This is a genomic window from Streptomyces capparidis, from assembly GCF_054782095.1.
Genome location: NZ_BAAGTD010000003.1, coordinates 1 through 56,479 on the forward strand (window position 1 = coordinate 1; position 56,479 = coordinate 56,479).

The following is a 56,479-nucleotide window of genomic DNA, read 5'->3' on the forward strand; positions in this document are numbered from 1 at the left end:
GCCGCCGTGCTGGCGGCGCCGGGGCCGCCGGGGCCGGGCGGGCCGCCGGGCGGCACGGCCGCGGTGCTGGTCGCGGCGCGGGACCTGCCCGCCGGGGAGAAGCTGGACGGCGACGAGGTGTCCGTGGCCGAGCTGCCCGCCGACCGGGTGCCCGCGGGCGCGGTGCGGGCACCGGGCGGGGCGCGGGGGCGGGTCCTGGCCGCGCCGGTGCGGCACGGCGAACCCCTGACCGACCGCAGGCTGCTGGGCCCCGCGCTGCTCGCCGGCTACGGGGAGCCCGGCGGGGAGCGGCACGTCGCGGCGCCGGTGCGGGTGGCGGACGCGGGCTCCGCCGCGCTGCTGCGGCCCGGCGACCGGATCGACGTGCTGGCCGGGCCGCCCGGCGGGGAGGGCGGTGCGGCGCGGGTGGTGGCCGCGGGGGTGCGGGTGATCGCCGTTCCGCCCGTGCGGGGGCGCGGGGCGGGGGAGGGCGCGCTGGTGGTGCTCGCCGTGCCCCGGTCGGTGGCCGTGGAACTGGCGGGGGCGGCCGCGGCATCGCCGCTGGCTGTCACCCTGTCCTAGACGCCCGGACCGCGGGCGCGGCTCAAGGAAAGGGTGCGCAGTGGCAGGCACGAACGGAACCGAGCGGTGGGTGAAGCCGCTCAGGACCCCGCTCGGCGGGTTCAGGGAATTCCTGATGCGCGGCAACGTGGTGGAACTCGCCGTCGCCGTCGTCATCGGGGCGGCGTTCACCAAGATCGTGGACGCTGTCGTCAAGGGCGTGATCAACCCGGTGATCGGCGCCCTGGGCAGCAAGGAACTCGAAGGCTACCGCTCGTGCTTCCAGGGCCCGTGCCACGTGAACGCCAAGGGCGAGGTGGACCAGGGCATCTACATCCTGTGGGGCCAGGTCATCAGCGCCACGGTGACGTTCCTGCTCACGGCGGCCGTCGTGTACTTCCTGATGATCCTGCCGATGAACCACCTCAACGAGATGCGCAGGCGCAGGCAGGGCGAGGCGGAGCCGACCCCGGCCGAGGTGACGGAGCTGGAGCTGCTCACGGAGATACGCGATCTGCTGGCCGCCCAGGGCCGCACGGCGGGCGCGCTGGCGGGGGAAGGAGGGGAAGGGGGCGGGCGGTCCGCCTCGCGCTGAGGGCGGCGGGGGGCCGACCGGGTCAGAAGTGGTGCGGCGGCTTCTCGGCGAGGAACCGGTCGAGGTCCTCGTCCCCGGAGGGCCTGCCGTCACCCCAGGCCGCGTCGGTGTCCTCGGGGCTCTGCCGGGCCAGGGGGTCGTCGAAGACGAAGGGGTCGGTACCGCTCATGGGTCCAGGGTACGGGTCGGCGGGCGGGCGTCCGGGGCGGGCGGGCCGGTGGGCGGGGCAGACCGGCGGCGGTGGGGGCGGCGGGGTCTGCGGGGGTGGGCGGCGGGTGCGGTGCGGTCGCGGAACCGGGGGCCGTCACACCGTCCCGGTCATCCTCGCGAACACCACCACGTTGCCGAGGTAGCCGGACGCCTTGGAGTAGCCGCCGCCGCAGGTGATGACGCGGACCTCGGGGTGGCCGGTGTCGCTGTAGACGCGCTCGCCGGGAAAGTCGTTCTTGTCGAAGACCTCGATGCCGTAGACGACGAACTCCGCCACCCGCCCGTCCCGCCTGACGATCTGGACGGTGTGCCCCTTCTTCAGCGCGCCGAGGTTGTAGAAGACGACCGGGCCCGCCTGGTTGTCCACGTGGCCGACGATCACTGAGGTGCCCCTGGTGCCGGGAGCGACCGAGTCGCGGAACCAGCCCGCGAGGTTGGTCTGCTCGGGCGGGGGCGGCGCTATCCACCCCTCGGCGTCGAGGCCGACGTCCACCAGCGGGGCGTCCACCCGGATCGCCGGGATCCTGATCCGGACGGGCGCGGACGCGGGCAGGGGGGCCGTGGCCGGTGGCAGTTGCCGCGACTCGTGCCGGGGCGCGCCGGTGGGGAGGCGGTCGGCGGCGGCCGCGGCGGGCGGCTGGGGAGGGCCGTCCGCGGCGTCGATGCCGTCGTGGAGCATGCAGACCCCGAGGACCATGGCGAACGCGGTGACGCCGACGACGAACAGGCCGCCCCGCTCGGGCGGGCGCGCCCGTTGCCTGGCGCGGCGGTCCTGGCGGTGCGGTGGCGCCATCGTCGTCCTCCCGGTGACTGGGCCTTATTGGGACGCTATGGCGGGGAATTGGGGGACGCGATTCGAAGCGGGCAAACGGGTGCGGCGGGGTCGGCCCCGGGCTTTCGTTACTCTTTGGCGCCGCCCCCGACAGGGTTAATCATATTTTTCTGTTTACGCTTGCTGACCTGCGGTGACGGCCGCCCACCGGCCTCCTCCTCAGCCATTCAGCGTCCGCCGCCGGGTCTTTCCGGCATGCGGTCCCGAGCCCGGCAGGTGAGGTTTTTCCTGGACGCGGACAAGTCGATCTGCCGCGGAAAACCTTCCGCAGCCGCGTCCTTGGAGGTTCACCATGCGTGGTTCACGCATTCTGGCGGCGGTGGTGCTGACGGGCGCGGCCCTGGGCACCGCGGCCCCCGCGCTCGCCGACGGCACCGCCACCGGCGGCGACTACGCCCCCAACAATCTCCAGGTCTTCCCCAAGACCGTGAAGCAGGGCGGCAAGCTCACCGTGACCGTCGACGGCGGAAGCTGCCGCCAGGGCAACGCGTACGTGGAGTCGAAGGCGTTTCCGCGCGTCATCCTGGTGCCGCTGCGCACCGAGGGCGCCGCCTACGCCACCCCTTACGTGTTCCGGCACGCGCACCCCGGCGCCTACACGATCACCGCCGTGTGCAAGGGCAAGTCCGTCAGCGGTGCGCGGTTCACCGTCGTCCACGGCCACGGGCCGCAGGGCGGCGAGGGCGGCAGCGTCCGCAGCATGAGCACCACCGAGGCCGCGCTCGGCGCCGGGCTGGTGGCCGCCGCCGTGGCGGGCGGGGTCTGCATGATGCGCCGCCGCATGGGCAGCGGGGGCATGTGACCGGCTGAACCTCCCCGGTCCCAGCCACCCGCTCCCCGTCCCGGGCCCCGCGCGGAGCCCGGGACAGGGGCGTGCGCGAGGCCGTCGGCGGAGGCGGGACAACGCCCGCGCCCCCGCCCGGCGCGGAGCCGGGCGGGGGCGCGGAGGGGACGCGTCAGGTCGTCAGGAGGCCACGAGGCCGACCTTGCCGGGCTGCTGCTCCGGCTCCCCGGCGGCGGGGGCCGTCTCCTCCTTGCGCATGCTCTTGAGGACGATGACCAGCACGGCGGAGACCGCGGTGCCCGCCGCGATCGCCAGCAGGTACAGGAACGGGCGGCCGATCAGCGGCACCACGAACACACCGCCGTGCGGGGCGCGCAGCGTGGAGCCCACCGCCATGGACAGCGCGCCGGTGACCGCGCCGCCCGCCATCGACGCCGGGATGACCCGCAGCGGGTCGGCCGCGGCGAACGGGATGGCGCCCTCGGAGATGAACGACGCCCCGAGCACCCAGGCGGCCTTGCCGTTCTCCTGCTCGGCCGTGGTGAACAGGTTGCGCCGCACCGTCGTGGCCAGCGCCAGGGCCAGCGGCGGCACCATGCCCGCCGCCATCACCGCGGCCATCACCTTCAGCCCGCCCTCGGTCGGGTCGGCGACCGAGATGCCGGAGACCGCGAAGGTGTAGGCCACCTTGTTGATCGGGCCGCCCAGGTCGAAGCACATCATCAGGCCGAGGAGGATGCCGAGCAGCACCGCGTTGGAGCCCGAAAGGCCGTTGAGCCAGTCCGTGAGCTGCTCCATCACCCAGGCGATCGGCTTGCCGACGACCAGGAACATCAACGCCCCGACGACCATCGCGGACAGCAGGGGTATGACGACCACGGGCATGATGCCCTGGAGGCTCTTGGGCACCTTCAGCCGCCGGATCCCCATCACCACGGCGCCCGCCAGCAGACCCGCGGCCAGGCCGCCGAGGAAGCCCGCGCCGATCTGGGAGGCGATGTAGCCGCCGACGATGCCCGGCACGAGACCCGGCCGGTCGGCGATGGCGAAGGCGATGTACCCGGCGAGCACCGGCACCAGGAAGGTGAAGGTGGCCCCGCCGGTCTGGAACAGCAGCGCCGCCCAACTGTCCTTCTCGGTCCAGACGAAGTGGTCCATCACCGACGGCGCCTTGTTGATCTCGTAGCCGCCGATGAGGAAGCCGAGCGCGATGAGCAGGCCGCCCGCCGCGACGAACGGGATCATGTAGCTGACGCCGGTCATCAGCCACTGCTTGAGCCTGCTGCCCCAGTGCTCGCCGGAGCCGTCAGCGCCGTCCGCCGTGCCGGAAGGGCCGGACGGGTCGTCGGCGACGACCGGTGTGCTGCCGCCCGCCCGCGCCGTCTCCGCGTACCGGGCAGCGCGCGCCACCAGGTCGTCCGCGCTGTTCACGCCCTGCTTGACGGTGGCCTGGACCAGCGGCTTGCCGCGGAACCTGGCGCGGTCGCGCACCTCCAGGTCGGCGGCGAAGATCACCGCGTCGGCGGCCTTGATCACCTTCGGGTCCAGCGGGTCGGCGCCCGCCGAGCCCTGGGTCTCCACGGCGATCTCGTACCCGGCGGCCCGCGCGGCCTGGGTGATCGCCTCGGCCGCCATGTAGGTGTGGGCGATGCCGGTGGGGCAGGAGGTGACGGCGACGAGCCGCAGCGGGGCGGCGGCGGCGGGGGCGGGCGCCGCCCCGGCGGTCTCCGCCTCCCCGGCGGTCCCGGTCTCCCCTGCCCCGGTCTCCCCGGGTTCGACGTCCCCGCGGATCAGCGCCGCCGCCCGCTCCGCGTCCCCCGCCTCGCGCAGCGCGGTGGTGAACGAGCTGTCCATCAGCTTCCTGGCCAGCGTGGACAGGATCTGGAGGTGGTCGGCGTCGCCGCCCTCGGGCGCGGCGATGAGGAAGACCAGGTCGGCGGGGCCGTCCGGCGCGCCGAAGTCGACACCGCCGGGCACCCGCCCGAAGGCGAGGCTGGGCGCGGTGACATGGGCGGAGCGGCAGTGCGGGATGCCGATGCCGCCCTCCAGGCCGGTCGGCATCTGGGCCTCACGCGCGGCCACGTCGGCGAGGAAGCCGTCGAGGTCGGTGATCCGGCCCTCCGCGACGAGCCGTTCGGCGAGGGAGCGGGTGGCCGCCTCCTTGTCCGGGGCGGACAGGTCGAGGTCGACCGCCCGGGCGGTGATCAGAGTGCTGAGGGTGGGGGACATGGGTGGTGCTCCTTCAGCCGAAGGGGTCAGTCAGAGACCGGTCGAAGGGGACGTCCGCGGTGGTGCGGACGGCGGCCGGGCGGAGGTCGGCCGGGGTCGGCATGACGCTTCCGGGCAATTGGACGGCGGCGGCGCCGTGCGCCAGTGCGGAGGCGAGGGCCCGCTCCCCGCAGCCGCCGGCGAGCAGGAACCCAGCGAGGGAGGCGTCGCCCGCGCCCACGTCGCTGCGCACGGTGTCGACGGGGGCGGTGCCGTACCAGGCGCCGTCCTCCTCCACGAGGATCATCCCGTCGCCGCCGAGGCTGGCCAGCACGGCGCGGGCGCCGAGGTCGCGCAGCTCCCGCGCCGCCTTGACCACGTCGCCGACGGTGCCGAGCGGGCGGCCGACGGCCTCGGACAGCTCCTCGCGGTTGGGCTTGACCACGTCGGGGCGGGCGGGCAGCGCGGCGAGCAGGGCGGGGCCCGCGGTGTCCAGGGCGATCCGGGTGCCCGCGGCGTGCGCCCTGGCCACCAGGTCGGCGTACCACCGGGGGGCGAGGCCGCGCGGGAGGCTGCCGCAGCAGGCGGTCCAGGACGCGCCCGCGCCGCTCGCGTCCACGGCGCCCCGGGCCCGCTCGCCGACCCGGCGCACCGCGTCGAGCAGGGCCTCGGACTCGGCGGCGGTCAGCTCGGGTCCCGCGGCGTTCAGCTTGGTGAGGGTGCCGTCGGGCTCGGCCACGGAGACGTTGACCCGGGTGGGGCCCGCGACGCGGATGGCGGCGACCTCGATGCGCCGGTCCGCGAGCAGCTCGGCGAGGAAGTCGCCCTCGGCGCCGCCGAGCGGGAGGACGGCGACGGTGGGCCGGCCCGCGGCGGCGACCGCGCGGGAGACGTTGACGCCCTTGCCGCCCGGGTCCACCCGGTCGGCGGTGGCGCGCAGCACCTCGCCGCGCTCCAGCGCCGGCACCTCGAAGGTGCGGTCGAGGCTGGGATTGGGGGTGACGGTGACGATCATGCGCGGACGACCTCCGGGCCGGTCTTCTCGATGGCGCGGGCCTGCCGCTCGCTCAGCCCGCTGTCGGTGATCAGCACGTCCACGTCGGACAGCGCGCCGAAGCGGGCGAAGTGCCGCTCGCCGAACTTGGCGGAGTCGGCCAGCAGCACCACCCGGCGGGCGGCGGCGACCATGGCCCGCTTCACCGCGGCCTCGGCCAGGTCCGGGGTGGTGAGCCCGCCGTCGGGCGAGAAGCCGTTGGCGGCGAGGAACACCACGTCGGCGTGGATCTCGCCGATGGCGCGCAGCGCCCACGCGTCCACCGCGGCCTGGGTGCGGTGGCGCAGCCGCCCGCCGACGAGGTGGATGGTCAGCTCGGGGTAGTCGGCCAGGCGGGCGGCGATCGGCAGGGCGTGGGTGACGACGGTGAGCGCGCTGTCCAGGGGGATCGCGGCGGCGAGGCGGGAGGTGGTGGTGCCCGCGTCGAGGATGATGCTGCCCTCGGCGGGCAGCTCGGCGAGGGCGGCGCGGGCGATCCGGTCCTTCTCGGCGGCGGCGACGGTGTCGCGCTCGGCGAGGCCGGGCTCGAAGTCGAGGCGGCCCGCGGGGATGGCGCCGCCGTGGACGCGGTGCAGCAGGCCGGCGCGGTCCAGGGCCTTCAGGTCCCTGCGGACGGTCTCCTGGGTGACGTCGAACTCCTCGGCCAGACCGGGCACGTCCACTCTCCCGCGTTCACGGGCGAGCTTCAGGATCTGCTGCTGGCGCTCCGGTGCGTACATGTGGTTTCAGGTCCGTTTCATGCCCGAGTGGGTCTGGTTAACCGGCACGATACCTCTGCTTCCCGGAAAAGCAAGAGGTTCGGACATGAACGGAAACAACCGGGCTTGGCTCCCACACGGCTCCACGGGGTGGTGACCGGACGCGGTCGCGGTGGCACGGTGGCAGGGCGGGGTGCGGTGATCGGGCGCGGCACGGCGTCCCGTCGCTCTCCGGCGGCCGGACGCGGCACGCCGTCCACCCGCGGCCCGGCGCCCGCTCACACCGGGCACCGCCTCCCCACGGGCCCCTCCGGTCACGCCGTGGGCAAGCGAAACCCCGGTGCTCCTCCCTGGGGGCGGCGCACCGGGGCCGGTGGACGGGTCGGTCCTGGGGACCGGATGGACTTGTGCTGGTGGTGGGCCGTTCTCCCGCACGGGATCAGGCGGCCTCGAAGCCCGAGGCGCGGGCCATGCGCTTGAGCTCGACCAGCGCGTGCTTCTCGATCTGCCGGATCCGCTCCCGGGTCAGGCCGTGCTGCTTGCCGACCTCGGTCAGCGTCCGCTCCCGCCCGTCCTCGATGCCGTACCGGGCGCGGATGATGGACGCCGTGCGGTCGTCGAGCCGCCCGATCAGCCCGTCCAGCTCCTCGCGGCGCAGCATGACCAGCACCGACTCCTCGGGCGAGGCCGCGCCCGCGTCCTCCACCAGGTCGCCGAACTGGGTCTCGCCGTCGTCGTCCACGGTCATGTTGAGGCTGACCGGATCGCGCGCCCAGTCCAGCACGTCCACGACGCGCTCCGCGGTGGTGTCCAGCTCGGCGGCTATCTCGCGGGGCTCCGGGTCGCGTCCGTGCTCGCGGTTGAACTCACGCTGCACTCGGCGGATGCGGCCCAGCTCCTCCACCAGGTGGACGGGCAGCCGGATGGTGCGGGACTGGTCGGCGATGGACCGGGTGATCGCCTGGCGGATCCACCAGGTGGCGTACGTGGAGAACTTGAAGCCCTTGGTGTAGTCGAACTTCTCCACGGCGCGCACCAGGCCGGCGTTGCCCTCCTGGATCAGGTCGAGCAGCGGCAGGCCGCTGCGCGGGTACCGGCGGGCCACGGCGACGACGAGGCGCAGGTTGGACCGTATGAAGACGTCCTTCGCCCGGCGCCCGGCCTCGGCCACGGCCTCCAGTTCCTTGTCGTCGGCGCCGGCCGCGGTGCCGCCGGAGTCCAGCAGCTCCTGGGCGTACACGCCCGCCTCGATGGCCTTGGACAGCTCGACCTCGGTCTCCGCGTCGAGCAGCGGGGTCCGTGCGATCTCGTCCAGGTACATGCCGACCAGGTCGCGATCGGTGGCCTCCCCGCCCACTGCGCGAACACTGCCCATCTCGTCGGCGCTGTCACGGGCGACGGCACGGGTTGCCATGCGTGCTCCCTTGCGGTTGGTCTCGGTCGGTCTGGGACTGAGGGTGACCCTGTGCCCTTCGGGGCGGGTACCCGCATCCGTGGATGACAACGAGTGGAATCCGGACAGAATTCCCATGTCGATCTCTGATTTCCGGAAGGTGCAGTATCCTGCGACGCCGCAACCGGTCGGCTCACCCGCCTCCACCCACCCGGCCACTCACCGTGACCAGCCGGCGGGTTCGCGGGAGCGCCGCGCCGGGCCGCCGCGCCCACACCTCTCGCCTTCCCCGTTCGGGGGAGTTTGTGCGGTTCGTTCTTCAACGTCCGGGACAGCCGATTCCATCCCCGGATCGGCCGCGACCTCCCGGCGGGGGCGCCGGGCCGGCTCGCGCCGGTCCGGTCACGTCGGTCGGGCGGTGGCGCCGCCCGCGCCGCCCCGCCCGCCGGGCGCTTCGTCGACTCGGCGACGCGGCGGCGTTCGCGGCTCGCCGTGGAGTACGCAGCCGCGCCCGGAAATCATCAAGATGTGACCCAGGTCACTCGTTCCCGGGTCAGACCCGTTCGGCGAGCGCCAGGAAGTGGCTGTCCGGGTCCTCGTAGCGGTGCAGCCGCCAACCCGACTCCGCGAGCAGCGGCGCCAGGTTCGCCTCGGCGAGAGGGTCGTCGGGGCCGCCGAGCACCCGGCCGTGCCGGGCGGCGAGCACCGCCCTGCCCACCGCGTGGAACACCGCGAGCCGCGCCCCCGGCGCCGCCACCCGGGCCAGCTCCCGCAGCGCCACCAGCGGGTCGGGCACGTGCGGCAGCAGCCCCGCGGCGAACACGCCGTGCACCGCGCCGCCGGGCAGCGGCAGCCGCAGGCAGTCCGCGAGCGCCAGCGCGGCGACGTCCCCGCGGCCCATCCGCACCGCCTCGCGCAGCATCGCCGGGGTCACGTCCGTGCCCAGCACCGCGCCGCCGGGCCCCACCGCCTCCCGCAGCAGCGGCAGCGCCCGCCCCGTGCCGCACCCCGCGTCCAGCGCCACCTGCCCCGGGCGCAGGCCGAGCGCGGCGACGCCCGCCCGGTACCGCGGCAGGTCGTCGGGGAACTTCTTCTCCCAGGCGGCGGCGCGCGGAGTGAAGAAGGCGCGGTTCTCGGCGGTGTGCGCCTCGGCGGCCACGACGGCGGCGAACCCGGCGTGCGCCGCGCGCCGCTCCTGCCGCGCGCCCGGCCCCGCCCCGGCGTCCGTGCCCGGCAGCGCCCAGGCCGTGCGGGCCCAGCGCTCCGCCCCGTCCACCGGCTCCCGCCGCCCGACCAGCCCCGCGGCCGCGCCCACCACGAGCAGCGGCAGCTCGGCGGCGACGGCCGCCTCCACCAGCGCCGCCACCCCGGGATCCGCCGCCCCGCCGCCGCTCAGCACCACGCCCGCCACGCCGCGCAGCTCCTCGGGCAGCGGCTGCCCCGCGCGCCACCGCCGCACCTCGACCCCGCTCCCGGCGAGCGCCTCGGCGAGCCCCGGCTCGTCCGTCCTCCCCAGCTCCAACCACAGCACCGCCACCGCCGCGCTCTCCCCTCTCGTCCCCGACCGGCCGCCCCGGTGATCCCGCCCGGCGCGCATGGTCCGCGGGGCCCGGGGTACCCCGGGAGCACCGTGGCCGCCCGGCCGAGCGGCCGACGCAACCCCGACTCTTTCACCCCGGAGGTCGTCATGGCCGAAGAGAAGGGCATCAGCCCGATCGACGTGCAGAAGGCCCTGCACGGCGCCTCGTATCCCGCGAAGAAGAAGGACCTGGCCGAGCTGGCCCGCAACAATGGCGCCGGCGACGTGGCATCGTCCATCGAAAAGTCGGGCACGGACCGCTTCGACGGGCCCAACGACGTCCAGAAGGCCGTCTTCCGCGGCAAGTGACCGGGCCCGGGTGACCGCGCCCACCGGGGGCGGACGCGCCCGGGGCGGCCTCGCGCCGCCGCGGCCGGGCCGTCCGTCCCCGCGGGCTCACTCGGATCCGCACGCTGACCGGATCCGCCGCTGACCGGATCCGCCCGCTGACCCAGGGAGACGAGACCGGACCAGGGAGATCCAGGGAAACGGGACGACCCCGGCCGAACCGCTCCGCGCGGCCGGTCGGGGTCGTCCCACCCGGTTCTGCTCGAACCGGTTCTGCTCGAACGGCTCAGGTCCGGGGCTGGGCCGGGTTCTCGGGCGTCCCGTGGGACGGCGGGTTCATCGGCGGGCCGCTCGTCTCGGGGCTGACCTTGCCGCCACCGCTCGGCGCGGCGGGCCGCTCGGGCGCCGGGGCGTCGGGGGCGCCGGACGAGGGCCGCGCACCGGACTCCAGCTCCTGCATCCTCGTCCGCATCGCCTGCACCACCGGCACCCGGTCCGCGTGGGCCCGCTCGTAGTCGAGCACCCGCTTCAGGTCCTGCTGGTCCAGGGAGCGGATGCGGTGTTGCAGGCTCCCCAGCGGCAGATGGTCGTAGTCGGGGATCGGCAACTGCTCACGCGTGCTCATACAGGACACCTCTCCTGCCGTCGTCCGCCGGAGTGTTCGTCGGACGGTGCGGGTACCCAGGCGGCGCCGTTTGATTCTCCCGCCGCCGGTTTCGGCACGCCCGGCGCGGACCCCGGCGCGGACCCCGATGCGGACGCGGCGCCGGGAGCGGAGAAGTGTGGTCTCCCGCGGGAACGACGACCGCGGGAGACCACGGCCTGCGAGGGGGACGCCTCGCGAGACGAAACGGAGCACGCCCCGGTCCGCGACTTCTCGGTCCCACCGCCACCCTCAACGGCCGGGCACACCGCACGGTCACGGCGATTGCGCCGGACCGGTGACCCCTCCCCCGCCTTCCGGAAATGCGATCGGCACCCGCCGCGCCGCTTTTCCGTTTTTCCGCCCGCCGGACGCGTCTTCCGCGCCGCCCCGCCCCGCGCACGGTCAAATGAGCCGCCGCCGCGCCACCCGATAGATGACGACACGCCCCGTTCGGAGCAACGTGTGCTGCGACTCTCGGCATTTTCTGTTAACTGTGTATCGCTCATCCCCCCCGCTTTGAACGGAGAAACGCAATGCGAATTCCCACGCTGGTCGGCGCCGTCGGCGCCGCGGCTCTGCTCAGCCTCGGCATGGCGGGAACTGCCATGGCCGACACGGACGACCTGATCAAGATCCGCCTCCAGGACCTGGACCGGGAGGACCAGTACGTGAACGCCCCCAAGGGCGGAAAGAGCAGCGGCCCCGTCGCCGTCAAGGAGGACGGCGGCGCTCTGCTGGCCCTCGACCTCCAGAGCCAGGAGGACGAGAAGACCGTGGTGAACGCCCACAAGATCGCTTCGCAGTGGCTGGGCAACCAGAAGTACGAATAGACCGCACGTACAACGGGAACTCCGCGCATTCACCGGGGCTGGACGCCGCTTGTCCCGTGAGCGTATGTGTTGCCCCCCGCAGCCGCGGGGGGCAACACCGGGCGTCGCGCACGCCAACGGATGCCTACCACCGGGGCTCACGCCCCAAACCGCGCGAGCATGTCCGGGGCGTCCCCCGCCGGCACCCCGTTGACATCTCCCGTGGAAACCGCCACAGAACTCCCGAAGCCGAACATCATATTAGCGCGACGTCTCGGCACTTTCTCTCACCGGCCTCGGCGCGCGTTTCTTCACACCGGCCGCCATTCACACCACGGCCGCAATCGCGAAAGCGGCTCATTTCCGGGGACGGGAAACGACCGCGCCGCCCGCCGCAACGGCCGTCCCCCGTCGCCGGACCCCGCCGCCATCACCCGCCGCCCCCGCCGAAGCCCTCCGGCGGCTCCCCCGGCCCCGCGGCGACCACGTCCTCGTTGTCGGGACCGCGGTCCTCCAGCAGCGTGATCCGCGCGAACTCGGGCACGACGCGCACCGGATACGTGGGCCCCTGGTCGCGGTAGCGGCGCATCTCCGCCAGGTGGTCGTTCTGGTGGACGACCGTCCGCTCGGGGTGTTCCTCCACCCACCGGGGGAAGAAGATCACACCGTGCACCAGACCCCTGCCGGGCAGGACGTTCACGCTCACCGAGGTGCCCGTGGGCTCGTGCCAGGAGACCTTGTAGGTGTCCTCGTCCAGCTTCACCAGGTCGACGGGCTGGTCCTTCACCCACCGCCCGCCGACCATGCCGCTGTGCACCCGGTAGTCGATGGTGGTGGCGTTCTTGACGTACATCTCGTAGCGCCAGCCGTTGGCGTAGTCGTACACGACTCGCCTGCCCACGATTCCGGACAGGTCCTGGGCCGGAACGACGTCGCCCAACGGCGGGGTGGCGGCACCCATCCGCTCTCCTCCTCGCTCGTCCACCCCCCTCCGCGCGCCGCCTACCCGACCGCACAGGCAGCCCATACGTCCCATTCTGGGTGAATCCGACAGTCAACCGGCGGAGCCCGCCACCCAACCCACCCCTGGACGCGCACCCTCCCCGCCCCTGACGTGTTCCTCCGAGGGCTTCCGGCCCTCCCCCGCGGCGACCAGAGTGGATCGCGCGCCCCGTCCTGGCTCCCGTCCACGCGACCGCACCACCCCCCACGCGCGGACTGATCCGCCCACCGCAGGACAGGAACCCCTCGCTCCGCCCACCCCCGACCGGAGGAGACCACCGCGATGCCCGTCCCCCCCGACCCCTCCTCCGTCCCCGGCCCCACCGACAACGAGGTCCCCTACCCTCCCCCGCCCTGGACCCTGCGCGGTGAGATGTGGATGGGCATGGTCAGGACCGAGGAGCCCCTGCCCGTCCCCCGCGACCTGCGCCCCCTCGTGGACCCGCGCCGGCTGTGCGTGGGCGTCGTCCGGTACCGCGAGGGCACCCTGCGCTACGACGAGCTGGCCCTCGGCCCCCTGGTCCGCCGCGGGCCGCGCGCCGGCATCCTCATCCAGCACATCTGGGTGAACGACACCGCGTCGCTGTGGGGCGGGCGCGGGATCTGGGGGCTGGGGAAGGAGGCGGCCGAGTTCGAGTGGAGCCGCGAGGCGGTCAGCGTCGGCGACGCGGAGGGGCATCTGGTCGCCGTCACCCTGCGACCCGGGCGACCGCGCCTGCCGCTGCCGTTGCCGATGCCCGCCCCGGGCTTCGGCGGCACCCCGGACAACCGCCTGTACATCCCCGGCCGCCTGCGCGGCACACCCCAGCGGGCGACGATGGAGATCACCTCCTGGTCCGGCCGGCTCCCCGCGCTGCGGACCGCCGGCGCCCGCCCCTGCCTGGCCCTGCGCCCGTTCACCCTGAGAATCCCGGACGCGGTGCGCTGCTGAGACCCGCGCCGTCCGCGGCGCCCCGTCCGCGGCGCACCGCCCCGGGGCGGCCGGGCGCGCTACGTTCGGCGGATGCAGCAGCCACCGGAACAGGCCCCCGCGCTCCTCGACGGGCCGGGCACCGACGTCACCGACGCCCGTGAACTCCTCATCGGCTATCTGGACTGGTACCGCGAGGCGCTGACGCGCAAGCTCGCCGGGCTCTCCGACGACCGGCTCCGCGCACCCGTCGAGCCGCTGGGCTGGTCGCCGCTCGGCCTGGTCCAGCACCTCGGGTGGGTCGAACGCCGGTGGATGCGCTGGGGGTTCGCCGCCGAGGACGTCCCGGCCCACCCGCCCGGCGGCGAGGAGGCCGAGTGGACGGTCCCCGCCGGGACGCCCGCCGCGGAGGTCATGGCCGCCTACCGCGCGGAAGTGGCCGCGACGACGTCCCTGGTCGCGGCGGCCGGCCTGGCCGACCAAGCCCGCCTCGGCGGCCGGTTCCGGACCGCCGACCAGGCCCCTTCCCTCGGACGGATCCTGTTCCACCTGCTCCAGGAGTACGCCCGCCACGTCGGCCACCTGGACATCGCCCGAGAGCTGATCGACGGGGCGACCGGCGAGTAGCGCGCCGACCGGGCACCGCCGGCCCCTCCCTGGGACGGCGTCCAGGCGGTGTCCGGCCGCCCGCCGAACCGGCCGTGCGCCGAACGGGTCCCGCCCGGCTCAGCGGCGCGGCCGGTGCAGGCCCTGCCGGTAGATGTCGCGGGCGTGCCTCAGGGCGAGCACGGACGAGGCGAGCAGCGCGTGGGCGGCGTGGGAGCGCGGCACGGGTTCCAGGTCGGAGGCGTCCACCTCCCTGGCCTGGAGGGCCAGCTCCGAGGACTCCCCGAAGTAGCCGGCGATCTCCCCGTCGAGCCCGGTCGCGTACTCGTACGCCTGGCACAGCGCCGTCGCCGCCTCCTCGACCGTCAGCTCCTCCATCACCGGCTCGGTCTCGACCGGGCAGTCCTGGTCGGCCAGACAGGGCCGCACCCAGCCGCGCAGCGACCGGTCGATCTCGCGCAGCAGGTCGGGCCAGGGCACCCGCAGCAGCGCGACGACCTTCACGGGATCCAGCTCGTCGTCACTCCCGTACACCCGCGCCTCCCACCCGCACCCGACGGCCACCGCCGCCGCATCGTCACCCGCTGCCCGCCCCCGGCACCGGAGAACGCTCCCGCATCACCCGTCCGAGTGGTCGCGTCGGAGCCCCCGCCCGGGATCCCGGAACCCGGCGCGCACCGGACGGCAGCACCCGACCTCCCCCGCTCCGCACCCCGGCCCCTCCCATCCCATGGCCGAAGACCGACGCATCCCACCGCTCCCCGCCACCCGCCCCTCCCAAAGCATTGACTGAACCGTTTGAGTGACGTTTCCTGCTGACCGACCGTCGAGCCCCGACGCGAGGCGACACCTCGCCGCACCACCCCGCCACACCACCGCAAGGGAGTGCACCGTGCCGTCTCGACCCGCGCGCCGCCTCACCGCCACCCTGGCCGCACTCGCCCTCGCCGTCACCGGCCTGAGCGTCGCCACCCCGGCCCCACCGGCCTCCGCCCTGGACAACGGCCTCGCCCGCACCCCGCCGATGGGCTTCAACAACTGGAACCCCTTCGGCTGCGACGTCAACGAGCGGCTGATCAAGGAGACCGCCGACATCTTCGTCGAGAAGGGCTTCAAGGCCGCCGGCTACACCTACGTCAACATCGACGACTGCTGGATGGCCCGCGAACGCGACGCCCAGGGCCGCCTGGTTCCTGATCCGGTCAAGTTCCCCAACGGCATCAAGGCCGTCGCCGACCACGTTCACGCCAAAGGACTGAAACTCGGCATCTACGCGGACGCGGGCACCAAGACCTGCGCCGGCTACCCCGGCAGCCTCGGCCACGAGGACACCGACGCGCGGAGCTTCGCCTCCTGGGGCGTGGACTACCTCAAGTACGACAACTGCCACAACAACAGCGACGGCTCGCAGGAGGACTTCGTCCGCCGCTACACCGCCATGGGCGACGCCCTGAAGCGCACCGGACGCCCCATCGTGTACTCCATCTGCGAGTGGGGCCAGTCCCGGCCGTGGGAGTGGGCCGGCGGCGTCGGCCACCTGTGGCGCACCACCGGCGACATCCGGGACAACTGGCCCAGCGTCAAGTCCATCATCGACGCCAACATGCGCCACGCCGCGGCCGCCCGGCCCGGCGCGTGGAACGACCCGGACATGCTGGAGGTCGGCAACGGCGGCATGACGGCCGAGGAGTACCGCACCCACTTCGGCCTGTGGGCGGTCATGGCCGCGCCCCTGCTCATCGGCACCGACCTGCGCAAGGCGAGTCCCGAGACACTGGACATCCTGCTCAACCGCGACGTCATCGCCGTCGACCAGGACCCGCTGGGCATCCAGGGCCGCGTCGTCTCCGAGCGCGACGGCCTGATCGTCTTCGACAAGCCCCTGGCCGACGGCGACCACGCCATCGCCCTGTACAACTCCACCGACCGCCCCGCGACCGTCTCCACCCGGGCCACCGCGGGCGGCCTCCCGCACGCCCCCGGCTACCGCCTGCGCGACCTGTGGACGGGCCGCACCACCGAGTCCGCGGGCGTGATCGGCGCCGCTCTGCCCCCGCACGCCACGGCCCTGTACCGCGTCACCCCGCTGCGCTCCCCCGTCCCCGTCCTCCCTCCGTCAACCGCCCTGTCCGCCACCGCGGCCGACGCCGTCCCGCACGCCCCCGGCACCGCCACCACCGTCCTCGCCGACCACCCCACCCCGCTGCGCACCACCCTCACCAACCACGGCCGCACCCATCTGCGCGACGTCCGCCTCACCGCCACCGCCCCCGAAGGCTGGACCGTCACCCCCACCGGCCAGACCACGACCCGCCGCCTGCGCACCGACGCGTCCCTGACCACCCGCTGGACCGTCACCGCCCCGCCCGGCACCCCGCCCGGCCGCCATACCCTCACCGTCCGCGCCACCCACCACCCCGGCCGCACCACCACCGCCACCCTCGACCTCCTCCTCCTGGCCCCGCCCCCCGCGGGCGCCACCGACCTCAGCTCCCTGGACTGGGTCGCCGCGGAGAACGGCTGGGGCGCACCGGAGAAGGACCGCAGCAACGGCGAACTCGCCCCCGACGACGGCCGCCCCCTCACCATCGCCGGCCGCACCTACCCCAAGGGCCTGGGCGTCCACGCCACCAGCACCCTCACCTACTACCTGGGCGGCACCTGCACCCGCCTCACCACCGAGGCAGGCGTCGACGACGAGAAACCCATGCCCGAACAGTCCGCCGTCTTCCGCATCCTGACCGACGGCACCCTCCGCGCCGACAGCGGCCCGGTCGACTACGGCCAACCGGCCGTCCCCCTCACCGCCGACCTCACCAACACCACCTGGCTCACCCTCTCCGTCCTCCCCAACAGCTCAGTGGGCGACCACGCGGACTGGGTGGGGCCGGTACTGGAGTGCGGGAAAGCGGGCTGACCGCACGGGCCGAGCCGTCACCTGCCGCACGAACCACAACCCGCCGGGCAGCAGCAGCCCATACCCTGGCAGGGATGAGCTGACAGAGAGGGGCAAGGCCCATGTCGTCTCCTGATGCCACCCCCGACGCGTACGCCGATCCGCTGGTCTTCGGTCAGCGGATGGAGATCCTCCGGGTTCGCCGCGGCATGAGCCGCCCGGTCCTCGCCGGCCTGCTGGGCAAGTCCCCGAGCTGGGTGAAGCAGGTCGAGACCGGCAGGCTGAAGATGCCCTCCCTGCCCATGATCCTGCGAATCGCCGAGGCGCTGCGGGTCCGGGACCTCTGCGAGTTGACCGGCGACCAGTCCATGTCCATGGACATGTTCATCGGCCCCGGGCACAAGCGCCTGCCGCAGGTACGCGCCGCCATCAACGCCTTCCCCGTCACCGCCGGTGCCGACCGGGAGGCGCCCCCGGCCGCGCACCTGCGCGCACGCCTGGCCCGCGCCTGGTCCCAGCGTCACTCCTCCGGTCGCCACCGCGACACCATCGGTGCGCTGCTCCCGGACCTCATCCGCGACGCGCAGCTCGCCGTGCGGCAGGCCGACCGCGCGGAGGAGCGGCGGACCGCACAGGCCGCGCTCGCCGAGGTGTACGCGCTCTCCCAGTTCTTCCTGGCCTACCAGCCGGACTCGGCGCTGCTGTGGCGGGTGGCCGAGCGCTCGCTCGTCGCGGCCCAGGAGTCGGAGGACCCGCACGCCATCGGCGTGGCAGCCTGGCTGGCCGCCGAGGCCCACCGGGACTCGGCGCACTACGACGCCGCCGACGCGGTGGTCTCGGACGCCCTCCACCACCTCGAACCGCTGCTCCCCGACGCGTCGCCCGACCTCATGGCCATCACGGGAGCGCTGACGGTGGCGGGCGGGTACACGGCCGCGCGCCGCGGCGACACCGGCGCGGCCTGGCGTCACTGGGACAAGGCCGAGAAACTGTCGAAGAGACTCGCCCCCGACTACTTCCACCCCATCACCTCCTTCTCCCAGGCGATCATGGGCGCGCACGCCCTCACCGTCGCTGTCGAACTGCACGCCGGGGGCGAGTCGGTACGGCAGGCGACGAGGGCGGACACGGCCACCATCCCGTCCCGTCCCCGCCGAGCCCGCCACCGCATCGAGGAAGCCCGCGGCTACCAGCTCGCCGGGCTCCCGGACGTCGCCCTCGAAACCCTGGACAAGGCGTTCGAGGCCGCCCCCGAGACCATCCGCTACAACGGGTATGCACGCCGCATCGTGCTGGAGGAGACGGAGTCCAAGTCACCGATGCGCCGTCAGCGCGCGGCGCAGCTCGCGGTGAAGATCGGCGTCCTGGCAGCCTGATCCCCTGTTCGAAGGGCAGAATCCCTGCCCCTCCCCCGCCCCCGGCGCTCCTACGGTCAGTGAGCATCCGACCACTGACGACTCCGGGGGTTGTTGTGACAAGAAGCAACCGTGCCAAGTGGACGCCGCTCGACGGTGGCGGGGTGCTGCTCCGGTGAGCATGCCTGTGCACCCCGCCCCGCGGCAGTGGCGGCCCCCCATCGGCAACGACGTGACGCTGGTGACGGCGGGTCGGTACTGGGGCGCGGTCAAGGTCGGCCGCCCCGCGGTCGCCGATGCTGCACTCACCTGCCTGCGGGCCCGCACCGGGGCGGTGTTCGCCGACCCCTTCGGCGGGTCCACGTACTGGCTGGTGGACACCGGCTCCACCGCCCTCTGGCCCGCCGTCCCGACCGTCACCGTCCTCGGAGCCGAGCCCCACCGCACCCACTACATCGCGGTACCCCCCGTCTCCCACGACGACGGACCGCGCCCCCATTGGAAGGTCCCCCCGAACCCCACCACCCCGTGTCTGACCAACCCCAACGCCCTCCTGGCCGCCCTGCGCACCGCCACCCGCACCGTCCTGGGGCAGCCGTGACCACCCCAGCCCCCGTGGCCCTGCTCTACGACCGCCAAATCTCCGGCTCCGGCACCGTCATCGCCCGACTCACCGCCCTCGACCACCACGCCCGGGCCCAGGGCTGGGACCGCGCCGGTGCCTGGGTCGACTGCGGCACCCCCGCCCGCACCCCGCACCTGCGCCCCCGGTTGTACGACGCCCTGAAGGAAGTGCCCCGACTGCGTTGGGCCCCCGTACTCCTCCTGATCCACACAGAGGACCGCCTCTGCACCCACCCCCTGTGGGCCGCCCGGCTGGCCGACACCATCCGCTGGACGGGCGCCCACTTGCAGATCCTCATGCCGGATCGACCTCCTCCGTCCCCCAGGCCCTGATCACGAGGGAGACCGTGTCCATCACGCCCGCCCGCCTGTACGTCGGCCAAGTCCTGCGCCACTTCCGCTGCCGCGCGGGCCTAAAACAAAAGGACCTGGGAGCGGCCCTGCACGTCACCGGCGTCCTGATCCAGATGGCGGAGACCGGCCGCCGTGCCCTACCGGACCGCGAACTCGACCACGCCGACGAGATTCTCCACGCCGACGGCCTGCTGCGCGCCGCAATCCCCCTACTCGAAGCCGACCGCCAAGACCGCCGCAACCACGGCCCCGCCCTCCGCCGCGCCCGCAACTACCTGAACCCCACTAAGACGCCGTTTCTGATGGCGGGTCTATCCCGTTGTCGAGGTATGGCAGGTCTCGTAGAGCGGCTGGTGCCGGAGGAGCTGTGGCAACTGTTTCGGCGGGTCGTGCCGCCGACCGAGGTGGTCCGCCCGCAGGGCGGAGGGAAGAAGCGCGCCGACGATCGCGAGATCTTGGCCGGGATCATCTTCGTCGCTACCTCCGGCTGCACCCGTTAGGAGCGCGGGGTGAGCTGGACTGGTCCCGCTGTGCGATCGACTCCGTGAGTATTCGCGCCACAAAAGGGGGCTGCTGACGGGACCGAATCCGACCGATCGCGGCAAGAACGGATCGAAGATCCACTTGATCACAGACCGGAACGGACTTCCGCTGTCCCTGGGGATCTCGGCCGCCAACCTTCATGACAGCCAAGCTCTGAAACCACTGACCTGCGGTATTCCCCCGGTCCGCTCCCGCCGCGGCCCTCGTCGACGCAAGCCCGACAAGCTCCACGCCGACAAGGGGTATGACTACGCCCACCTGCGGCTATGGCTTCGAGAGCGGAACATCACCCCTCGCATTGCTCGCAAAGGCACCGAACCGTCGAACCGGCTCGGCCGTCACCGCTGGGTCGTAGGGAGAACAGTGTCCTGGCTGGCCGGCTGTCGGCGCCTGCACCGTCGCTGCGAGCGCAAGCCCGGGCACTTCCTCGCCTTCGTCGGCGTCGCAGCAGCCCTCATCGGACATCGCCGCCGGGCACGCTGAGGCGCGAGGTCAGTGCGATGGCTGGGTCAAAGGGTCCGGTCGGGACAATGCCTCGGACAGCGGCAGTCCGTCCCTTGCGGCAACGGTCTGACGCGCCCGCAGTTCGGCTCGGGTCCGTGGGCGGTACTTGGGCTCCTTGCCACACCCGCAGACCGATAGTCCCTCGTAGCGCAGCCCTTCACCCAACACCGCAGCCACCACGGACCAGCCGCGGACATCACGCCTGGGCGGCGGAGCGAAGTCATGACCAGCGCAAATGAGGGGCTGAGAACAGTTTGGGCACACGTGCTCGCGCTTCGGATGGGCATGCTGCTTGAAGCTGACACGGCACGAGACACACGCGTAGTGCAGCTTGTAGTAGGTCATGGCGTAGAAGCACACCGGGTCACCGTACCCAGCAGCCCTTCAAGCAGACCACCCGTTTCGAGCGGCCGACAGTCCGCCATCAGAAACGGCGTCTAACCCACCGCTCTCACCACCCCCCGACGGCATCCACCGCCACATCGCCGCCCTCGCCGTGTGGGTGTTGACCCCCCAACCCCTCCCCACAGGCAACGACACTGATGCCCCGCCGTCGCCCCGCTCCGCCGATGACCATCCGCCGCCGACGATCCGGTGATGTGCCACGCGGAGTGGGCGGACGCCCCCCAAGCCGCACGCCTTGGCGACGGGCAGGCTGGCTGCTCGGCTGACCTGCGGAGTTCGACGTCAGAGCCCTGGTCGCGCTCGTGGCCGGTACCGCTGTTCTCCGTGGTTCCCCGCACTGTCTGGCACACCAATGGCATGACCTGTTGGCTCTGCTGCACTCAAGGCTGAGCTCGGTCTAGAGGGATGAGCCTCAGCCCACGACAACCAGCCAAGGTGTTACGTACATCGACGGTCCAGGCACAGGCGTGCCTCGCTTGCACGCCCACCAGTCTCAGCTGCGCTGCCGTGCTGTCGATCAGGGGTACCAGCGTGGCGGTCGAGTAGTCGACTCGCTGCGGGTCTCATGAAGATCCCGGTTGCAATGTTCCCATCGGCAATGAGTCGCAAGTACGTTCCCATTGCGCTGCATGGGATCTAGGTGCATCCTGAAAGGCTTTGTCGTGCGTCAGGGACGCAGGCAGGGTTAGTTGCACGTGTTCGATCAACGCGCGGATCAGTAATCGCCTGGGTCCGATCGAGTGCGCGCCACTAGCATTCCGATCACCGCACAGCTTCTGCGCGGTGACGATGGGCGCACCGTAGGTGCACGTGGTGGGAGGGGAACGAATGAGCGACCCAGAGATCGGCGCAATGTCCGCGATTGCCGGCGCTCTTCACGATCTTGAAGAGGACGCCCAAGGGAGGGTGCTGCGCTGGGCTGCTGAGCGCTATGGCGTAGTGCTCGGCAGCCCAGCGGCCAGAAATGGAGTCAAGGGCTCGAGCGAGGCCGAAGAGGAGGCTGGCGAAGTTAGTGACGAGGAGATCTCTGCTGAGGCCCCAAAGTTCGAGCACTTCGCCGAACTGTTCCACGCCGCAGCTCCCAAGACCGATGTCGACAGGGCTCTCGTAGCGGGATATTGGTTTCAGGCCATTCAGGGCCACCCCTCCTTCCAGTCGGCCGTCCTGAACAAGGAATTGAAGAACCTCGGACATGCTCTAAAGAACGTCACAGACTCCCTCAAGAGCAATCAAGAGAAGAAGCCTGCGCGAGTCATTCAGCTGCGAAAGACTGGAAACTCTCGCCAGGCGCGCAAGCTGCACAAGCTGACGCATGAAGGATTGGCTTACGTCCAAGGATTGATTGCGGGCTGAACAACATGACACCCGGAGAAGCCCTTGCGGATCTACCAAACGGACTGCGCGACGACATCGTTAACGCATTCAACCGAATCGTCAGCAACTACCGAGAGCATCGGTGGGAGCCTGCGGAATTGAATGGCGGAAAGCTCTGCGAGGCCATCTATACCGCCATCACGGGATATGCTGACGGTCAATATCCGGAGCGTTCATCCGGACCTCGCAACATGGTCCGCGCCTGTCGGGAGCTTGAGCAGAGACCTTCCTCTGTACCGCGATCAATCAAGTTTCAGATTCCTCGCATGCTTCTGGCGCTCTATGAGATTCGGAACAATCGCGGCGTCGGCCACGCTGGCGGAGACATCGACCCGAATCTGATGGACGCGACAGCAGTCCTTTATATGAGTAAGTGGCTCATGGCTGAACTCGTGAGGATCTTTCACGACCTCACTGTAGAACAGGCATCCGCGCTGGTTGAGAACTTGGTAGAGCGCGAAGTACCACAAGTTTGGACCGAGGGAAGCAGGAAAAGGATCCTAAGACTTGGGCTAACCTGGAAGCAAAAAATGCTTCTTCTGCTTCTGGGCGAGAATAACCCGGTACCGGAGACCGATCTCGTTAAATGGCTAGAGCATCCCAATGCCGCACGCTTCAGGAGAGACGTTCTCCGTCCGGCCCACAAGGAATGCCTGATCGATTATGAAGAAGAGAAGTGCACAGTTCGCCTACTCCCTCCGGGCGTAGTCCAAGCTGAGATTCTAGTCAGGCCCGCATAACGGCGCAAGCGCGTATCGAACAAGGTCGGTGCAGCGGCTTTGGGCTGGAGCTGCTTTGGCGCGAGTGATCATGGCCCCGCAAGCTTCCGGCGCGTCGGACAGTCTGTGGACTCGCCCGGCAAGGCGCGACGCTGGCTCCATGGTCTTCGAGGCTCGCGCCAAAGTAGCTGCCTAGGGCCGTGGAGCCGAGCGCCTCAGCCACGACGCACCCCTTCTCTGACAGCAGGAGGCTGACTGCTATACGCGCGGCACGGACATCGGCCGGGCTGGAGCGGGACGAAGGCGATACAGAGGGCAAGATCACCAGATTTGGCACGCATCCGGCACGGCGCGTCCGGTTCATGATCGCGATCCGAAGACGATCAAGGCCCAGGCTGCCGGTTCCCACCGGTGTGACCTGGGCCTTCGTCGTCCGCCGCGCCCCGTGGGCGCCCTGTGTGCCCCAGGCAGGATTCGAACCTGCGACACCCGCTTTAGGAGAGCGGTGCTCTATCCCCTGAGCTACTGAGGCGTGCGGAGGTCAGCCTACCGGGTTTTGGCGAGGGGTGTGGGGGTCGGGGGTGAGGGTGCCGGAGAGGAGGGCGGTGTCGAGGGCGGTGGTGAGGGTGTGGAGGCGGAGTTGGAGGTCTTGGAGGTCTTCCAGGGGGATGCCTGCGGCCGTCGCGATGCGGCGGGGGATGTCGGTGGCGCGGTCGCGGAGGGCCAGGCCGGTGGGGGTGGGGCGGACGGTGACCACGCGTTCGTCGGCGCGGCTGCGTTCGCGCTGGACCAGGCCCGCGGCCTCCAGGCGCTTGAGGAGGGGGGAGAGGGTGCCGGAGTCCAGGCGGAGGTGTTCGCCTATGGCCTTCACGGGGAGTTCGCCGTGCTCCCACAGGACCAGCATGGCCAGGTACTGGGGGTAGGTCAGGCCCAGGTCCTTCAGGACGACGCGGTAGACGCTGTCGAAGGCACGGGACGCCGCGTGGAGGGAGAAGCAGATCATGCGGTCGAGGCGGAGGTGGTCCTCGGCCGGGGCGGGTGTGGGGTGCGGGTCCATGGGGTCCAGGATAGCTGGGAGGCGGTTTGATTGGGCACAGATTGGTTGCGCACAATTTAGTTGTGTGGTTTGGTTGGTGGTGTCAGGAGAGAACGGAACGAGGCAACGACCCCCGGGAGGGTTTCCGATGGACGCTCTGTACACCGCCGCCGCCACCGCCAACGGGCGCGACGGGCGCGCCGTCAGCTCGGACGGCACGCTGGACCTCCAGCTCGCCATGCCCCCGGAGCTGGGCGGCAGCGGGAAGGGGACCAACCCCGAGCAGTTGTTCGCCGCCGGGTACGCGGCGTGCTTCGCCAGCGCGCTGGGGCTGGTCGGGCGGCAGGCGAAGGTGGACACCAAGGACGCCTCGGTGACCGCGGAGGTCGGCCTCGGCAAGGACGAGCAGGGGTTCGGGCTGGCGGTGACGCTGCGGGTGGAGTTCCCCGACGAGGTGGCGAAGGAGACCGCGCAGGCGCTGGTCGAGCAGGCGCACCAGGTCTGCCCGTACTCCCGGGCCACCCGCGGGAACATCCCGGTGCAGCTCGTCGTGGAGTAGTCGCGCCCGGCTCACAGGTGGTTCACAGGCGGCGGCAAGCCTGGCCACAGGTCGGGGGCGGATCGTGGCGGCATGACAGCAATGGTCCCCGGTGCCTCCCCCGGATCCGGGCCGCGCGGCGCGGTTGGCGCGCGGGCCGACGGCTCTCCGTCGCGGGTCCTCGTCGTGGACGACGAGGCGTCGCTCGCGGACCTGCTGTCGATGGCGCTGCGGTACGAGGGGTGGGAGGTCCGCTCGGCGGGCGACGGGACGAGCGCGGTGCGGGACGCGGAACGACCGTGCCCGCCCGCCGCACCTGATCCGGTGCGGCGGGCGGGCACGAGGCTTCGCGGGGGCGGGGCTCAGGTCACGCGGAACAGCTTGTCCGTGAACGACGGCTCCGCCAGCGCGGTCTTCAGCGTCACCGGGACACTGGACCGGTCCGTGCCGTTGCCGACGGTGAGGGTGGCGATCCGCTCGCCCCGGTCGCCGGTGCCGGGCACCTCGCCGCCCACGGGCGTGAGCCTCAGCTCCACCCGCAGCCCGGACCAGCCCACGGCCACCACGTCCTTCGCGGCCACCACCGGGGTGGTGCCGCCGAGCCCGTCGTCCACATGCCCGACGACCTGCCCCTTCTTCACCACCGTGGTGGACGTCAGCGCGTCCTGCGCGGCGGCGACCAGACGGAGGCCCGCCGCGCTCGCCGCCTCGCTGGGCACCGGGCCGCGCTGCCCGATCACCGCGCCGACGACCAGCCGCTTCGCGCCGCCCACCTCCTTCTCGGCGGCGAACAGGACGCTGGCGCCACCGGCGGAGCTGTTGCCCGTCTTGATGCCGATGACGTTCTCCTTGTACAGCATCCCGTTGTGGTTGTAGACCGTGCCGCTCTGCTTGGCGGGCTGGTAGTGGCCCGTGGCGACGATCTCCCGGAACACCGGGTTGTCCATGATCACCTGACCCAGCTTCACCTGGTCCTCGGCGGTGCTGACCGTGGTGGCCTTCAGGCCGCTGGGGTCGGTGTAGGTGGTGTTCGTCATGCCCAGTTCCCTGGCGGCGTCGTTCATCTTCTTCACGAACGCCTCCTCGGAGCCGGAGTCCCAGCGGGCGAGCAGCCGGGCGACGTTGTTGGCCGAGGCGATCATCAGGTCCTGGAGCGCCTCGTACTCGGTGAGCTGCTGGCCCTCCTCGACCCTGACCACGGACTCGTTCTCAGGCAGCCCCGTCTCCCAGTCCTGCACGGCCTTGCGGTCGACGGTGATCTTCGGTCCCTGCTGGCCGGGCTTGAGCGGATGCTCCTTGAGTATCACGTAGGCGGTCATGGTCTTGGTGACGCTGGCGATGGGCGCGGGCTTGTCGCCGCCGAAGCTGCCGAAGCCGCCCACGCCCTCCACGGCGATGGCGGCCTGTCCCCTGTCCGGCCACGGCAGGTCCGGCGCGCTGCCCTCGAAGGTGTGCGCGGCGGCGGCCGTCATCCTCAGCGACGGGTCCGGGAGCGGGCGGACGGCCTGCGCGACCGTGAGGGCGATCAGCAGCAGGACGACCAGCGGCGTCCAGATCTTGATCCGCCGCACCAGCGTGCGCAGCGGGGTCTGCGGCGGGGGCGGGGTGTTGGTGAGGTCCGCCAGCAGCTTCAGCGGGTCGGCCGGCTCCGGGGGCATCGGCTGCTGCCTGGTCGTCTCCGGCGACGGTGCCGCCGGGGACGACGACCCCGTGGACGCGGCGGCGGCCCCGGGCAGCGGCGGCTTCGGCAGCGAGGACCGCGCCGGCGCCGGGACGGCCCCGGCCGGAGGCTTGGGCGGGGCCGTGGCGGGCTGGTCGGGGGCGGTCGCGGGCTTGGCGGTGGCGGGCGCCCCGGTGCGGGCGGCGGCCGGGGCGGGGGCGGACGACCCGGCGTCCCCGCCCTTCTTCTTGGCGAGGTCCACGGCGGCGGCGGCCTTGGCGGCTTTACCGGTCCCGGCGGTCCCGGCGGTCCCGCCGGTCCCGGCGGCCTTGCCGGTCTCGGTGGAGTCGGTGGTCTCGGCGGAGTCGGTGGAACCGCCGGAGCCCTCGGAGGACTTGGCCGCCCCTGCCGACTTCTCCGGCTCTTCCGACCTGCCGGACCCCTCGGACCTGCCGGACCCTTCCGACTCGGCTGCCCTGGCGGCCTCGCCGCGCTTCGTCAGCCTGTCGCCGACCGCGAGTTGCATGGTCGCCTCGGGCCGGGCGGCGGGCTCGGGCCGGCCGGAAGTACCGGAGGATTCGACGGACTCGGACGACTTGGTCGCCTCCGAAGGCTTGGCATCCTCCGAGGCCCCGGCCGACGCCCCGGCCGAACGCGGCGCGTCCGGCGACGCGGCGGCGCCCGAGGACTCCCCCTCCGACGCCTCCGACGCCCCTGACGCTCCTGATGTCTCCGCCGCCTCCGCGGGCCCCGAAGCCTGCGAGGTTCCCGACGGCCTCGAAGGCCCGGCGGACTCGGTGGGCTCGGCGGACTTCGCGGCCTTGGCCGCGCCACCGATCGCGAGCGCGATCGTCGCGTCCGGGGCCGCGCCCTCGGCACCGTCCTCCGAGGACTCGTCCTCTCCGCTCTTCCCGGGCCCGCCCTTCGCGCGCCCGCCCTTCGCGTCCCCGTCCTCCGCGTCCCCGTCCTTCGCGCCCTGCCGCCCGGCGGGCTTCCTCAGCCGGTCCCCCACCGCCAGGTGCACCGTGGCGTCCGCGCCCGCGGCGGCGGGGCCGTCCTCGGAGTCGGCCGCGGACCCCCCGTCCGCCCCGTCGCCCCGCTCGGCGTCGGTCTTCCCGGCCGGGGCCGGAGTCTTGTTCGTGCTCTTGTCGCCGGGCCCTCCGGGCTCCCCGGAGCCGCCGGACGGCTCCGAAGTGGCAGGGCGCGCGCCGGAGTTCGCGGCGCTCTTCTCCTTCTCCCGCCGCTCCCCCGCGCCCGGTTCGGGGGCGTTCCCGTCGCCGGGGCGGGGCTCGCGCCGGGCCGCCGGGACCGCGGGACGGGGCCCCGCCTCGCTCCCCGGGCCCCTCCCCGAGGGACGCTTCCGGTCCCGGGGGGTGGTCCCCCGCTCGCTCAGCGTGGCCGAGTCCCCCTGTGCACCTGCGTCTTCGATACCGGGGCCAGTGCCCTCCGCGCCCGCTTCCACACCGTCGCCGGCCGTAGTCGTCCTACGCATTTCGTCCACGTCGTCCGCGCTTCCCTGAGCATTCACGTCGGAGGCCCGCGCCGCCGCGCCCTCCCCTCGCCCGGGGGTGCCGTCGAGCGTTCCCAACCGCGCCCCGGCGGAGCCGGTCCGCGCCGTCCCCGCCGTCTCGCCGCGGAACACCGACAGGCGCGGATCCAGCGCCCTTGCTGCGGTTGTCTCCCCCGGGGACTCTCCGCGCTCAGGCCTGCCGGGGGAATCGCTCAACACCAAAACCTCCTGGAACGCAGCACTGCGGGGTGCCGTCTTCCCTGGCACCCCGCTCCGTCCGGTATCACCAAAAATCCAAATATGGCTGGCAGGTGGTCGACCACTTCGCAGACCCGCCGACACACAGCCGCCCCCTGGTAGACGACGAAGACATACCTACCGGTTCCCGCCCATCTCCCCGAGGTGCTCTCGACAGCGGAGTGTGAGAGGCGTCACCCTGTCATTCATCCACGCGGGGAGGCATGGATGGGCAGGAGCCGCAGAACACTTCCGGAAGAGCTTCTGCTGCTGGCCCTGGACCCGGCCACGGGTACCACGGCGCAGCCGCAGTCGCTCGACCTCGGCCTGGCCGGAGCACAGCTGGTGGAGCTGGCGCTGGCCGGACGGATAGCCCCTGATGGGGATCGTATCGCCGTGGTGCTGCCACGGCCGACAGGTGATCCGACTCTGGACACCGCTTTGGAACTGCTGCGCCGCCGGGGAAGCCCGGTACGCGCGGTGCACTGGATAGGCGGGCCCCGGCTGGGGCTGCGTCAGACGTACCTGGCGCATCTGGAGCGCTGCGGCATGGTGCAGGCCGTGCCGGGCCAGATGTGCGGGGTGCTGCCCACGACTCGCTACCAGGCCTGCGACGAGGTCACGAGCCGTGAGATCAGGAGCCGGGTGGACACGGCCATCCGCACCGGGGTCCCGCCGGACCCGCGGACGGCCGCGCTCGCCGCACTGGCCCACGCGGTCGGTCTCGGCAAGCACCTCTACCCGGGCAACGAAGGGCGCTCGTCGCGCTCCCGGCTGCGCGACCTGATCAGGTACGACCCCATGGGCGGTCTCGTGGCGCACGCCGTGATGGACGTGCAGAACGGGGTCGCGGCCACGCCCCGCCGCCAGCCGGCGGCCCGTGGCCCGGCGGGCAGCACCTCCGCCACCGCCCGGACGGCGGGCACGGGTGCGAGCCGTGGAATGGCGCGAGCCGGAGCCCGTTGACCCACCGGCCCGGACGTCCGGCGTCCGGGCCCGTTCCACCGACCCACATCGGGAGCCGCCGGCACGAGGGACGGTGGGCCGGAAGCACTCGCTTCCGGCCCACCGTCCCTCGTATGTCTCGGTCGTGGCTTCCCCCGCCCCCGCGAACCGGCGTCCGGCATTCCGCCCACGCCGGCCCGCCGCGGATGGCACTGTGCTGATCACAAGGCGGTACTGATGCGCCAGCCGAGAGCCCGGGGCGGACCCGTGGGCGGGGCAGGCATCGGAAAAAACCTTCCACCCGGAGGGGGGCTCCCTATGGCGACCAATGTCAATCCCACCGTGCGCCGACGGCGTCTCGGCGCCGAGCTGCGCAAGTTGCGCGAGGCGAAGGGGATGACCGCGGAGGAGGTCGCGACGCGGCTGCTGGTCTCCCAGTCCAAGATCAGCCGGCTGGAGAACGGGCGGCGCAGCATCAGCCAGCGCGATGTGCGGGACCTGTGCCAGGTGTACGGCGTGGAGGACCGGCGGATCGTCGAGTCGCTGATGACCATGGCCAAGGAGTCCCGGCAGCGCGGCTGGTGGCACGCGTTCGGGGACATCCCGTACAGCGTGTACATCGGCCTGGAGGCGGAGGCGGCCTCCATCCGCACCTACCACTCGCTGGTCGTGCCCGGCTTGTTGCAGACTCGCGCCTACGCGGAGGCGGTGGTGCGCGGCACCGGCCCGGAGAACTCCCCGGAGCAGGTGCACCGGCAGGTCGAGGTGCGGATGAAGCGGCAGGAGCGGATCCACGGGTCCGAGCAGGTGCGCTTCTGGGCGGTTCTGGACGAAGCGGCGCTGCGGCGGGCGGTGGGCGGGCCGCAGGTGATGCGTGAGCAGCTCGAGCACATCGGGGAGCTCAGCACGCTGCCGCATGTCACGGTGCAGGTGATCCCGTTCGCCGTGGGGGCTCACCCCGGAATGACGGGGGCATTCTCCCTGCTGGAGTTCCAGGAGGCCACGGATTCGGATGTGGTTTACCTCGAAGGAGTGACAAGCGATCTCTATCTTGAGCGGGAAGCGGACGTTCACCTCTATACCGTGATGTACGAGCATCTGCGCGCGGAGGCCCTGAGCCCCGAGCAGTCGCGGGTGCTGATCGCCCAAGTGGCTAAGGAGTACTCACGATGAACAACAAGGGCGTGGGCCCGCTGGAGTGGCGCAAGAGCAGCCACAGCATGAACGGAGGAGAGTGCGTCGAGTTCGCCGTGCCCGGTGCGTCCACCGTGGCCGTCCGCGACTCGAAGGACCCGCAGGGTCCGAGCCTCTCCTTCTCCAGCGACGCCTGGGCCGCGTTCGTGACCGCTGTCGGTCAGGGGAGGTTCGACCTGTCCTAGCACCGCTGTCACTTTCGCAGACGTCGCGCCCAATCGAGCCCCTTCGGCCGCCGGGTACTCCTCTCCGGTCGAGGGGGCTTCGCGCTGCCCGCCCGCCGTGCCCGCCCGCCGCCGTGCCCACTCGCCGCCGTGCCCGCCGTCAGCCGCGGAGCCGGTCGACGTGGGTGTCGGTGCCGGGCACGGTGGGGACGAACGGGGCCACGAACTCCACCCGGCCCAGGCCCGAGGCGGCCACCTCCTCGTCCAGGCCGGTGAACCGCTCCGCCCACACCTCGCGCGGGTCGCACTGGAGGAACCACAGCAGCGTCAGCCGGGTGGTCACGCCCTCCACCTGCCGGACGTAGGACATGCGGTCCACGGGCAGCGGGGTGGGGCGGAAGACAGTGACCATGGCGGCTGGCGAGTCCCGCAGGCGGCGCGGCAGGTGACGCTCGGTCAGCAGGCGGAGCAGGTCGTCCCTGTGCTCGGCGTCCCGTGCCTCGGCGACCTGGAGGACCAGGCCCTGGTACGGGTGGTCGAGGGCGTGGATGTCGCGGGGGCCCGCGGCGCCGTCGCGGTAGACGGTGGCGGCGTGGTCGTGGAAGGCCGTCAGGACGTGGGTGCGGCCGTGGTGGACCCGGGTGTCGCGGTTGAGCCGCTTGTTGATCGCCACCGTCCACTTCATGTGCTCGTCGTAGCGCCCGGCGGTGATCCAGTAGACGGTGAGGTAGCAGCCCGCGGTGACGGGCCGCGCGACGGCGGACCGCTCCGGGTAGCGCAGCTCCTGGAGGTCGCGGGTGGCGACCCAGCGGCGGCCGGCGAACATCCACGGCATGGCCATGGCGCCCGCGATGAAGTGGTCGTCCTCGTACCAGCGGTTGTAGGAGTACTCGTGGCCGGGGTGGGGCTCGACCATCGTGATCAGCGCGTGCCCCATGCCGGGGCCGTAGGGCCCGGTGGACGCCAGCTCGGCGTAGCGCTCGGCGCCGGGGGATGCCTCGGTGCGGTCCACGGTCGTCGCCCCTTCCCACTTGGTCGCCCCGCCTCTACTCTGACGCATCGTCAGGTAAATGTCAGCACGCGCGAGGGGGCCGGCCCCGGCCGCGCGCCCCGCGAGCGGACCCACGCCCCGACCCACCGGAGGCTCGCATGCTGCTCCTCGGCAGGACCGTGGTGGTGTCCGGCGTCGGCCCCGGGCTCGGGCGGCAGGTGGTGCTCGGGGCGGTGCGCGACGGGGCGAACGTGGTGCTCGGGGCTCGCACCGAGGCGCACCTGGCCGCCTGCGCGGCCGAGGCCGACCCGGACGGCGCCCGCACCGCCTGGCTGCGCACGGACATCACCGACGAGGGCCGGTGCGCGGCGCTGGCCGAACTCGCCGTGGAGCGGTTCGGCCGGATCGACGCGGTGGTGCACGTCGCCGCGATGGACCGCCAGTTCGGCGGGCTGGCGGACGCCGACTTCGGCGCCTGGCGCGAGGTCGTCGAGGTGAACCTGCTCGGCACGCTGCGCATGACGCGGGCGTGCCTGCCCGCGCTGAAGGAGCGCGGCGGCGCCGTGGTGTTCATCGGCACCCAGTCGTCGGTCGCCGCGCCCGGCGAGGTCAGGCACGCGGCGTACGCGGCGTCCAAGGGGGCGCTCACCTCCGCGATGTACTCCCTGGCCCGGGAGCTCGGGCCGTACCGGATCCGGGTGAACACCGTGGTGCCCGGCTGGATGTGGGGTCCGCCGGTGCGGGAGTTCGTCCGGCTCGCGGCCGCGCGGGACGGCGTGCCCGAGGAGCGGGTGACGGCCTCGCTCACGAAGCGGATGGCCCTCCCGGAGCTCGCCACGGACGCGGACGTGGCGGACGCTGCGCTGTTCCTGGCCTGCGACCGGGCACGCGCGATCACGGGGCAGTCCCTGCTGGTCAACGCGGGCGAGCTGATGCGCTGACGGGCGGGGCCCGGCGGGCTCGACTCGGCTCTCCCCGGCACCGCCTCCCCTTCTTCCTCGCACGTCCCTGCGAAGCGCCTCCTCATCGTGAGCGCGCCCGCGCGGGCGCGGCAATGCGCACGCGGGTCAAGTCCGAGCAAAGCTGTTCCTCTTGGTGGAGTGCGTTCATGTAGAGGAACGTCGGATGGCGGTTGATCCGGCTTTGCCCGGTTCAGGGGTGGGGTTTCCGCCGAGTCTTGTTCAGGTTCTTGACCACTGCTTTAACGCAGGGGTTCAATCCGGGCAGTCCCCGCGAAGCGCCCGCAGGAGACGACCGTGCGCTTTCAGGACCCCAGGAGGGGGCATGAACAGTCTCGACTGGATCGTGCTTGTCAGCTACTTCGGCGTCATGGTGCTCATCGGTGTCTGGTCGCACAAACGGGTGGAAACCGTCAGCGACTTCTTCACCGCGGGCGGCAGGATGCCGTGGTGGCTCTCCGGAATCTCGCACCACATGTCCGGCTACAGCGCGGTGATGTTCACCGGCTACGCCGGCATCGCCTACCAGTACGGCATCACCAGTTATGTCACCTGGTCCTTCCCCATCGCGATCGGCATCTACTTCGGGGCCAAGGTGTTCGCCCCGCGGCTGAACCGGCTGCGCTCGAGGCTGCACGTCGCCTCACCCCTGGAATACCTCAAGGCCCGTTACAACATGCCCACCCAGCAGGCGCTGGCCTGGTCCGGGGTGCTGCTGAAGGTCGTCGACGTGGGCGCCAAGTGGGCGGCGATCGCCACCCTGCTGTCGGTGTTCACCGGCGTCAGCCTGAACGAGGGCATCCTCATCACCGGCGCGGTGACCGCCGTCTACTGCACCGTCGGCGGGCTGTGGGCGGACGCCCTCACCGAGCTCGGCCAGTTCATCATCCAGTTGTTCGCGGGCGTCGCGATGTTCGTGGCCGTGCTCGCCGAGCTCGGCGGCGTCGACGCGCTGTGGACCATGTGGGACGACCTGCCGGACCACCACACCGAGCCCACCACGGGCCCGTTCACCACCACCTTCCTGCTGGCGTACCTGTTCATCAAGACGTTCGAGTACAACGGCGGCATGTGGAACCAGGCGCAGCGGTACATGGCCACCTCCTCGCCCCGCGAGGCCGCCCGCTCCGCGAGGCTGTCCGCGACGCTGTGGCTGTTCTGGCCGCTGGTGCTGTTCTTCCCCATGTGGGCGGCGCCGCTGCTGGTGGAGCCGGAGAAGGCCGACGCCTCGGACTCCTACGCGCTGCTCACCGAGCAGTTGATGCCGCACGGCCTGCTCGGCCTGATCATCGTCGGCTTCTTCTCGCACACCATGGCCATGTGCTCCTCCGATGCCAACGCGATCGCGGCGGTGTTCACCCGGGACATCCTGCCCGCGGTGTCGAAGAAGGCCCGCACCTGGTCGCAGCGGGCCGGGCTGATCGCGGCGCGGTGGACCACGCTGGGGTTCCTCGGCCTGTCGATGGCCGTGGCCACCCAGGTCAACTCGCCGACGTTCAACGACATCATCACCGTCGTGATCAAGTGGGTGGCGGGCCTGATGGGGCCGATCGCCATCCCGTTCATGCTCGGCCTGCTGCCCTGGTGGCGCCGGTCCGGGCCCACCTCGGCGCTGGTGTCCTGGGCGTGCGGCCTGTTCGCCTTCTGGCTGGTGAACTACGGCATGGACGACATGTCCACCCAGGTGGAGATCACCACGCCGCTGGCGACCTCGCTGGTGCTGTACACGCTGATCGGCTTCATCAGGAACGAGGAGACGCCCGAGCGCAACGCGCTGCTGGCCCGGGTCAACGGCGACGGCGACGACGGCGACGGCCTCGGCAGCGCGGCCGCGGCCCTGACCGAGCCGGGCGCCGAACGCCCCGCCCCGCCGGCCGCCGCCGCGGAGACGGACAAGCCGAAGGCGGGCGCGAAGGAGTGAGGACGGCGGGCGCGGGATCCGGCGGGATCCCGCGTCCGTTCCCGTCGGCGGGAGCGGGGATCAGGCCGGCGGGTAGCGGTCCAGCCACGGGGTGGGGTCGAGGCCCGCGGCGGTGACGGCGGGGCCGTGCAGCGCCGCCGTCTGCGTCATCTCCATCGCGAAGTCGTCCGCGAGCTGGAGGATCGTGCCGCGCCCCTCGACCTCGGCGACCCAGCCCGGCGGCAGCGCCGTCTCGCCGTGCAGGGCGCCGAGCAGGTTCCCGCACACCGAGCCGGTGGAGTCGCTGTCGCCGGAGTGGTTGACGGCGAGCAGCAGCCCGTGCCGGACGTCCTCGGCGACCAGCGCGCAGTACAGGCCTATGGCCAGCGCCTCCTCCGCGGTCCAGCCCGCGCCCAGCGACTCGATCCGCTCCGCCGACGGCGGCCCGAGGCGGACGGCGTTCAGCGCGGCGTTCAGCGCGTCCGTGGTCTCCTCGTGTCCCTCGCGCTCCGCGAGCAGCGCCAGCGCCCGCCGCGTCGCGTCCTCCAGCGGGACGCCCTGGGCGACGCCGTGCACGATCACCGCGAACGCGCCCGCCGCCAGGTACCCGGTGGGGTGGCCGTGGGTCTGCACCGCGCACTCCACGGCGAGCTGGAGGACCAGCTCGGCGTCCCAGCCCACCAGCAGCCCGAACGGCGCGGAGCGCATCACCGTGCCGCAGCCCTTGGACCCGGGGTTCTTCGGGTGCTCCAGGGTGCCCATCCGCTCGTCGGCGAGACCGCTCAGGCACGCGTTGCCGGGGGCGCGGCGCGCGTACAGCCACTCCTCGCGGGCCAGCCAGCCCGCGTCGGCGCGGCGCTCGTCCGGGCCCCAGTCGTGCTGGGTGGCGGCCCAGCGCAGATGGGCGCGGTGCACGTCCGTCGGCGGGTGCCAGGCGCCGGTGTCCCGGCGGACCTGGGCGCGGATGAGGCCCTCGACGGTGAACAGGGTCATCTGGGTGTCGTCGGTGACCGCGCCGCGCCGCCCGTAGGCGGGGACGAGGTCGGTGACGCCCCGCTCGCCGTGGGCGGCCCGGATCTCGGCGAGCGACTGGAACTCCACCGCGGCGCCCAGCGCGTCCCCGATCGCCCCGCCCAGCAGGCAGCCCCGCACCCGGCTGCGGAAGTCCTGCTGCTGCGCCCGTCCCCACAGTGCCGTCACCTTCACGCTCCCCCTCGTCCGCGCGTGCCCGGCCGCCCGTCGCGGCGGACCGGCAGCCGCAGACTAATCGAACGGACCGACCGCCGGGCCGGCGCGGTTCGGGACAGGTCCGCGGGGGCGCCCGCGCTCCCGGCCCGGCGGCGCTCCGCGGGCCCGGGAGCGCGGCTACCGCCTGCCGAGGAACACCGGGTTGGTCATCGCCACCATCGGCCCGGGCAGGCCCGAGGCGCCGCCGTCCGCCGGGGGGCGGCGGATCTCGGCGCGGACGTAGGAGGCGAGCGACGCCGTGGTCCGCCAGGTGACCGTGCCGGCGCCGGAGGCGGGCAGGGCCGCCGTGTGCGTCTGCCCCTGGTCGGTCAGGAACCGGACGAGGCAGCCCGGCGCGCCCGAGGCGTCCAGCCGCACGGTGACCTCCTCGTCCGGCTCCGTCGCCAGTCGCTCCCCGATCCCGGCGTGCCGCCCCCGGCCGCCCGCCGCGGAGAAGTCCAGCGCCACGTCCGCGGACTCCGCGATCCACGCCCGCCCGGCGCGGATGCCCGCGAGCAGCGCGCCGCGCTCCAGGTCGTCGGCCAGCACCACGGTCTGCGGCAGGCCGACGACCTGCGGCTCGCGGTGCGCGTCGCTGTTGCCGACGGCCGGGATCCACCCGCCGCCGTCCCGCGCCGAGCGCACCAGCATGGCGTCCCACTCGGCGACCGACACCTCGTCGTCGGGGCCCCACGGCCCGTTCCACACCTCGACGGCGTCGGCGCCCCGGTAGCCGAACTTCCACTGGCAGCCCACGAACGGGCAGTACGGGTGCGCGGGCACCACCAGCCCGCCGGCCCGGTGGATCTGCCGGGCGAACCGGTCGAACTCGCCGTCGCGCGCCCGGTACCGCCAGTCCACCCACACCCCCGGCTCGGTGCCCACGGCCAGGTAGTGGCCGTTCCTGGTGGTGATCTCCTCGCCGGCGAGGATCAGCAGGTCCGGCCCGGCGTGCTCGCCCAGGGCGGCGTGCGCGGAGTGGGTGTTGTGCTCGGTGGAGACGATGAAGTCGAGCCCGGCGGCGCGGGCGGCGGCGGCCAGCTCGGCGAGGGTGCGCCTGCCGTCGGAGTACACGGTGTGCAGGTGGCCGTCGCCCCGGTACCAGGCGCGGCCCCGGCCCCTGGCGCGCGGCGGCGGGTAGTGCGGGGTGAACGCCTTCCCGGGCGGCCCGTACCGCAGGGTGACGGTGACCCGGTAGTCCATGCCCTGCGGCGCCACCGTGTACGGGCCGAGGACGACGTGCCAGGTGCCCGCGCCGACGGGGCCCGGGAGGTAGCCGGGGGTGGCCTGCGAGGCGCTGATCGCGAACTCGGTGCGGGCGCCGCCGGACCAGCCGCGGAAGCCCCGGCCGCCCAGGTCCGTGCCGCGCTGGTCGAAGATCCCGATGTCGCAGGCGTTGCCGAGGGTGCCGGAGGGCACCTGGGGCTTGTCGTACGTGTAGGAGACCGCGATCTCGCGGACCCCGCGCGGCACCCGCACGGGCAGGTACACCCAGTCGGCGGCGCCGGTCGGCAGATGGCCGGTGATCTCGCGGGTCTCCTCGCCGCCGGGCGCCTCCTCGGCCCCGGCGAACTCCACCGGGGCCAGGGTGAGCGCCGTGGCCAGGCCCGCGGCCACGGACGTCCTGAGCACGTCGCGGCGGCCCGGCGCGTCGGTGGCCGGTCGGTGGTGGTCCGTGCACATGGGCGGCTCCCCGTTCCTGCCGTCGTGGGGCGCGCCGCGCGCCCCGCTCCGGCGTTCTACCGGGCGGGGCCCGGCGGGGGCAACGAATCGGACGCCAACTCCAGGCCAACAAAAGCGACTGCCCGCCCCGGGCCGGGGCGGGCAGGCATGAGCCCGGCCCCCCGGGTGCGGTCCGAGAGGCCGAGCTCCCAGCGCTCCGGCCACCGAACCCTCAACGGCGCCGGGCCGCCTTGAAGAAGTGGACCCTGAGACGGGCGGTCGTGTCTAGTTCCTTCAAGAGATTGACAGCAGATTCTGCCCGGGGACGGCGTTTTCCGGGCGTGTTGGGGGCGTGATCCGGCCGGGGACGCACGGTCGGGGGCTCGCGGTCGGGGGAAATGCCGGGAGCCCGATGGGGCTCTGCGAGGGCTCTGCGAGGGCTCTGCGGGGGCTCGGCGCGGGCTCGGTCGGGGAAGAGCCGGGGCCCGGTCGCCTCCCCGGCGCGGTGGTGTGACGCACCCCTCCCCGAAGAAACGTTTCTCTCGCAGGTCGTCCTGGGAGGTGCCCGGAAGAGGCGCCCGGCGCGCGCGGACGGCCGCGGCGGAATACCGACGCCGGGCGCCGCCGGGTCGGGCGGAGGGGGAAGAAGACCGCGGCGTCGTCGATGCCGTGGGCGGTCGCGCATATGCTCGACCGGTTGCACTGCCGAGGGGACACGACCATGACCAGCAGCCACCCGACGAATCCGGCCGACCCGCGCCGCGACGCGAACGCCGACGCCGCCCCGACGGACAACGCCATGCGGCGGGCCCTGCGCCGGGCCGCGGACGGGGTGGCGCTCGACGTGGCCGAGGCCGCGGTGCTGCTCCAGGCCCGCGGGGAGCACCTCGCCCGGCTCGCCGAGGCCGCGGGCCGGGTGCGGGACGCCGGGCTCGAGGCGGCGGGGCGCCCGGGAGTGATCACGTACTCCCGCAAGGTGTTCATCCCGCTCACCCGCCTGTGCCGGGACCGGTGCCACTACTGCACGTTCGTGACCGTCCCCGGCAAGCTGCGCGGTGACGGGCACGGGATGTACCTCTCCCCCGACGAGGTCCTCGCCATCGCCCGGCGGGGCGCGGAGCTCGGCTGCAAGGAGGCCCTGTTCACCCTCGGCGACCGGCCGGAGGACCGTTGGCCCGAGGCCAGGGAGTGGCTGGACGCGCACGGCTACGACGACACCCTCGCCTATGTGCGGGCCATGGCGGTGCGGGTGCTGGAGGAGACAGGCCTGCTGCCGCACCTCAACCCCGGGGTGCTCACCTGGACGGACTTCCAGCGGCTGAAGCCGGTCGCGCCGTCCATGGGCATGATGCTGGAGACCACCGCGACCCGGCTGTGGTCCGAGCCGGGCGGCCCGCACCACGGCTCGCCGGACAAGGAGCCCGCGGTGCGGCTGCGGGTGCTGGAGGACGCGGGCCGGTCCGCCGTGCCGTTCACCACCGGCATCCTGATCGGCATCGGCGAGACGTACACCGAGCGCGCCGAGTCGCTGTTCGCCATCCGCAAGGTGGCCCGGCAGTACCACGGCGTGCAGGAGGTGATCGTGCAGAACTTCCGGGCCAAGCCGGGCACCGCGATGCGCTCCGCGCCCGACGCCGACCTCGAGGAGCTGGCCGCCGCCGTGGCCGTCGCCCGGCTGCTGCTCGGTCCGCGGGCGCGGGTGCAGGCACCGCCGAACCTCGTCGGGGACGAGCACGCCCTGATGATCAGGGCGGGCATCGACGACTGGGGCGGGGTGTCCCCGCTCACCCCGGACCACGTCAACCCCGAGCGCCCGTGGCCGCACATCGACGACCTGGCGGCGGTCACCGCGGCGGCGGGCTTCACCCTGCGCGAGCGCCTGACGGTGTACCCGGAGTACGTCCGGCAGGGCGAGCCGTGGCTCGACCCCCGGGTGCTGCCGCACGTCACCGCGCTCGCCGACCCGGCCACCGGCCTGGCCGTGGAGGGCCGGATCCCACGCGGCCTGCCCTGGCAGGAGCCGGAGGACTCCCTCGGCGCCGCCTCGGGCCGCACCGACCTGCACACCGCCATCGACACCGAGGGCCGCACCGGCGACCGCCGCGGCGACTTCTCCGACGTGTACGGCGACTGGGACGCCCTGCGCGAGCAGGTCGCCGCCGGGGCCGTCCCGGAGCGGCTGCCCGCCGACGCCCGCGCGGCGCTGGCCACCGCCGCCGACGACCCCACCCGGCTCACCGACGACGAGGCGCTGGCGCTGCTGCACGCGGAAGGGCCCGCCCTGGACGCGCTGTGCCGGATCGCCGACGACGTGCGGCGCGACACCGTCGGGGACACCGTCACCTACTGCGTCACCCGGAACATCAACTTCACCAACGTCTGCTACACCGGCTGCCGGTTCTGCGCGTTCGCGCAGCGGCGCACCGACGCCGACGCCTACACCCTCTCCCTCGACCAGGTCGCCGAGCGGGCGCGGCAGGCGTGGGACGTGGGCGCCACTGAGGTGTGCATGCAGGGCGGCATCCACCCGGACCTGCCCGGCACCGTGTACTTCGACATCGCCAGGGCCGTCAAGCAGCGGGTGCCGGGCATCCATGTGCACGCGTTCTCGCCGATGGAGGTCGTCAACGGGGCCGCCCGCACCGGCATGCCGATCCGGGAGTGGCTGGCGGCGGCCAAGGAGGCGGGTCTGGACAGCATCCCGGGCACGGCGGCGGAGATCCTCGACGACGAGGTGCGCTGGGTGCTCACCAAGGGCAAGCTGCCCGCGGCGACCTGGGTGGAGGTGGTCACCGAGGCCCACCGGCTGGGCATCCGCTCGTCCTCCACGATGATGTACGGCCATGTGGACGCGCCGCGGCACTGGCTGGGCCATCTGCGGCTGCTGGCCCGCGTCCAGGAGGAGACGGGCGGCTTCACCGAGTTCGTCACGCTGCCGTTCGTCCACACCAACGCGCCGGTGTACCTGGCGGGCATCGCCCGCCCCGGGCCCACCATGCGCGACAACCGGGCGGTGACCGCGATGGCGCGCCTGCTGCTGCACGGCCGGATCCCGAACATCCAGACGAGCTGGGTGAAGCTGGGCACCGAGGGCGCGGCGGAGATGCTGCGCTCGGGCGCGAACGACCTGGGCGGGACGCTGATGGAGGAGACGATCTCCCGGATGGCGGGCTCCTCCTACGGCTCCTACCGCTCGATCCGCGACCTGGAGGCCATCGCCGCCGCGGCCGGCCGCCCCGCCCGCCAGCGCACCACCACCTACGGCGAGGTCCCCGAGGAGCGCCGCGCGGCGGCCCTGTCCTCGGACGGCCACCTCCCGGAGCTGCTGCCGGTGGTGGAGGGCTGAACGTCCGGGGCCGACCGGGCGGGGTGACGGCCCGGGGGCCGCGGCTACCGCGTCCCCACCGTCTCCGTGTCGCGGCCCGAGCGGAGGACGCGGCCGGGTAGGGAGCCGGTCACCTTGTCGTCGCGGATGGTCTCGACGCCGGCGACGCGGACGCTGAGCACGCCCTGGGGGCGGGAGTCCAGGCGGGGGCTGCCGCCGGGGAGGTCGTGGACGAGGCGGGCGGGGGCGGCGCCGACGTGCTCGGGGTCGAGCAGCACCAGGTCGGCCCACCAGCCCGGCGCGATCCGGCCGCGGCCGCGCAGGCCCAGCAGGCGGGCCGGGTCGTCGGTGAGCATGCGCACGGCCCGCTCCAGCGGCACCAGCCGCCGTCCGCGCAGGCAGTCGCCGAGGAACCGGGTGGTGTACGGCGCCCCGCACATCCGGTCCAGGTGGGCGCCCGCGTCGGAGCCGCCCAGCAGGACGTCCTCGTGCTCCCAGGTCCTGCGGCGCAGCTCCCAGCTCTCCGGGTCGTTGTCGGTGGGCATCGGCCACAGCACGGTGCGCAGGTCGTCGGCCGCGCAGATCTCCACCAGCGCCTCGAACGGCTCCTGCCCCCGCTCGGCGGCGATGTCGCGGACGACCCGCCCGCTCAGGCCCTCGTTCCGCGGGGAGTAGGTGTCGCCGATGACGTACCGCCCGAAGTCGGCCAGCCGCCGGAACACCCCGGCCTCGGGGCTGTCCGCGCGGCGCAGCATCCCGGCGCGGACGGCCGGGTCGCGCAGCCTCGCGACGCGCTCGGGCACGGGCAGGGCGAGGACCTCCCCCCAGCCGGGGATGAGGTTGAGCGCGCAGAAGGTGCCCAGCGACATGTTCATGGGGGTGAGGATCGGCATGGTGAGGGCGACGACCCGGCCGCCGGCGCGCCTGGCCCGCTCGCTGGGCGCCAACTGGCGCGGCACCCGGTCGGGCACGGCGGAGTCGATCGTCAGCACGTTCCAGTTCAGCGGGCGCCCGGCGGCGGCGCTCAGGTCCGCCAGCAGGTCGATCTCCTCGTCGGCGAACCGGTCCAGGCACCCGGCGACGATGGCCTCGAGCTGGGTGCCCTCGTGGTCGCCGACCGCCGCGCACAGCGCGAGCAGTTCCTCGCGTCCCGCGTGCCGGGAGGCCACGGGCTGCCCGTCGCCGTCGGAGTGGGTGGCGGACTGGGTGGTGGACAGCCCCCAGGCGCCGGCGTCCAGGCAGGTGTGCAGCAGCTCCACCATGGCCGCGAGCTGCGCGGGCGTGGGCTGCCCGCCGATCGCGTCGGGGCCCATGACGTAGCGGCGCAGCGCGCAGTGCCCGACCATGAACCCGGCGTTGACGGCGATCCGGCCCTCCAGCGCGTCCAGGTACTCCCCGAAGCCGTCCCAGGTCCACTCCACGCCCTCCTCCAGCGCGGCCAGGGACATGCCCTCGACCCGGCACATCATGCGGCGGGTGTAGTCGGCGTCCCGCGGCCTCAGCGGCGCCAGGGTGAAGCCGCAGTTGCCGCCGGCGACGGTGGTGACGCCGTGGTTCAGGGAGGGGGTGGCGAACGGGTCCCAGAACAACTGGGCGTCGTAGTGGGTGTGCGGGTCGACGAACCCGGGGGCGAGGACCAGCCCCTCGGCGTCCTCGGCGGACCTGGCCGGCTCGTCCACGCGGTCGCCGACCACGGCGATCCGCCCGTCCCGCAGGCCCACGTCGGCGGTGTACGCGGGGGCGCCCGTGCCGTCCACCACGGTGGCGCGCCTGATCAGGTGGTCGAGCAAGGTACTGCCCTCCTCGGGTCGTCGGCTCCGCGCCGCGCGGGCGGGCGGGCCCCCCGGCCGGGGCGCCGCCATGGCCGCGTTCCGGGCGCCGGCCGGCCGGGGGGAGGGACGGCGGACCGGGACCGCCGTCGGTCGGGGGCGGGTCGGTGGCCCGCGGGTGGGCGGTCCGCGGGTCAGTGGCCCGCGGCCTGCCGCATCCTGGTGGTGCGGTGCACCGGGTCCGTGTCGATCCTGGGGATCACGTGCTCGCCGACCAGCCGGATGGTGGTCATGGTGTCCTCGTACGACACCCCGGACGGCAGCCCGAACGCGAGCTGGTCGGCGCCCGCCGCGTCCCAGCGCTTGCACTGGGCCAGCACCTCGTCCGGGTCGCCGCAGATCATCAGCTCCTGCGCGATCAGCAGGTCCACGATCTCCTCGGTGTACTCCGGCAGCAGCTCGGGCCACTGCGGGATGTGCTTGGGGCGCGGGAAGGTGTCGTGGTAGCGGAACAGCAGCGACTGGAGGTAGTGGAACCCGGCCCCGGCGGCGATGCGCCGGGCCCGCGCGGAGGTCTCGGCGCAGATGGCGGTGGAGGTCACCATGACGTTGTCGTTGACGAACGCGCCGATCGGCTCGGCCTCGCGGATCGCCGTCTTGTAGGACTCCAGCACCCACTCCATGTCCGAGACCTTCTGGATGGAGAAGCCGAGCACGCCGAGCCCCTTGCGGGCGGCCATCGCGTACGAGGAGGGGCTGCCCGCCGCGTACCACATGGCGGGGTGGGCGCCGCCGTACGGCTTGGGCAGGACCTTGCGGGGCGGCAGGGACCAGTGGGTGCCCCGGAAGCCCTGGTACTCGTCCTGGAGCCACATCTTCGGGAACTCGGCGACGGTCTCCTCCCAGATCTCCCTGGTGCGGTTCATGTCGTCGATGCCGGGGAGGAAGCCGAGGATCTCGTGGCTGCCCGCGCCGCGCCCGGTGCCGAACTCGAACCGCCCGCCGGTGAGGTGGTCGAGCATGGCGACCCGCTCGGCGACCTTGGCGGGGTGGTTGACCTGGGGCAGCGGGTTGAAGATGCCCGAGCCCAGGTGGATGCGCTCGGTGGCGTGGGCGAGGTAGCCGAGGAACACGTCGTTGGCGGACAGGTGCGAGTACTCCTCCAGGAAGTGGTGCTCGCTGGCCCAGGCGTACTTGAAGCCGGACCTGTCGGCCTGGATGACGTACTCGGTCTCCTCCATCAGCGCGTGGTGCTCCGCCTCGGGGTCCCGCTCGGAGCGGCTCCTGGGCACGTATCCCTGCACGAAGATGCCGAATTCCACGGGGGTCACCGTCCGGGGCTCGCACTTATCTGACGCCTCGTCAGATCTCCTTGCGCTCGACTCTCGCACCGCGGGGCAGCGGCGTCAATAGAGGGAGGGCGGGGCGGGGAGGCGGGGGGCGCGCCGGGCGGGGGACGGGGCGGCGGGCGGCAAGGCTGCCAGGGCGGGCAGAGGGCCGCGCGGGGCGGCGGGACGGGCAGGACGGCGGGACGGGGGCGGGCGGGGCGGATCGCCCGGTGGTCGCCGGGCACGGCGGGGGCGGAGGAGGGCCGTCGGGCGGCACGGCCGGGTTCCGGAGCGGTCGCGGCGGCGGGGTCACGGCGGCGCGGCCACAGGCGGCGGGTGCCGGTGGTCCTCCGGCCGGCGCGGGGGGCCGGGCCGTCCCCGCCCCTCCCGTCCCCCGCCCCGCCGCGCCCCCGCCCGGCGCGCAGTGCTCCTCCCCCGCCCGCCGCGCCGGGCGGGGGCAGGCGGTCGGGCTAGAACAGCGGCAGCCCCGCCGTCCACCCGCCGTCGATCACGAACGGCTGGCCCGCGATGTACGCGGAGTCCCCCGACGTCAGGAACAGGGCCAGCGCCGCCACCTCCTCGGGCCTGCCGATCCGGCCGAGCGGCACGCGCTTGGCGTAGTACGCCCGGTTGGCCCGCTCCGTCTCCGCGTCGGGGGGCGGCGCCCCGGGCAGGCCCTCCCCGCGGGCCATGGGGGTGTCCACGCCGCCGGGGCACACGGCGTTGACCCGGATGCCCTTGGGGGCGAGCTCCATGGAGGCCACCCGGGTCATGCCGAGCACGGCGGCCTTGCTCGCGGCGTACGAGGTGAGGAACGCCATGCCGGACACGGCCGCGGTGGAGGCGGTGTTGACGATGGTGCCGCCGCCCGCGGCCTCGATGGCGGGCGCGGCGGCGCGCATGCCGAGGAACGTGCCGACCTGGTTGACCCGCACCACCTCCAGGTACTCCTCCAGCGGGGTGGCGGCCAGCTCGTTGAAGCGCACGATCCCGGCGTTGTTGACCAGCCCGTCCAGCTTGCCGAACGCCTCGTCGGCCGCGGCGAGCGCCCGCTCCCAGTCCTCCTCCCGGCCGACGTCGAGGCGGACGTACACGGCCCGCTCCTCGCCGAGCTCCTCCCCGATCTCCTTGGCGACCCGCGCGCCCCGCTCGTCCAGGACGTCGCCGAGCACCACCCGCGCGCCCTCGGCCGCGAACAGCCGCGCCTCCTGCTCGCCCTGGCCGCGGGCGGCGCCGGTGATCAGCACCACGCGCCCGTCCAGCTTGCCCATGCCCGTCTCCCTTCCGTGCCGTCGCCGTGCCGTCAGGTGTTCAGGTGGGGCGCGACCGAGCCGGCGAACGCCTCCATCTGGTCGAGCAGCTCCGCGGGGGACCGGCTGCGGAAGCGGACCTGGAGCTGGCCCACCCCCATCTCCCGGTAGGCGCGCAGCGACCGCGCGATCCGGTCGGGGCGGCCGGTGACGGTGCGGCGGCCGACGTCCCAGGAGGGCGTGCCGACGTAGAGCGGCTCGGCGATCGCGCCGATGTCGGCCGGTTCGGTGATCCCGGCCCGCTCGCGCAGCTCGCGCAGACGGGCGATGCGGGAGGGCAGCACGGCCCTGGGGTCCCCCTGGGGCAGCCACCCGTCGCCCTTGAGGGCGGCCCGGCGCAGCGCGGCGGGGGACGAACCGCCGACCCAGATCGGCGGGCGGGGGCGCTGCGCGGGGCGGGGCCGCTGCCCCAGGCCGGAGAAGGCGTACCGCTCCCCGCGGTGCTCGGGGAACTCCTCGCGCAGCGCGGCGTCCAGCGCGTCCACCGCCTCGTCGAGGACCCGTCCGCGCCCGGCGAAGTCCACCCCGAGCGCGGCGAACTCCTCGGGCACGTGGCCCGCGCCCACGCCGAGCACCAGCCGCCCGCCGGAGAGGTGGTCGAGGGTGGCGTAGCCCTTGGCGGTGACCAGGGGGTGGCGCAGGGCGGGCACGGCGACGTGGGCGAGCAGCCGCACCCGCTCGGTGACGCCCGCGAGCCAGGAGAGGGTGGCCACCGGGTCGTACCACGTGGTGCCCATGGCGTCGGCGAGGCGGCGGGGGACGGCGACGTGGTCGCAGACGGCCACGTACCAGAAGCCGAGCCGGTCGGCGGCCCGGGCCACCGACGCGAGCTCGGCCGGGCCCGCGCCGGCCTCCCACTCCTCGGCGAACAGGGGGCTGAGCGCCTGCACGGGCAGTTGCAGGCCGTGCACCATGCGGCCGGGCGGCAGGATCCGCACCACGGCGGCCTCCTCGGGGGCGGGGGCGGGACGCGCGCTGCCGCCCATCGTCGTATCTGACGATGCGTCAGGCAAGGCCCCCGCCCCCCGGTCCGGGCCCGCACCCCCGTGGCGGGCCGGGCCTCAGGCCGCGACGGGCTCCTCGGCTGGGGCGCTCAGCAGCGCGCGGTAGCGGGCGGCGTGCTCGGCGATCTCGCCGTCGCCCAGCCTGCCCTCGGCGCCGTAGAGGAGCACGGGCTCCAGGTAGCGCATGCCGGTGTACTGCGCCGTCAGCTCCAGGGGGCGCAGCAGCTCCTCCACGGTGTAGGGGACCTCCCGGCCCGGCCCGTAGTCGTCCAGCCCGCCGCCGACCGAGACGGCCGCCTGGAGGGCCTTGCCGCGCAGGGCGTCACCCCCGGAGGCGTAGGCGAAGCCGGGCAGGAACACCTCGTCGATCCACTGCTTGAGCAGCGGGGTCATCGAGTACCAGTAGAACGGGAACTGGAGCACGATCCGCTGGTGCGCGCGCAGCAGCGCCTGCTCCCGCTCGACGTCGACGCGCCCGTCCGGATAGGTCGCGTACAGGTCGTGGAGGGTGACGCCGGGCAGGTCGCGGACGGCCTCGCCCATGGCCGCGTTGACCCGGGAGGCGGCGGACAGGGTGGGGTGGGCGAGGACGACCAGGGTGGCGGGGGCCGCGGACATGGCGGGTTCTCCGTTCGTGGACGGCGGCGCGGAGCCGCGGGAGGACGGCGAGGGCACGGAGCGGCACTCCGTTCCGGACAGACAGTTCTGTCCGGTCAGCGCCCGAGAGAGAAATTACCAGACAGACCTGTCTGTTCGAAAGGGTGTGCAGCAGGGGCCGAAGAGACCAAGGCCGAAGAGACCAAGGCCGAAGTCCCGGGCCGGCGCCGGCCCGCGCGCTACTTCCGGCAGGCGGCGGCGACCAGCACCCGCGCGGCCTCCTTGGCCGCGATGCCCGCCTCGGGCGAGTACTCGATCGTGCTGGCCGCCATCGCCCCGTCCACCAGCAGGGTCAGTTGGACCGCCAGCCGCTCCGGGTCCGCCGCGCCCGCCGCCCGCGCCAGCTCGCACACCCAGGCGCGCACGGCGCGCTTGTGCTCCGCGGTCGCCCGGTGCACCACCGACTCCGACTCCGACTCGCAGGCGCCGTTGAGGAAGGCGCACCCCCGGAAGTCGTCGACGGTGCAGCTCACGCTCACCGCGTCGAACATCCCGACGAGCCGCTCGCCCGGGTCGTCCCCCGCCGCCTCGGCCGCCGCCCGCAACTGCCCCTGCCAGGCGACGTCCTCCTGCCGCAGATAGGCGAGCACCAGCGCGTCCTTGGACGGGAAGTGGCTGTAGAGGGTGGCCTTGGCGACCCCGGACTCGGCGATGATCCGGTCCACGCCGACACCGCGGATCCCGTGGGCGTAGAACAGCCGCGCCGCGGTCTGGAGGATCCGCTCCCGCGCGGGCCGCCGCGAGGTGGTGGTCATGGGCGGCCTCCGGGCGTGAGGGTCGGCGGTACGGACTCCCCACCAGCGTACTGACAGACCGGTCTGTCCGCCGAGCGGCGGCGGGGACCGCGGGCCGCCGCGCCGCCCCGGTTCACCGCAGCAGCCCCGCCGCCCTCAGGTCGTCGAAGATCAACTGGTCGCAGGGGGAGACCCGCTCCCGGTCCTGGTACGTCAGCCAGACCACCTCCGCCACCTCGGCGCTGGGCGCGAGGGTGCCCGTGTAGTCCCCCGTGTAGCACGCCATGCGGACCAGGACCCCGGCCGGGTGCCCGTGGGCCTGCGCGCGGTACACCCCGAAGGGCCGGACCGTCTCGGGCAGCACGGCCACGGTCAGCTCCTCGCGGATCTCGCGCAGCAGGGTCCGCAGGTCGCTCTCGCCGGGCTCGCGCTTGCCGCCGGGGACGTAGTGGACGTCCTTGCCGTGCGAGCGGGTGCTCAGGATCCGCCCGTCCTCCACCCGGATCCAGGCCACCTTGTCGATCACCCGCGGCCCGGGGCGGCTCACGCCCCGGCCTCCCGCCCGGACTCTCCCCGGGTCCCGTGGGGCGGCTTCGGCCGGGTGTGCGTGCAGCAGTTCATACGGTGATTGGATCAGATTGCGCCGCCGCCCCGCCACGCCGTGCGGCGGCGGTCAGGCGGCCGCCCCCTTCCACAGCCCGTCCCCGGTCAGGTCCAGCAGCTCGATCGCGTTGCCGCGCACGACGCGCTCGACCACCTCCGGCGGCAGATGCCCCATCTGGGCCTCGGCGACCTCGCGGGACCTGGGCCAGGTGGAGTCCGAGTGCGGGTAGTCCGTCTCGTACAGGACGTTGCCCACGCCGATGGCGTCCAGGTTCCGCAGGCCGTGGGCGTCGTCGAAGAAGCAGCCGTGGACGTGCTCGGCGAACAGCTCCGACGGCGGGCGCAGCACCTTGTCCGCGACGCCGCCCCAGGCGCGGTTGTCCTCCCACACCACGTCGGCGCGCTCCAGGATGTAGGGGATCCAGCCGATCTGCCCCTCGGCGTACATCACCCGCAGGCCGGGGAAGCGGTCGAACTTCCCCGACATCAGCCAGTCGACCAGCGAGAAGCAGCAGTTGGCGAAGGTGATGGTGGAGCCGACCGCGGGCGGGGCGTCGGCGGAGGTGGAGGGCATCCGGGAGGACGAGCCGATGTGCATCGCCACCACCGTGCCGGTCTCGGCGCAGGCCCGCAGGAACGGGTCCCAGTGGTCGGTGTGGATCGACGGCAGGCCCAGGTTGGGCGGGATCTCGCTGAAGCACACCGCCCGCACCCCGCGCCCGGCGTTGCGGCGCACCTCGGCGGCGGCCAGCTCCGCGTCCCACAGCGGGACGATGGTCAGCGGGATCAGGCGGCCCCCGGCCGGGCCGCACCACTCCTCGACCATCCAGTCGTTGTAGGCGCGCACGCACAGCAGCCCGAGCTCGCGGTCCCTCGCCTCGGTGAAGGTCTGGCCGCAGAAGCGCGGGAAGGTGGGGAAGCACACCGCGGACCGCACGTGGTTGAGGTCCATGTCGGCGAGCCGCTCGGGCACCGAATAGGACCCGGGGCGCATCTGCTCGTAGGTGATGGCCTCCAGGCGCACCTCGTCCCTGGGGTAGCCGACGGCGGTGTCCAGCCGGGTCAGCGGGCGGCGCAGGTCCTCGTACACCCACCAGTCGGCGACCGGCCCCTCGTCGCCGGGGGCGCCCATCACCGGGGCGAACCTGCCGCCGACGAACGTCATCTCCTTCAGGGGGGCGCGGACGATCCTGGGCGCGACGCCGTGGTACTTCGACGGGAGGCGGTCCCGCCAGACGTGGGGCGGCTCGACCGTGTGGTCGTCCACCGAGACGATCTCCGGGAAGGTGTCCATGGCGTTCACGGTAGCGCCGAACTGACGAGCCGTCAGCTTTGTGCGGTGTCGCTCCCCCGGTAGACGGGCAGCAGCGCCGCCCACGCCTGCTCGATGCCGTGCACCAGCGCCAGCCACCCCAGGTGCCGCGCGTCCAGGCCGAGCCGCGCGGTGCGGGAGAGCAGCAGCAGCGTCGCCATCACGTCCTGGTGGGTGAACTCCGCCTCCACCGCGCGGCCCGGCGCGTACCGCAGGTAGGCGCCCGCCGTCGGCAGCACCCCGACGGGCCGCCACGCGGCGGCGAGCGCGGCGGCGGGCTCCCCGTCCACATGGGTCTCGTCCGCGACCACCACCCGGGTCCCGCCGAGGTCGCCCAACTGGTACGACCACACAGGGGCGGTCAGCAGCGCGGCCGGCGCGCAACCGGCCACCGCGCGCTCCACGGACGCCACGTCCACGCCCCCGCTCCACGCGGGCGTGTCCGAATCCCCGGGGTCGGGCAGCGGAACGGCGACCATTCCGGCCATGGCGCAACCGAACAGCGCCCCGGCGAAGTCCTCACCCTTCGGGCAGGCGAGCAGCACGCGGCTGCCCGGCGGGACGGCGCGGCCGAGCCCGGCAGCCACGGCGCGGGCGCGCCGGTGCAGCCGGTCCAGGGTCAGTGCGCTGCCCGGATACGGCCGCGCCTGCGGGCAGGCCGAGGCGCGGCGGCGCAGCAGGCCGCCCAGCGTGCTGCTCGGGTGCGCGGTGGAGGGAGGGAAGGCGGTTATGGGCTGCATCGGTTTCCGGCCAACTCTTTCCGTGCGTGCGAACCTGACTGCGAATCGTTTCCGCGCGAGGCGGGGACCTCCGGCGGTAAGGCGGCGGATGGTCCACTGGCGTACCCTCGGATCCAGCTCAATGGCGTTGACAGGCGGGATCGCCGCACACGCCCCGGAGGTGGTGCGGGAAGGTCCGCCGGGACGACTGTCCCGGTGCGCGATGAACGATCGATGGACGAGGCATTGAAGAGCCGGCGCACGTCGCGCCGGTGAGACCCGGACACGGGGACTGCGATGAGACGCGAGGCAGATCTGCGGTTCGCGGTGCTGGGGCCGGTGCGGGCGCGACGGGGGGACGAGCCGCTCGAGGTGGGCTCGCCGCAGCAGCGCGCGGTCCTCGCGGCACTGCTGCTGCGCGCTGGGCGGACGGTGACCTCGGGGGAGCTGCTGGACGCGGTGTGGGGCGAGGAGCCCCCCGCCAAGGCCGTGGCGGCGCTGCGCACCTACGCGTTCCGGCTGCGCAAGGCCCTGGGGCCGGAGTCCCTGGTGTCGGACTCCGGCGGCTACGCCCTGAAGGTGGCGCCCGGCGGCCTCGACCTCCAGGTGTGCGAGCAGCGGGCCGCCGACGCGGAGAAGGCCCGCGCCGCGGGCGAGGCGGGCCGGGCCAGGGCGCTGCTGCGGGCGGCGCTGGAGTGCTGGGAGGGCGAGCCGCTCGCGGGCGTGCCGGGCCCCTACGCGGAGGCGCAGCGCTCGCGGCTGGCCGAGTGGCGGCTGACCCTGCTGGAGACCCGCCTGGAGCTGGACCTGGAGCTGGGCGGGCACGCGGAGGCGGTCTCGGAGCTGACGGCGCTGTCCGCCGAGCACCCGCTGCGGGAGCGGTTCCGGGCGCTGTTGATGCTGGCCCTGTACCGGGGCGGGCGGCAGGCGGAGGCGCTCGGCGTCTACAACGACACCCGGCGGCTGCTCGCCGACGAGCTGGGCGTGGACCCGGGCCCGGAGCTGGCCGAGCTGCACCAGCGGGTGCTGGAGGCCGACCCGGCGCTGGCCCCGCCCCCGCAGGCGGCGGTCGCGCCCGCGGGCGGCGCCGAGGAGCGGGCGTTCGTCCGGCCCGCGCAACTGCCCGCCTCCGTCGCCGACTTCACCGGGCGGCAGGCCCTGGTGGACGAGCTGGGCGAGAAGCTGGCGCAGGCCGAGGGCGGCCGGGTGATGGCGGTGTCCGCGGTGGCCGGGATCGGCGGCGTCGGCAAGACCACCCTGGCCGTGCACGTCGCCCACGCCGCGAGCGACCGCTTCCCCGACGGCCAGCTCTATGTGGACCTGCTCGGCACGGGGCCGAGCCCGGCCGACCCGGAGGCGGTGCTGGGCGCGTTCCTGCGGGCGCTGGGCATCCCCGGGCACACCGTCCCCGACGGGGTGGAGGAGCGGGCCGCGCTGTACCGCTCGACGCTGGCCGGGCGGCGGGTGCTGGCCCTGCTGGACAACGCCCGCGACGCCGCCCAGGTCCGCCCGCTGCTGCCCGGCACGCCCGGCTGCGCGGTGCTGGTCACCTCCCGCACCCGGATGAGCGACCTGCCCGGCGCCCACCTGGTGGACCTGGACGTGATGAGCCCCGAGGAGGCGCTCACCCTGTTCACCCGGATCGTCGGGCCCGAGCGGGTCGCCGGGGAGCGCGACGCGGCGCTGGACGTCGTCGCCGCCTGCGGCTTCCTGCCCCTGGCCATCCGCATCGCCGCCTCCCGCCTGGCCACCCGCCGCACCTGGACGGTGTCGCTGCTGGCCCGCAAGCTCGCCGACGAGCGGCGCCGCCTGGACGAGCTGCGGGTCGGCGAGCTCGCCGTCACCGCCACCTTCGAGCTCGGCTACGGCCAGTTGGAGCCCGCCCAGGCCCGGGCGTTCCGCCTGCTGGCGCTGCCCGAGGGCCCCGACATCTCGCTGTCCGCCGCCGCGGCCCTGCTGGACGCCGACGAGTACGACGCCGAGGAGCTCCTCGAATCCCTGGTGGACATAAGCCTGCTGGAGTCGGCGGCGCCGGGCCGCTACCGCTACCACGACCTGCTGCGCCTGTACGCGCGGGGCCGCGCCGAGCAGGACGAGCCGCGGGCCGAGCGGCGGGCCGCGCTGTCCCGGCTGCTGGACTTCTACCTGGCCACCGGCTCCGGCGCCTACGGCCTGGAGAACCCCGGGGACCGGCTGCTGGACCACCTGTCCGGCACCGGACGGCAGGGCCTGGCGTTCGGCGACGGCCAGGAGGCGCTGGACTGGCTGTTCACCGAGGGCCCGTGCGTGCTGGCCGCCGTGCAGCGGGCCGCCGCCGACCCGGAGCTGCTGCGCCGGGCCGCGGACGTGCTGCTGGTGGTGCAGGACCTGATGGAGTCCGGCACCTACGCGCGTCAGTACCAGGCCGCCACCCACACCGTGGCCGAGCACGCCCGCGCCCACGGCGACGCCCGCAGCGAGGCGCGGGCCAGGATCGTGCTGGGGCAGGCCAGGCACCTGGTGGGCCGGTTCGCCGAGGCCGACCAGGAGGCCGAGCGCGCCCTGCTGCTCGGCATCGCCGCGAAGGACCCGCTCACCTGCGCCTACGCGCCCAACCTGCGCGGGATGGTGGCCATCTTCCAGGGCCGCTTCCAGGACGCGGGCGAGTACTTCGCGCAGGCCCTGACCGCCTTCCGGGCCGACGGCAACCGCTACGGCGCCACCGCCGCGCTGGGCAACCTGGGCCGGGTGCACATGGAGCTCGGCCGCCCCGAGCAGGCCGTCGCCGCGTGCGAGCAGGCCGTCGCCGGGCACCTGGAGCTGGGCGGCACGCTGCGCCTGGGCACCGGCTGCTACACCCTGGCGCTGGCGCTGCACGCCGCCGGGCGGTACGGGGAGGCGATGGAGCGGTTCCGGCAGGGCCTGGCCATCTTCCAGGAGGGCAGGCAGCGCTTCTGGGAGGGCATGACGTACTTCCGGATGGCCAACACCCAGTTGGACGCGCTGCGTCCGGCCGAGGCCGCGGCGCACGCCGAGCAGGCGCTGGTGATCCTGCGCGACATCGGCGGGGAGCAGCGCCGGGGCAAGGCGCTGCTCACCCTGGGGCACGCGCTGGACCGCCTCGGGCACACCGACCGGGCCCGCGGCTGCTGGCACGAGGCGCTCGCCCTGTTCGAGAAGGTGCGGGCGCCGGAGGCGGACGGGGTGCGGGAACTGCTGGACGGCGACAGCGGACGGGCCGTGGCGTAGGGCGGCGGCGGGGCGGGAGCCCGGCCCGCCGCCTGCCGGAACAGGCCGCAACGCACGGCGTTTATCCGCCGTTTATCGGTCGCTGATTCCCTCTGGCGAAGCTGAATGTCACAGAACCACCGCTGCACTACCCCGGAATCGCAACATCCCGGGGAAGGGTGGCACTCGGCCCGGAACCACGCGGTTAGTGTGGCGCGGTCACCGAAGGCCGCACGGTGGCTGACGGGGGTAGTCACCGCGAGGCTTTTCGCAGGTGGCCGCGCCCGCCCGCCGCCGGGGCCGGAGCACGGCAGCAAGCGACCACTGGGAGTACACCATGAGCACACCGACACCGGAGACCGGCGGTTCGGGGGAGCCGCAGGTCAGCCCGGGTCTGGCGCCCGCCAACTGGGTGCCGGACAGTCCGCGTCCCGTCACCGACCCGAACAAGAACTGGGTGCCCGACAGCCCCAAGCCGGTGGCCGACCCGGACAACTGGGTTCCGGACAGCACCACGGACGACGCCCAGCGGTAAAAGGGCGCCGGACGACCGGTCGTGTGTGCCGCCACGGGGGCCACACGGGGGGACAACGGGGGAAAGCAACAGGACGACCCGGGGAGCCTGGGGGGGAACACCGGGAGCCGGACCGGGGGAAGCAGGGGGGAGTAAAAGGGGGGGAAGAGGCAGAGGTCGGCTGTGGCGGCCGGAGGGGGGCGCCGCGGCCGGCCTCGGCCGTGTTCCGGTCCGCGCTCGGCTTCGGCCGGGGCCGCGGATCGGGGCGCGGGCCGCCGGTCGGGGGGCCGCCGCCCGTCACTGCCGTCGCAGCCGGGCCTTGACCACCTTGCCGCTCGCGTTGCGGGGCAGCGCCGTCACGAACTCCACTCGGCGGGGCACCTTGTAGTTGGCCATCTCGCGGCGCGCCCAGGCCAGCAGGGACTCGGCGGTCAGGGCCGCCGCGGGGCGCCGCACCACATACGCCTTGCCGACCTCGCCCAGGCGCGGGTCGGGCACGCCGACCACCGCGACCTCGCCGACGTCGGGGTGGCGGGCCAGCAGCCGCTCGATCTCCGCGGGGTAGGCGTTGAAGCCGCCGACGACGAACATGTCCTTGAGCCGGTCGGTGATCCGCAGGTTGCCGGACTCGTCGAGCACGCCCACGTCCCCGGTGTGCAGCCAGCCGTCCGCGTCCACGGCCCTGGCGGTCTCCTCGGGCTCCTCGAAGTAGCCGCGCATCACGTGGTGGCCGCGCACCAGCACCTCGCCGGGGCGGCCCGGGGGGAGCGCGCGGCCGTCGGGCCCGGCGACCTTCACCTCGGTGTCGGGGATGGGGCGGCCCGAGGTGTGGGCGACGACCTCCGCCGGGTCCCCGGGGCGGCACATCGTCACCGTGCCCGTCGCCTCCGTCAGGCCGTACGCCGTCAGCACGGTGGGGACGCGCAGTTCGTCGCGGAGGCGCTGGACCAGGCGCAGCGGGACGACGGCGGCGCCGGTGACGACCAGGCGCAGGCTGGACAGGTCGTAGGAGTCGCGGGCCGGGTGGTCGAGCAGGGACTGGTGCAGGGTGGGCGGGCCCGGCAGGACCGTGATGCGCCGTTCGGCGACCGTGGCCAGGACCGTCTCCGCGTCGAACACCGGCTGGGGGACGACGGTGGCGCCGCGCATCAGGCAGGCCAGGACGCCCGCCTTGTAGCCGAAGGTGTGGAAGAAGGGGTTGACGACGAGGTAGCGGTCGCCCTCGGTGAGTCCGGCGAGCCCGCTCCACGTCTCGTACACCCGCAGGGTCTGGGCGTGGGTGGTGACGACGCCCTTGGGGTGGCCGGTGGTGCCCGAGGTGAACAGGATGTCGGCGGGGTCGTCGGGGCGCACGGCGGCGGCGCGGGCGCGGACGGTCGCGCGCGGCACGGCGTCGCCCGCGGCGAGGAAGTCGGCCCAGGTGCGGAAGCCGTCCGGGGCGTCGTCGCCGAGGACGACGGCGGCGCGCAGCCGGGGCAGTCCGGGCAGGGGGCCCGCTCCCCCGCAGCCGCCGGGCACCGCGGCGCGCAGGGCCGCCACGTAGGAGGTGCCGAGGAAGGTGCCGGTGACGAAGAGCAGGCTCGCCCGGGTCCGCTCCAGGGCCCAGGCCGCCTCGGCGCCCTTGAAGCGGGTGTTGAGCGGCACCAGCACCCCGCCCGCGCTCACCGCGCCGAGGGCGGCGGTGATCCAGTCCAGGCTGTTGGGCGCCCAGATCGCGACCCGGTCGCCGGGCTCCACCCCGGCGGCGACCGCGGCGGCCGCGGCCCGCTCCACCCGCTCGCCCAGTTGCCGGAAGCCGACCGAGGTCCGCCCGTCCCGCACGGCCTCCGCGGCCCCGAAGTCCCGCGCCGCCGCGTCGACCAGGCCCGGTATGGTCCCCCACCGCTCCGCACGCCCCATGGCGACCCCCTGAGAACTGACCTTCCGTCAGGTTAGCCCCTTCTCCGCCGCGCCCGCACGACGTAGTCTGACGAGGCATCAGATTCAGGGGAGGTGACCGTTGCCCGCCACCGTCAAGGACGCCACCGCGATCGTCGGCATCGGGCAGACCGCGTTCGCCAGGCGCCTGGAGGAGCCGGAGAAGACCCTGGCCTGCCGCGCCGTGCTCGCCGCCCTGGACGACGCCGGGATCCACCCCTCGGAGGTGGACGCGTTCGCCTCGTTCACCATGGAGGAGACCGAGGAGGTCGAGCTCGCCAAGGCCATCGGGGCGGGCGAGGTCACCTTCTTCAGCAAGGTCGGCTACGGCGGCGGCGGCTCCTGCGCGACCGTGGCCCACCTCGCCGCCGCCATCGCCGCGGGGCAGGCCCGGGTCGGCGTCGCCTGGCGGTCCCGCAAGCGCGGCTCGGGCCCGCGGCCGTGGACCTCCACCGCCGTCCAGTTGCCCACCCCCGCCCAGTGGACCCGCCCCTTCGGGCTGCTGCGGCCGGTGGACGAGATCGCCATGCTCACCCGGCGCTATCTGCACGCCTCCGGCGCCACCCGCGACCACCTGTTCAACGTCGCCCTGGCCTGCCGCAACCGCGCCAACCAGAACCCGCACGCGGTGATGTACGAGCGGCCGCTCACCCGCGAGATGTACATGACGTCCCGCTGGATCTCCGAGCCCCTGTGCCTGTTCGACAACTGCCTGGAGACCGACGGCGCCCTGGCCTGCGTGGTGGTGTCCGCCGAGCGGGCCCGCGACTGCCGCGGGCGGCCGGTGTGGGTGCACGCCGCCGCCCAGGGCCTGCCGCCGCAGCACCACGGCATGGTCAACTACTGGAACGACGACCCGCTGTCCGGCCCGTCCCGGGCCGCCGCCCGCCACCTGTGGAGCCGCGCCGACTTCGGCCCGCGGGACGTGGACGTCGCCCAGATCTACGACGCGTTCACCCCGCTGGTGCTGCTCTCCCTGGAGGGCTACGGCTTCTGCGGGCGCGGCGAGGGCGGGGCGTTCACCGAGGGCGGGGCGCTGGAGCTCGGCGGGCGACTGCCGCTGAACACCGGCGGGGGCGGCCTGTCCGAGGCGTATGTGCACGGCTTCAACCTGATCAACGAGGGCGTC

48 protein-coding genes, 1 tRNA gene and 3 pseudogenes (1 of these 52 cut by a window edge) are annotated in these 56,479 nt (G+C 73.5%); 26 read left to right on the forward strand and 26 right to left on the reverse strand.

Annotated elements, in window-relative coordinates:
• On the forward strand, window positions 1–561 hold a 561-nt coding region (gene cpaB / locus ACYVO2_RS03390; RefSeq protein ID WP_461006037.1), incomplete at its 5' end, for a Flp pilus assembly protein CpaB.
• Window positions 562–676: 115 nt separating this feature from the next.
• Window positions 677–1,135, forward strand: coding sequence for a large conductance mechanosensitive channel protein MscL (mscL, locus tag ACYVO2_RS03395; RefSeq protein WP_461006289.1), 459 nt, complete (start codon window positions 677–679; stop codon window positions 1,133–1,135).
• Between the two features lie 22 nt (window positions 1,136–1,157).
• On the opposite strand, the gene ACYVO2_RS03400 is transcribed toward mscL, so the two are convergent.
• Window positions 1,158–1,304: a hypothetical protein gene (locus tag ACYVO2_RS03400; RefSeq protein ID WP_461006038.1), complete on the reverse strand. Its 147-nt coding sequence runs from the start codon at window positions 1,302–1,304 to the stop codon at window positions 1,158–1,160.
• A gap of 135 nt (window positions 1,305–1,439) precedes the next feature.
• Window positions 1,440–2,138 (reverse strand): class F sortase, encoded by a 699-nt coding sequence (locus ACYVO2_RS03405; protein WP_461006039.1) that lies wholly within the window; start codon window positions 2,136–2,138, stop codon window positions 1,440–1,442.
• A gap of 331 nt (window positions 2,139–2,469) precedes the next feature.
• On the opposite strand from ACYVO2_RS03405, the gene ACYVO2_RS03410 reads away from it, so the two are divergent.
• On the forward strand, window positions 2,470–2,979 hold the full coding sequence (locus ACYVO2_RS03410) for a hypothetical protein (protein WP_461006040.1): 510 nt from the start codon (window positions 2,470–2,472) through the stop codon (window positions 2,977–2,979).
• A 162-nt stretch (window positions 2,980–3,141) separates the two neighbouring features.
• Here ACYVO2_RS03410 and ACYVO2_RS03415 read toward each other — a convergent pair whose 3' ends face one another.
• From ACYVO2_RS03415 to ACYVO2_RS03435, 5 genes are all read right to left on the reverse strand, one after another.
• Window positions 3,142–5,190 (reverse strand): PTS fructose transporter subunit IIABC, encoded by a 2,049-nt coding sequence (locus ACYVO2_RS03415; RefSeq protein WP_461006041.1) that lies wholly within the window; start codon window positions 5,188–5,190, stop codon window positions 3,142–3,144.
• A 13-nt stretch (window positions 5,191–5,203) separates the two neighbouring features.
• Window positions 5,204–6,184, reverse strand: coding sequence for a 1-phosphofructokinase (pfkB, locus tag ACYVO2_RS03420; protein WP_461006042.1), 981 nt, complete (start codon window positions 6,182–6,184; stop codon window positions 5,204–5,206).
• A complete protein-coding gene (locus ACYVO2_RS03425; protein WP_461006043.1) occupies window positions 6,181–6,942 on the reverse strand; it encodes a DeoR/GlpR family DNA-binding transcription regulator in 762 nt (253 codons plus the stop codon). The genes pfkB and ACYVO2_RS03425 overlap by 4 nt, the downstream gene beginning before the upstream one ends.
• A gap of 418 nt (window positions 6,943–7,360) precedes the next feature.
• Window positions 7,361–8,335, reverse strand: coding sequence for a sigma-70 family RNA polymerase sigma factor (locus tag ACYVO2_RS03430; protein ID WP_461006044.1), 975 nt, complete (start codon window positions 8,333–8,335; stop codon window positions 7,361–7,363).
• Between the two features lie 532 nt (window positions 8,336–8,867).
• Entirely contained in the window at window positions 8,868–9,851 is a 984-nt protein-coding gene (locus ACYVO2_RS03435; protein ID WP_461006045.1) for a class I SAM-dependent methyltransferase, read from the reverse strand.
• A 150-nt stretch (window positions 9,852–10,001) separates the two neighbouring features.
• Here ACYVO2_RS03435 and ACYVO2_RS03440 point away from each other — a divergent pair, with 150 nt between their 5' ends.
• Window positions 10,002–10,202, forward strand: a complete 201-nt coding sequence (locus ACYVO2_RS03440; RefSeq protein ID WP_461006046.1) for a DUF2795 domain-containing protein — start codon at window positions 10,002–10,004, stop codon at window positions 10,200–10,202.
• A gap of 265 nt (window positions 10,203–10,467) precedes the next feature.
• Here the strand turns inward: ACYVO2_RS03440 and ACYVO2_RS03445 are convergent, their stop codons facing one another.
• On the reverse strand, window positions 10,468–10,806 hold the full coding sequence (locus ACYVO2_RS03445; protein ID WP_461006047.1) for a hypothetical protein: 339 nt from the start codon (window positions 10,804–10,806) through the stop codon (window positions 10,468–10,470).
• Between the two features lie 554 nt (window positions 10,807–11,360).
• Here ACYVO2_RS03445 and ACYVO2_RS03450 point away from each other — a divergent pair.
• The gene (locus ACYVO2_RS03450; RefSeq protein WP_461006048.1) at window positions 11,361–11,657 is read left to right on the forward strand and encodes a hypothetical protein; all 297 of its coding nucleotides are present in this window, start codon (window positions 11,361–11,363) and stop codon (window positions 11,655–11,657) included.
• A 409-nt stretch (window positions 11,658–12,066) separates the two neighbouring features.
• Here the strand turns inward: ACYVO2_RS03450 and ACYVO2_RS03455 are convergent, their stop codons facing one another.
• On the reverse strand, window positions 12,067–12,597 hold the full coding sequence (locus ACYVO2_RS03455) for a phenolic acid decarboxylase (RefSeq protein WP_461006049.1): 531 nt from the start codon (window positions 12,595–12,597) through the stop codon (window positions 12,067–12,069).
• A gap of 324 nt (window positions 12,598–12,921) precedes the next feature.
• Between ACYVO2_RS03455 and ACYVO2_RS03460 the strand changes: the two genes are divergently transcribed.
• Window positions 12,922–13,569: an acetoacetate decarboxylase family protein gene (locus ACYVO2_RS03460; protein ID WP_461006050.1), complete on the forward strand. Its 648-nt coding sequence runs from the start codon at window positions 12,922–12,924 to the stop codon at window positions 13,567–13,569.
• Window positions 13,570–13,641: 72 nt separating this feature from the next.
• Window positions 13,642–14,175: a DinB family protein gene (locus ACYVO2_RS03465; protein WP_461006051.1), complete on the forward strand. Its 534-nt coding sequence runs from the start codon at window positions 13,642–13,644 to the stop codon at window positions 14,173–14,175.
• Between the two features lie 99 nt (window positions 14,176–14,274).
• Here ACYVO2_RS03465 and ACYVO2_RS03470 read toward each other — a convergent pair whose 3' ends face one another.
• A complete protein-coding gene (locus ACYVO2_RS03470) occupies window positions 14,275–14,688 on the reverse strand; it encodes a hypothetical protein (RefSeq protein ID WP_461006052.1) in 414 nt (137 codons plus the stop codon).
• Between the two features lie 358 nt (window positions 14,689–15,046).
• On the opposite strand from ACYVO2_RS03470, the gene ACYVO2_RS03475 reads away from it, so the two are divergent.
• The 8 genes and pseudogenes from ACYVO2_RS03475 to ACYVO2_RS03510 all read left to right on the forward strand — a co-directional run bounded on the left by ACYVO2_RS03475 (window position 15,047) and on the right by ACYVO2_RS03510 (window position 22,949).
• Window positions 15,047–17,071, forward strand: coding sequence for an NPCBM/NEW2 domain-containing protein (locus ACYVO2_RS03475; protein WP_461006053.1), 2,025 nt, complete (start codon window positions 15,047–15,049; stop codon window positions 17,069–17,071).
• Window positions 17,072–17,172: 101 nt separating this feature from the next.
• Complete coding sequence (locus tag ACYVO2_RS03480; protein WP_461006054.1) at window positions 17,173–18,426, forward strand: helix-turn-helix domain-containing protein; 1,254 nt, start codon at window positions 17,173–17,175, stop codon at window positions 18,424–18,426.
• Between the two features lie 154 nt (window positions 18,427–18,580).
• A complete protein-coding gene (locus ACYVO2_RS03485) occupies window positions 18,581–19,006 on the forward strand; it encodes a hypothetical protein (RefSeq protein ID WP_461006055.1) in 426 nt (141 codons plus the stop codon).
• Window positions 19,003–19,362 (forward strand): hypothetical protein, encoded by a 360-nt coding sequence (locus ACYVO2_RS03490; protein WP_461006056.1) that lies wholly within the window; start codon window positions 19,003–19,005, stop codon window positions 19,360–19,362. The genes ACYVO2_RS03485 and ACYVO2_RS03490 overlap by 4 nt, the downstream gene beginning before the upstream one ends.
• A 14-nt stretch (window positions 19,363–19,376) precedes the next feature.
• A pseudogene (locus ACYVO2_RS03495) lies at window positions 19,377–19,574 on the forward strand (helix-turn-helix domain-containing protein); the annotation flags it as partial.
• A gap of 138 nt (window positions 19,575–19,712) precedes the next feature.
• Window positions 19,713–20,409, forward strand: a pseudogene (locus tag ACYVO2_RS03500) (IS5 family transposase).
• A 1,254-nt stretch (window positions 20,410–21,663) separates the two neighbouring features.
• A complete protein-coding gene (locus ACYVO2_RS03505) occupies window positions 21,664–22,188 on the forward strand; it encodes a hypothetical protein (protein WP_461006057.1) in 525 nt (174 codons plus the stop codon).
• Between the two features lie 287 nt (window positions 22,189–22,475).
• Window positions 22,476–22,949 (forward strand): hypothetical protein, encoded by a 474-nt coding sequence (locus ACYVO2_RS03510; protein ID WP_461006058.1) that lies wholly within the window; start codon window positions 22,476–22,478, stop codon window positions 22,947–22,949.
• A gap of 438 nt (window positions 22,950–23,387) precedes the next feature.
• Here the strand turns inward: ACYVO2_RS03510 and ACYVO2_RS03515 are convergent.
• Together ACYVO2_RS03515 and ACYVO2_RS03520 are read right to left on the reverse strand one after the other, a co-directional pair.
• A tRNA-Arg gene (locus tag ACYVO2_RS03515) sits at window positions 23,388–23,460 on the reverse strand.
• Window positions 23,461–23,469: 9 nt separating this feature from the next.
• A complete protein-coding gene (locus tag ACYVO2_RS03520) occupies window positions 23,470–23,985 on the reverse strand; it encodes a MarR family winged helix-turn-helix transcriptional regulator (RefSeq protein ID WP_461006059.1) in 516 nt (171 codons plus the stop codon).
• 127 nt (window positions 23,986–24,112) lie between these two features.
• Between ACYVO2_RS03520 and ACYVO2_RS03525 the strand changes: the two genes are divergently transcribed.
• A complete protein-coding gene (locus ACYVO2_RS03525; RefSeq protein ID WP_461006060.1) occupies window positions 24,113–24,523 on the forward strand; it encodes an organic hydroperoxide resistance protein in 411 nt (136 codons plus the stop codon).
• A 72-nt stretch (window positions 24,524–24,595) separates the two neighbouring features.
• Window positions 24,596–24,814: pseudogene (locus ACYVO2_RS03530) on the forward strand (response regulator); the annotation flags it as partial.
• 50 nt (window positions 24,815–24,864) lie between these two features.
• On the opposite strand, the gene ACYVO2_RS03535 reads toward ACYVO2_RS03530, so the two are convergent.
• A complete protein-coding gene (locus tag ACYVO2_RS03535) occupies window positions 24,865–27,186 on the reverse strand; it encodes a D-alanyl-D-alanine carboxypeptidase family protein (RefSeq protein ID WP_461006061.1) in 2,322 nt (773 codons plus the stop codon).
• Window positions 27,187–28,137: 951 nt separating this feature from the next.
• Between ACYVO2_RS03535 and ACYVO2_RS03540 the strand changes: the two genes are divergently transcribed.
• From ACYVO2_RS03540 to ACYVO2_RS03550, 3 genes are all read left to right on the forward strand, one after another.
• Window positions 28,138–28,875 carry a GOLPH3/VPS74 family protein gene (locus tag ACYVO2_RS03540; protein WP_461006062.1) on the forward strand — a complete coding sequence of 246 codons (738 nt, stop codon included), beginning with the start codon at window positions 28,138–28,140 and terminating at the stop codon, window positions 28,873–28,875.
• Window positions 28,876–29,172: 297 nt separating this feature from the next.
• Window positions 29,173–30,027 (forward strand): helix-turn-helix domain-containing protein, encoded by an 855-nt coding sequence (locus ACYVO2_RS03545; RefSeq protein ID WP_461006063.1) that lies wholly within the window; start codon window positions 29,173–29,175, stop codon window positions 30,025–30,027.
• Window positions 30,024–30,233 (forward strand): DUF397 domain-containing protein, encoded by a 210-nt coding sequence (locus tag ACYVO2_RS03550; RefSeq protein ID WP_461006064.1) that lies wholly within the window; start codon window positions 30,024–30,026, stop codon window positions 30,231–30,233. Before ACYVO2_RS03545 ends, ACYVO2_RS03550 begins: the two co-directional genes overlap by 4 nt.
• Before the next feature lie 139 nt (window positions 30,234–30,372).
• On the opposite strand, the gene ACYVO2_RS03555 is transcribed toward ACYVO2_RS03550, so the two are convergent.
• The gene (locus tag ACYVO2_RS03555) at window positions 30,373–31,272 is read right to left on the reverse strand and encodes a hypothetical protein (protein ID WP_461006065.1); all 900 of its coding nucleotides are present in this window, start codon (window positions 31,270–31,272) and stop codon (window positions 30,373–30,375) included.
• Window positions 31,273–31,361: 89 nt separating this feature from the next.
• Here ACYVO2_RS03555 and ACYVO2_RS03560 point away from each other — a divergent pair, with 89 nt between their 5' ends.
• Together ACYVO2_RS03560 and ACYVO2_RS03565 are read left to right on the forward strand one after the other, a co-directional pair.
• Window positions 31,362–32,144, forward strand: coding sequence for an SDR family oxidoreductase (locus ACYVO2_RS03560; RefSeq protein WP_461006066.1), 783 nt, complete (start codon window positions 31,362–31,364; stop codon window positions 32,142–32,144).
• Between the two features lie 343 nt (window positions 32,145–32,487).
• Entirely contained in the window at window positions 32,488–34,083 is a 1,596-nt protein-coding gene (locus ACYVO2_RS03565) for a sodium:solute symporter family protein (RefSeq protein WP_461006067.1), read from the forward strand.
• 60 nt (window positions 34,084–34,143) lie between these two features.
• Here ACYVO2_RS03565 and ACYVO2_RS03570 read toward each other — a convergent pair whose 3' ends face one another.
• Both ACYVO2_RS03570 and ACYVO2_RS03575 read right to left on the reverse strand, forming a co-directional pair.
• A complete protein-coding gene (locus tag ACYVO2_RS03570; RefSeq protein ID WP_461006068.1) occupies window positions 34,144–35,262 on the reverse strand; it encodes an ADP-ribosylglycohydrolase family protein in 1,119 nt (372 codons plus the stop codon).
• 165 nt (window positions 35,263–35,427) lie between these two features.
• Window positions 35,428–36,972 (reverse strand): CehA/McbA family metallohydrolase, encoded by a 1,545-nt coding sequence (locus ACYVO2_RS03575; RefSeq protein WP_461006069.1) that lies wholly within the window; start codon window positions 36,970–36,972, stop codon window positions 35,428–35,430.
• 700 nt (window positions 36,973–37,672) lie between these two features.
• On the opposite strand from ACYVO2_RS03575, the gene ACYVO2_RS03580 reads away from it, so the two are divergent.
• Window positions 37,673–40,297: a bifunctional FO biosynthesis protein CofGH gene (locus ACYVO2_RS03580; RefSeq protein WP_461006070.1), complete on the forward strand. Its 2,625-nt coding sequence runs from the start codon at window positions 37,673–37,675 to the stop codon at window positions 40,295–40,297.
• Window positions 40,298–40,341: 44 nt separating this feature from the next.
• On the opposite strand, the gene ACYVO2_RS03585 is transcribed toward ACYVO2_RS03580, so the two are convergent.
• The 9 genes from ACYVO2_RS03585 to ACYVO2_RS03625 all read right to left on the reverse strand — a co-directional run bounded on the left by ACYVO2_RS03585 (window position 40,342) and on the right by ACYVO2_RS03625 (window position 49,733).
• Window positions 40,342–42,066, reverse strand: coding sequence for an N-acyl-D-amino-acid deacylase family protein (locus ACYVO2_RS03585; protein WP_461006071.1), 1,725 nt, complete (start codon window positions 42,064–42,066; stop codon window positions 40,342–40,344).
• A gap of 173 nt (window positions 42,067–42,239) precedes the next feature.
• Complete coding sequence (locus ACYVO2_RS03590; RefSeq protein WP_461006072.1) at window positions 42,240–43,367, reverse strand: LLM class flavin-dependent oxidoreductase; 1,128 nt, start codon at window positions 43,365–43,367, stop codon at window positions 42,240–42,242.
• A gap of 476 nt (window positions 43,368–43,843) precedes the next feature.
• Window positions 43,844–44,644: an SDR family NAD(P)-dependent oxidoreductase gene (locus ACYVO2_RS03595; RefSeq protein ID WP_461006073.1), complete on the reverse strand. Its 801-nt coding sequence runs from the start codon at window positions 44,642–44,644 to the stop codon at window positions 43,844–43,846.
• 32 nt (window positions 44,645–44,676) lie between these two features.
• Window positions 44,677–45,597, reverse strand: a complete 921-nt coding sequence (locus tag ACYVO2_RS03600) for a TIGR03619 family F420-dependent LLM class oxidoreductase (protein WP_461006290.1) — start codon at window positions 45,595–45,597, stop codon at window positions 44,677–44,679.
• A gap of 147 nt (window positions 45,598–45,744) precedes the next feature.
• Window positions 45,745–46,305 carry an NAD(P)H-dependent oxidoreductase gene (locus ACYVO2_RS03605; RefSeq protein WP_461006074.1) on the reverse strand — a complete coding sequence of 187 codons (561 nt, stop codon included), beginning with the start codon at window positions 46,303–46,305 and terminating at the stop codon, window positions 45,745–45,747.
• 218 nt (window positions 46,306–46,523) lie between these two features.
• Window positions 46,524–47,099, reverse strand: coding sequence for a TetR/AcrR family transcriptional regulator (locus ACYVO2_RS03610; RefSeq protein ID WP_461006075.1), 576 nt, complete (start codon window positions 47,097–47,099; stop codon window positions 46,524–46,526).
• 112 nt (window positions 47,100–47,211) lie between these two features.
• Window positions 47,212–47,625, reverse strand: a complete 414-nt coding sequence (locus ACYVO2_RS03615; RefSeq protein ID WP_461006076.1) for an NUDIX hydrolase — start codon at window positions 47,623–47,625, stop codon at window positions 47,212–47,214.
• Window positions 47,626–47,751: 126 nt separating this feature from the next.
• On the reverse strand, window positions 47,752–48,975 hold the full coding sequence (locus ACYVO2_RS03620; protein WP_461006077.1) for an amidohydrolase family protein: 1,224 nt from the start codon (window positions 48,973–48,975) through the stop codon (window positions 47,752–47,754).
• 32 nt (window positions 48,976–49,007) lie between these two features.
• Window positions 49,008–49,733, reverse strand: a complete 726-nt coding sequence (locus ACYVO2_RS03625; protein WP_461006078.1) for an AMP-binding protein — start codon at window positions 49,731–49,733, stop codon at window positions 49,008–49,010.
• A gap of 276 nt (window positions 49,734–50,009) precedes the next feature.
• Here ACYVO2_RS03625 and ACYVO2_RS03630 point away from each other — a divergent pair, with 276 nt between their 5' ends.
• Both ACYVO2_RS03630 and ACYVO2_RS03635 read left to right on the forward strand, forming a co-directional pair.
• The gene (locus ACYVO2_RS03630) at window positions 50,010–52,940 is read left to right on the forward strand and encodes an AfsR/SARP family transcriptional regulator (protein ID WP_461006079.1); all 2,931 of its coding nucleotides are present in this window, start codon (window positions 50,010–50,012) and stop codon (window positions 52,938–52,940) included.
• 316 nt (window positions 52,941–53,256) lie between these two features.
• Window positions 53,257–53,454 carry a hypothetical protein gene (locus ACYVO2_RS03635; RefSeq protein WP_461006080.1) on the forward strand — a complete coding sequence of 66 codons (198 nt, stop codon included), beginning with the start codon at window positions 53,257–53,259 and terminating at the stop codon, window positions 53,452–53,454.
• Window positions 53,455–53,730: 276 nt separating this feature from the next.
• Here the strand turns inward: ACYVO2_RS03635 and ACYVO2_RS03640 are convergent, their stop codons facing one another.
• Window positions 53,731–55,332: a FadD3 family acyl-CoA ligase gene (locus ACYVO2_RS03640; protein WP_461006081.1), complete on the reverse strand. Its 1,602-nt coding sequence runs from the start codon at window positions 55,330–55,332 to the stop codon at window positions 53,731–53,733.
• 100 nt (window positions 55,333–55,432) lie between these two features.
• Between ACYVO2_RS03640 and ACYVO2_RS03645 the strand changes: the two genes are divergently transcribed.
• Window positions 55,433–56,479: the 5' portion of a lipid-transfer protein gene (locus ACYVO2_RS03645; protein ID WP_461006082.1), read on the forward strand. The gene runs 105 nt beyond the window's last position; the window shows 1,047 of its 1,152 coding nt (coding positions 1–1,047); it begins with the start codon at window positions 55,433–55,435; its stop codon lies beyond the right edge, outside the window.

Coding starts and splice junctions, on each gene's coding strand:
- ACYVO2_RS03545 (WP_461006063.1), top strand. CDS start 29,173: ATGGCGACCAATGTCAATCCCACCGTGCGCCGACGGCGTCTCGGCGCC.
- ACYVO2_RS03410 (WP_461006040.1), top strand. CDS start 2,470: ATGCGTGGTTCACGCATTCTGGCGGCGGTGGTGCTGACGGGCGCGGCC.
- ACYVO2_RS03540 (WP_461006062.1), top strand. CDS start 28,138: ATGGGCAGGAGCCGCAGAACACTTCCGGAAGAGCTTCTGCTGCTGGCC.
- ACYVO2_RS03445 (WP_461006047.1), bottom strand. CDS start 10,806: ATGAGCACGCGTGAGCAGTTGCCGATCCCCGACTACGACCATCTGCCG.
- ACYVO2_RS03575 (WP_461006069.1), bottom strand. CDS start 36,972: ATGTGCACGGACCACCACCGACCGGCCACCGACGCGCCGGGCCGCCGC.
- ACYVO2_RS03480 (WP_461006054.1), top strand. CDS start 17,173: ATGTCGTCTCCTGATGCCACCCCCGACGCGTACGCCGATCCGCTGGTC.
- ACYVO2_RS03465 (WP_461006051.1), top strand. CDS start 13,642: ATGCAGCAGCCACCGGAACAGGCCCCCGCGCTCCTCGACGGGCCGGGC.
- ACYVO2_RS03455 (WP_461006049.1), bottom strand. CDS start 12,597: ATGGGTGCCGCCACCCCGCCGTTGGGCGACGTCGTTCCGGCCCAGGAC.
- ACYVO2_RS03440 (WP_461006046.1), top strand. CDS start 10,002: ATGGCCGAAGAGAAGGGCATCAGCCCGATCGACGTGCAGAAGGCCCTG.
- ACYVO2_RS03600 (WP_461006290.1), bottom strand. CDS start 45,597: ATGGTGCACGGCCTGCAACTGCCCGTGCAGGCGCTCAGCCCCCTGTTC.
- ACYVO2_RS03505 (WP_461006057.1), top strand. CDS start 21,664: ATGAGCGACCCAGAGATCGGCGCAATGTCCGCGATTGCCGGCGCTCTT.
- ACYVO2_RS03450 (WP_461006048.1), top strand. CDS start 11,361: ATGCGAATTCCCACGCTGGTCGGCGCCGTCGGCGCCGCGGCTCTGCTC.
- ACYVO2_RS03510 (WP_461006058.1), top strand. CDS start 22,476: ATGCTTCTGGCGCTCTATGAGATTCGGAACAATCGCGGCGTCGGCCAC.
- pfkB (WP_461006042.1), bottom strand. CDS start 6,184: ATGATCGTCACCGTCACCCCCAATCCCAGCCTCGACCGCACCTTCGAG.
- ACYVO2_RS03625 (WP_461006078.1), bottom strand. CDS start 49,733: ATGCAGCCCATAACCGCCTTCCCTCCCTCCACCGCGCACCCGAGCAGC.
- ACYVO2_RS03635 (WP_461006080.1), top strand. CDS start 53,257: ATGAGCACACCGACACCGGAGACCGGCGGTTCGGGGGAGCCGCAGGTC.
- ACYVO2_RS03620 (WP_461006077.1), bottom strand. CDS start 48,975: ATGGACACCTTCCCGGAGATCGTCTCGGTGGACGACCACACGGTCGAG.
- ACYVO2_RS03525 (WP_461006060.1), top strand. CDS start 24,113: ATGGACGCTCTGTACACCGCCGCCGCCACCGCCAACGGGCGCGACGGG.
- ACYVO2_RS03565 (WP_461006067.1), top strand. CDS start 32,488: ATGAACAGTCTCGACTGGATCGTGCTTGTCAGCTACTTCGGCGTCATG.
- ACYVO2_RS03605 (WP_461006074.1), bottom strand. CDS start 46,305: ATGTCCGCGGCCCCCGCCACCCTGGTCGTCCTCGCCCACCCCACCCTG.
- ACYVO2_RS03425 (WP_461006043.1), bottom strand. CDS start 6,942: ATGTACGCACCGGAGCGCCAGCAGCAGATCCTGAAGCTCGCCCGTGAA.
- ACYVO2_RS03595 (WP_461006073.1), bottom strand. CDS start 44,644: ATGGGCAAGCTGGACGGGCGCGTGGTGCTGATCACCGGCGCCGCCCGC.
- ACYVO2_RS03405 (WP_461006039.1), bottom strand. CDS start 2,138: ATGGCGCCACCGCACCGCCAGGACCGCCGCGCCAGGCAACGGGCGCGC.
- ACYVO2_RS03610 (WP_461006075.1), bottom strand. CDS start 47,099: ATGACCACCACCTCGCGGCGGCCCGCGCGGGAGCGGATCCTCCAGACC.
- mscL (WP_461006289.1), top strand. CDS start 677: ATGCGCGGCAACGTGGTGGAACTCGCCGTCGCCGTCGTCATCGGGGCG.
- ACYVO2_RS03560 (WP_461006066.1), top strand. CDS start 31,362: ATGCTGCTCCTCGGCAGGACCGTGGTGGTGTCCGGCGTCGGCCCCGGG.
- ACYVO2_RS03430 (WP_461006044.1), bottom strand. CDS start 8,335: ATGGCAACCCGTGCCGTCGCCCGTGACAGCGCCGACGAGATGGGCAGT.
- ACYVO2_RS03460 (WP_461006050.1), top strand. CDS start 12,922: ATGCCCGTCCCCCCCGACCCCTCCTCCGTCCCCGGCCCCACCGACAAC.
- ACYVO2_RS03520 (WP_461006059.1), bottom strand. CDS start 23,985: ATGGACCCGCACCCCACACCCGCCCCGGCCGAGGACCACCTCCGCCTC.
- ACYVO2_RS03400 (WP_461006038.1), bottom strand. CDS start 1,304: ATGAGCGGTACCGACCCCTTCGTCTTCGACGACCCCCTGGCCCGGCAG.
- ACYVO2_RS03580 (WP_461006070.1), top strand. CDS start 37,673: ATGACCAGCAGCCACCCGACGAATCCGGCCGACCCGCGCCGCGACGCG.
- ACYVO2_RS03640 (WP_461006081.1), bottom strand. CDS start 55,332: ATGGGGCGTGCGGAGCGGTGGGGGACCATACCGGGCCTGGTCGACGCG.
- ACYVO2_RS03630 (WP_461006079.1), top strand. CDS start 50,010: ATGAGACGCGAGGCAGATCTGCGGTTCGCGGTGCTGGGGCCGGTGCGG.
- ACYVO2_RS03555 (WP_461006065.1), bottom strand. CDS start 31,272: ATGCGTCAGAGTAGAGGCGGGGCGACCAAGTGGGAAGGGGCGACGACC.
- ACYVO2_RS03415 (WP_461006041.1), bottom strand. CDS start 5,190: ATGTCCCCCACCCTCAGCACTCTGATCACCGCCCGGGCGGTCGACCTC.
- ACYVO2_RS03550 (WP_461006064.1), top strand. CDS start 30,024: ATGAACAACAAGGGCGTGGGCCCGCTGGAGTGGCGCAAGAGCAGCCAC.